This window comes from Pauljensenia sp. UMB9872 (genome assembly GCF_030212665.1).
Taxonomy (GTDB): domain Bacteria; phylum Actinomycetota; class Actinomycetes; order Actinomycetales; family Actinomycetaceae; genus Pauljensenia; species Pauljensenia turicensis_B.
The window spans coordinates 173,015-230,012 of the sequence record NZ_JASOER010000001.1 but is presented as its reverse complement, the minus strand read 5'-3'; the positions used below and the strand labels follow the sequence as shown (position 1 = coordinate 230,012).

At 53.9% G+C, this 56,998-nt stretch carries 56 protein-coding genes and 1 tRNA gene (1 of these 57 only partly in view); 23 read left to right on the top strand and 34 right to left on the bottom strand.

From position 1 onward, the window contains the following. Nucleotides 1–126 precede the first annotated feature (126 nt). Nucleotides 127–363 (top strand): type II toxin-antitoxin system RelB family antitoxin, encoded by a 237-nt coding sequence (gene relB / locus QP109_RS01075; RefSeq protein ID WP_285022772.1) that lies wholly within the window; start codon nt 127–129, stop codon nt 361–363. A gap of 185 nt (nt 364–548) precedes the next feature. Here relB (QP109_RS01075) and QP109_RS01070 read toward each other — a convergent pair whose 3' ends face one another. The 5 genes from QP109_RS01070 to relB (QP109_RS01050) form a co-directional block, all read right to left on the bottom strand. Continuing rightward, a complete protein-coding gene (locus tag QP109_RS01070) occupies nt 549–830 on the bottom strand; it encodes a pilus assembly protein HicB (RefSeq protein ID WP_270772523.1) in 282 nt (93 codons plus the stop codon). Between the two features lie 19 nt (nt 831–849). Continuing rightward, nucleotides 850–1,131 (bottom strand): ribbon-helix-helix domain-containing protein, encoded by a 282-nt coding sequence (locus QP109_RS01065; RefSeq protein WP_285022770.1) that lies wholly within the window; start codon nt 1,129–1,131, stop codon nt 850–852. A 455-nt stretch (nt 1,132–1,586) separates the two neighbouring features. Then, complete coding sequence (locus QP109_RS01060; RefSeq protein WP_207760304.1) at nt 1,587–1,817, bottom strand: hypothetical protein; 231 nt, start codon at nt 1,815–1,817, stop codon at nt 1,587–1,589. Between the two features lie 39 nt (nt 1,818–1,856). Further along, nucleotides 1,857–2,123 (bottom strand): type II toxin-antitoxin system RelE family toxin, encoded by a 267-nt coding sequence (locus QP109_RS01055; RefSeq protein ID WP_101627916.1) that lies wholly within the window; start codon nt 2,121–2,123, stop codon nt 1,857–1,859. Next, nucleotides 2,120–2,341, bottom strand: coding sequence for a type II toxin-antitoxin system RelB family antitoxin (gene relB / locus QP109_RS01050; protein WP_101627917.1), 222 nt, complete (start codon nt 2,339–2,341; stop codon nt 2,120–2,122). The genes QP109_RS01055 and relB (QP109_RS01050) overlap by 4 nt, the downstream gene beginning before the upstream one ends. A gap of 133 nt (nt 2,342–2,474) precedes the next feature. Here relB (QP109_RS01050) and QP109_RS01045 point away from each other — a divergent pair, with 133 nt between their 5' ends. Continuing rightward, the gene (locus QP109_RS01045; RefSeq protein ID WP_165778203.1) at nt 2,475–2,804 is read left to right on the top strand and encodes a hypothetical protein; all 330 of its coding nucleotides are present in this window, start codon (nt 2,475–2,477) and stop codon (nt 2,802–2,804) included. Further along, nucleotides 2,752–2,871 (top strand): helix-turn-helix domain-containing protein, encoded by a 120-nt coding sequence (locus tag QP109_RS09260; protein WP_101627918.1) that lies wholly within the window; start codon nt 2,752–2,754, stop codon nt 2,869–2,871. Before QP109_RS01045 ends, QP109_RS09260 begins: the two co-directional genes overlap by 53 nt. 128 nt (nt 2,872–2,999) lie before the next feature. On the opposite strand, the gene QP109_RS01040 is transcribed toward QP109_RS09260, so the two are convergent. Continuing rightward, nucleotides 3,000–4,229, bottom strand: coding sequence for a hypothetical protein (locus tag QP109_RS01040; protein WP_285022764.1), 1,230 nt, complete (start codon nt 4,227–4,229; stop codon nt 3,000–3,002). A gap of 220 nt (nt 4,230–4,449) precedes the next feature. Continuing rightward, nucleotides 4,450–5,526 carry a hypothetical protein gene (locus QP109_RS01035; protein WP_285022762.1) on the bottom strand — a complete coding sequence of 359 codons (1,077 nt, stop codon included), beginning with the start codon at nt 5,524–5,526 and terminating at the stop codon, nt 4,450–4,452. Between the two features lie 461 nt (nt 5,527–5,987). On the opposite strand from QP109_RS01035, the gene QP109_RS01030 reads away from it, so the two are divergent. The 7 genes from QP109_RS01030 (at nt 5,988) to QP109_RS01000 (ending at nt 10,171) form a co-directional block, all read left to right on the top strand. Beyond that, a complete protein-coding gene (locus QP109_RS01030) occupies nt 5,988–6,275 on the top strand; it encodes a helix-turn-helix domain-containing protein (RefSeq protein ID WP_285022760.1) in 288 nt (95 codons plus the stop codon). 158 nt (nt 6,276–6,433) lie between these two features. After that, nucleotides 6,434–7,282: a tyrosine-type recombinase/integrase gene (locus QP109_RS01025; protein ID WP_285022758.1), complete on the top strand. Its 849-nt coding sequence runs from the start codon at nt 6,434–6,436 to the stop codon at nt 7,280–7,282. Between the two features lie 13 nt (nt 7,283–7,295). Continuing rightward, nucleotides 7,296–7,667: a single-stranded DNA-binding protein gene (locus QP109_RS01020; RefSeq protein ID WP_285022756.1), complete on the top strand. Its 372-nt coding sequence runs from the start codon at nt 7,296–7,298 to the stop codon at nt 7,665–7,667. Nucleotides 7,668–7,915: 248 nt separating this feature from the next. Continuing rightward, entirely contained in the window at nt 7,916–8,542 is a 627-nt protein-coding gene (locus QP109_RS01015; RefSeq protein ID WP_285022754.1) for a hypothetical protein, read from the top strand. Between the two features lie 71 nt (nt 8,543–8,613). Next, nucleotides 8,614–8,964 carry a hypothetical protein gene (locus tag QP109_RS01010; RefSeq protein WP_285022752.1) on the top strand — a complete coding sequence of 117 codons (351 nt, stop codon included), beginning with the start codon at nt 8,614–8,616 and terminating at the stop codon, nt 8,962–8,964. After that, nucleotides 8,961–9,737: a ParA family protein gene (locus tag QP109_RS01005; protein ID WP_285022751.1), complete on the top strand. Its 777-nt coding sequence runs from the start codon at nt 8,961–8,963 to the stop codon at nt 9,735–9,737. The genes QP109_RS01010 and QP109_RS01005 overlap by 4 nt, the downstream gene beginning before the upstream one ends. A 2-nt stretch (nt 9,738–9,739) precedes the next feature. Further along, on the top strand, nt 9,740–10,171 hold the full coding sequence (locus QP109_RS01000; protein WP_285022748.1) for a hypothetical protein: 432 nt from the start codon (nt 9,740–9,742) through the stop codon (nt 10,169–10,171). 169 nt (nt 10,172–10,340) lie between these two features. Here QP109_RS01000 and QP109_RS00995 read toward each other — a convergent pair whose 3' ends face one another. From QP109_RS00995 to QP109_RS00985, 3 genes are all read right to left on the bottom strand, one after another. After that, complete coding sequence (locus QP109_RS00995; protein WP_285022746.1) at nt 10,341–11,015, bottom strand: DUF3800 domain-containing protein; 675 nt, start codon at nt 11,013–11,015, stop codon at nt 10,341–10,343. 118 nt (nt 11,016–11,133) lie between these two features. Then, nucleotides 11,134–12,189 carry a lytic transglycosylase domain-containing protein gene (locus QP109_RS00990; protein WP_285022744.1) on the bottom strand — a complete coding sequence of 352 codons (1,056 nt, stop codon included), beginning with the start codon at nt 12,187–12,189 and terminating at the stop codon, nt 11,134–11,136. A 28-nt stretch (nt 12,190–12,217) separates the two neighbouring features. Further along, nucleotides 12,218–14,386: a hypothetical protein gene (locus QP109_RS00985; RefSeq protein WP_285022741.1), complete on the bottom strand. Its 2,169-nt coding sequence runs from the start codon at nt 14,384–14,386 to the stop codon at nt 12,218–12,220. Nucleotides 14,387–14,682: 296 nt separating this feature from the next. Here QP109_RS00985 and QP109_RS00980 point away from each other — a divergent pair, with 296 nt between their 5' ends. Both QP109_RS00980 and QP109_RS00975 read left to right on the top strand, forming a co-directional pair. Next, complete coding sequence (locus QP109_RS00980) at nt 14,683–15,348, top strand: hypothetical protein (protein WP_285022739.1); 666 nt, start codon at nt 14,683–14,685, stop codon at nt 15,346–15,348. Next, nucleotides 15,270–21,698, top strand: coding sequence for a helicase-like domain-containing protein (locus QP109_RS00975; protein ID WP_285022737.1), 6,429 nt, complete (start codon nt 15,270–15,272; stop codon nt 21,696–21,698). The genes QP109_RS00980 and QP109_RS00975 overlap by 79 nt, the downstream gene beginning before the upstream one ends. A 118-nt stretch (nt 21,699–21,816) precedes the next feature. On the opposite strand, the gene QP109_RS00970 is transcribed toward QP109_RS00975, so the two are convergent. The 3 genes from QP109_RS00970 to QP109_RS00960 all read right to left on the bottom strand — a co-directional run bounded on the left by QP109_RS00970 (nt 21,817) and on the right by QP109_RS00960 (nt 24,372). Beyond that, nucleotides 21,817–22,971 (bottom strand): type II restriction endonuclease, encoded by a 1,155-nt coding sequence (locus QP109_RS00970; RefSeq protein WP_285022735.1) that lies wholly within the window; start codon nt 22,969–22,971, stop codon nt 21,817–21,819. 3 nt (nt 22,972–22,974) lie between these two features. Further along, nucleotides 22,975–23,934: a DNA (cytosine-5-)-methyltransferase gene (gene dcm / locus QP109_RS00965; protein WP_285022734.1), complete on the bottom strand. Its 960-nt coding sequence runs from the start codon at nt 23,932–23,934 to the stop codon at nt 22,975–22,977. Between the two features lie 171 nt (nt 23,935–24,105). Next, nucleotides 24,106–24,372, bottom strand: coding sequence for a hypothetical protein (locus tag QP109_RS00960; protein WP_285022732.1), 267 nt, complete (start codon nt 24,370–24,372; stop codon nt 24,106–24,108). Nucleotides 24,373–24,637: 265 nt separating this feature from the next. Here QP109_RS00960 and QP109_RS00955 point away from each other — a divergent pair, with 265 nt between their 5' ends. Both QP109_RS00955 and QP109_RS00950 read left to right on the top strand, forming a co-directional pair. Further along, the gene (locus QP109_RS00955; RefSeq protein ID WP_285022730.1) at nt 24,638–25,507 is read left to right on the top strand and encodes a DNA adenine methylase; all 870 of its coding nucleotides are present in this window, start codon (nt 24,638–24,640) and stop codon (nt 25,505–25,507) included. A 488-nt stretch (nt 25,508–25,995) separates the two neighbouring features. Beyond that, nucleotides 25,996–27,333 (top strand): glutaredoxin family protein, encoded by a 1,338-nt coding sequence (locus tag QP109_RS00950; protein ID WP_285022728.1) that lies wholly within the window; start codon nt 25,996–25,998, stop codon nt 27,331–27,333. Nucleotides 27,334–27,405: 72 nt separating this feature from the next. Here the strand turns inward: QP109_RS00950 and QP109_RS00945 are convergent, their stop codons facing one another. Beyond that, nucleotides 27,406–27,687 carry a hypothetical protein gene (locus tag QP109_RS00945; RefSeq protein WP_285022727.1) on the bottom strand — a complete coding sequence of 94 codons (282 nt, stop codon included), beginning with the start codon at nt 27,685–27,687 and terminating at the stop codon, nt 27,406–27,408. A 176-nt stretch (nt 27,688–27,863) separates the two neighbouring features. On the opposite strand from QP109_RS00945, the gene QP109_RS00940 reads away from it, so the two are divergent. From QP109_RS00940 to QP109_RS00925, 4 genes are all read left to right on the top strand, one after another. Further along, a complete protein-coding gene (locus QP109_RS00940) occupies nt 27,864–28,349 on the top strand; it encodes a MobC family plasmid mobilization relaxosome protein (RefSeq protein WP_285022725.1) in 486 nt (161 codons plus the stop codon). Further along, complete coding sequence (locus QP109_RS00935; protein ID WP_285022723.1) at nt 28,346–30,106, top strand: relaxase/mobilization nuclease domain-containing protein; 1,761 nt, start codon at nt 28,346–28,348, stop codon at nt 30,104–30,106. The genes QP109_RS00940 and QP109_RS00935 overlap by 4 nt, the downstream gene beginning before the upstream one ends. A 74-nt stretch (nt 30,107–30,180) precedes the next feature. Next, a complete protein-coding gene (locus tag QP109_RS00930; protein WP_285022722.1) occupies nt 30,181–31,233 on the top strand; it encodes a DNA cytosine methyltransferase in 1,053 nt (350 codons plus the stop codon). 9 nt (nt 31,234–31,242) lie between these two features. Continuing rightward, a complete protein-coding gene (locus QP109_RS00925; RefSeq protein ID WP_285022721.1) occupies nt 31,243–32,937 on the top strand; it encodes an ATP-binding protein in 1,695 nt (564 codons plus the stop codon). Nucleotides 32,938–32,987: 50 nt separating this feature from the next. On the opposite strand, the gene QP109_RS00920 is transcribed toward QP109_RS00925, so the two are convergent. From QP109_RS00920 to QP109_RS00880, 9 genes are read right to left on the bottom strand one after another with little or no spacing between them, the layout of a single operon-like run. Next, a complete protein-coding gene (locus QP109_RS00920) occupies nt 32,988–33,404 on the bottom strand; it encodes a DUF4913 domain-containing protein (RefSeq protein WP_285022719.1) in 417 nt (138 codons plus the stop codon). Between the two features lie 18 nt (nt 33,405–33,422). Then, entirely contained in the window at nt 33,423–34,598 is a 1,176-nt protein-coding gene (locus tag QP109_RS00915; protein WP_285022717.1) for a coiled-coil domain-containing protein, read from the bottom strand. Nucleotides 34,599–34,607: 9 nt separating this feature from the next. Continuing rightward, on the bottom strand, nt 34,608–36,341 hold the full coding sequence (locus QP109_RS00910) for a type IV secretory system conjugative DNA transfer family protein (protein WP_285022816.1): 1,734 nt from the start codon (nt 36,339–36,341) through the stop codon (nt 34,608–34,610). Then, nucleotides 36,338–37,801 (bottom strand): putative type IV secretion/conjugal transfer ATPase, encoded by a 1,464-nt coding sequence (locus QP109_RS00905; RefSeq protein ID WP_285022715.1) that lies wholly within the window; start codon nt 37,799–37,801, stop codon nt 36,338–36,340. Before QP109_RS00905 ends, QP109_RS00910 begins: the two co-directional genes overlap by 4 nt. Further along, nucleotides 37,801–39,294 carry an SCO6880 family protein gene (locus tag QP109_RS00900; protein WP_285022712.1) on the bottom strand — a complete coding sequence of 498 codons (1,494 nt, stop codon included), beginning with the start codon at nt 39,292–39,294 and terminating at the stop codon, nt 37,801–37,803. The genes QP109_RS00905 and QP109_RS00900 overlap by 1 nt, the downstream gene beginning before the upstream one ends. Further along, a complete protein-coding gene (locus QP109_RS00895; RefSeq protein WP_285022710.1) occupies nt 39,291–40,556 on the bottom strand; it encodes a TrbL/VirB6 family protein in 1,266 nt (421 codons plus the stop codon). The genes QP109_RS00900 and QP109_RS00895 overlap by 4 nt, the downstream gene beginning before the upstream one ends. A 15-nt stretch (nt 40,557–40,571) precedes the next feature. Beyond that, the gene (locus tag QP109_RS00890) at nt 40,572–41,345 is read right to left on the bottom strand and encodes a DUF8175 domain-containg protein (RefSeq protein WP_285022708.1); all 774 of its coding nucleotides are present in this window, start codon (nt 41,343–41,345) and stop codon (nt 40,572–40,574) included. Nucleotides 41,346–41,347: 2 nt separating this feature from the next. After that, complete coding sequence (locus tag QP109_RS00885; protein ID WP_285022706.1) at nt 41,348–41,629, bottom strand: hypothetical protein; 282 nt, start codon at nt 41,627–41,629, stop codon at nt 41,348–41,350. A 2-nt stretch (nt 41,630–41,631) separates the two neighbouring features. After that, nucleotides 41,632–42,225, bottom strand: a complete 594-nt coding sequence (locus tag QP109_RS00880; protein ID WP_285022704.1) for a DUF6668 family protein — start codon at nt 42,223–42,225, stop codon at nt 41,632–41,634. A 115-nt stretch (nt 42,226–42,340) separates the two neighbouring features. Here QP109_RS00880 and QP109_RS00875 point away from each other — a divergent pair, with 115 nt between their 5' ends. Continuing rightward, nucleotides 42,341–42,628 (top strand): hypothetical protein, encoded by a 288-nt coding sequence (locus QP109_RS00875; protein WP_285022702.1) that lies wholly within the window; start codon nt 42,341–42,343, stop codon nt 42,626–42,628. Further along, the gene (locus QP109_RS00870) at nt 42,618–42,842 is read left to right on the top strand and encodes a hypothetical protein (RefSeq protein ID WP_285022700.1); all 225 of its coding nucleotides are present in this window, start codon (nt 42,618–42,620) and stop codon (nt 42,840–42,842) included. Before QP109_RS00875 ends, QP109_RS00870 begins: the two co-directional genes overlap by 11 nt. Here QP109_RS00870 and QP109_RS00865 read toward each other — a convergent pair. The 8 genes from QP109_RS00865 to QP109_RS00830 form a co-directional block, all read right to left on the bottom strand. Then, nucleotides 42,832–44,040, bottom strand: a complete 1,209-nt coding sequence (locus QP109_RS00865; protein ID WP_285022698.1) for a hypothetical protein — start codon at nt 44,038–44,040, stop codon at nt 42,832–42,834. The genes QP109_RS00870 and QP109_RS00865 overlap by 11 nt on opposite strands. Next, nucleotides 44,037–45,350, bottom strand: a complete 1,314-nt coding sequence (locus tag QP109_RS09370; RefSeq protein ID WP_502929258.1) for a helix-turn-helix domain-containing protein — start codon at nt 45,348–45,350, stop codon at nt 44,037–44,039. The genes QP109_RS00865 and QP109_RS09370 overlap by 4 nt, the downstream gene beginning before the upstream one ends. After that, nucleotides 45,347–45,631, bottom strand: a complete 285-nt coding sequence (locus QP109_RS00855; protein ID WP_285022694.1) for a helix-turn-helix domain-containing protein — start codon at nt 45,629–45,631, stop codon at nt 45,347–45,349. The genes QP109_RS09370 and QP109_RS00855 overlap by 4 nt, the downstream gene beginning before the upstream one ends. Continuing rightward, the gene (locus QP109_RS00850) at nt 45,628–45,861 is read right to left on the bottom strand and encodes a helix-turn-helix domain-containing protein (RefSeq protein ID WP_285022692.1); all 234 of its coding nucleotides are present in this window, start codon (nt 45,859–45,861) and stop codon (nt 45,628–45,630) included. The genes QP109_RS00855 and QP109_RS00850 overlap by 4 nt, the downstream gene beginning before the upstream one ends. A gap of 72 nt (nt 45,862–45,933) precedes the next feature. Next, a complete protein-coding gene (locus tag QP109_RS00845) occupies nt 45,934–46,215 on the bottom strand; it encodes a hypothetical protein (RefSeq protein WP_285022691.1) in 282 nt (93 codons plus the stop codon). 266 nt (nt 46,216–46,481) lie between these two features. Beyond that, nucleotides 46,482–48,665 (bottom strand): VaFE repeat-containing surface-anchored protein, encoded by a 2,184-nt coding sequence (locus QP109_RS00840; RefSeq protein ID WP_285022690.1) that lies wholly within the window; start codon nt 48,663–48,665, stop codon nt 46,482–46,484. Between the two features lie 220 nt (nt 48,666–48,885). Then, entirely contained in the window at nt 48,886–50,013 is a 1,128-nt protein-coding gene (locus QP109_RS00835) for a hypothetical protein (RefSeq protein WP_285022689.1), read from the bottom strand. Between the two features lie 104 nt (nt 50,014–50,117). Beyond that, nucleotides 50,118–50,411: a helix-turn-helix domain-containing protein gene (locus QP109_RS00830; protein WP_285022688.1), complete on the bottom strand. Its 294-nt coding sequence runs from the start codon at nt 50,409–50,411 to the stop codon at nt 50,118–50,120. 142 nt (nt 50,412–50,553) lie between these two features. Here QP109_RS00830 and QP109_RS09245 point away from each other — a divergent pair, with 142 nt between their 5' ends. Beyond that, nucleotides 50,554–50,880, top strand: a complete 327-nt coding sequence (locus QP109_RS09245) for a helix-turn-helix domain-containing protein (RefSeq protein ID WP_350224199.1) — start codon at nt 50,554–50,556, stop codon at nt 50,878–50,880. Here QP109_RS09245 and QP109_RS00825 read toward each other — a convergent pair. Continuing rightward, nucleotides 50,837–50,913: transfer RNA gene (locus QP109_RS00825), tRNA-Met, on the bottom strand. The genes QP109_RS09245 and QP109_RS00825 overlap by 44 nt on opposite strands. Nucleotides 50,914–51,034: 121 nt before the next feature. Then, nucleotides 51,035–54,115 (bottom strand): UPF0182 family membrane protein, encoded by a 3,081-nt coding sequence (locus QP109_RS00820; protein WP_502929257.1) that lies wholly within the window; start codon nt 54,113–54,115, stop codon nt 51,035–51,037. 161 nt (nt 54,116–54,276) lie between these two features. Here QP109_RS00820 and QP109_RS00815 point away from each other — a divergent pair, with 161 nt between their 5' ends. Then, nucleotides 54,277–54,843 carry a PPA1309 family protein gene (locus tag QP109_RS00815; RefSeq protein ID WP_285022686.1) on the top strand — a complete coding sequence of 189 codons (567 nt, stop codon included), beginning with the start codon at nt 54,277–54,279 and terminating at the stop codon, nt 54,841–54,843. 16 nt (nt 54,844–54,859) lie between these two features. On the opposite strand, the gene QP109_RS00810 is transcribed toward QP109_RS00815, so the two are convergent. Then, the gene (locus QP109_RS00810; RefSeq protein ID WP_285022684.1) at nt 54,860–56,089 is read right to left on the bottom strand and encodes a YlbL family protein; all 1,230 of its coding nucleotides are present in this window, start codon (nt 56,087–56,089) and stop codon (nt 54,860–54,862) included. A 114-nt stretch (nt 56,090–56,203) separates the two neighbouring features. Here QP109_RS00810 and QP109_RS00805 point away from each other — a divergent pair, with 114 nt between their 5' ends. Continuing rightward, a protein-coding gene (locus tag QP109_RS00805; protein WP_285022682.1) for a zinc-dependent metalloprotease crosses the window boundary here: on the top strand, nt 56,204–56,998 show its 5' portion. The gene runs 747 nt beyond the window's last position; only the first 795 of its 1,542 coding nucleotides appear in the window; it begins with the start codon at nt 56,204–56,206; its stop codon lies off the right edge, out of view.

The window sequence follows — 56,998 nt, the reverse complement described above, 5'->3', positions numbered from 1 at the left end:
CGTCATCAGCCCCTGACTCATAAAGAGAATCTCTAGCGAATACTTTCCAACAAATCGTCGTCTAAGACCTCATCAAGAAACGGGAACCAACTAAGATGTTTACACGTAAACACTTGGGGAGGGACTATGGCAACATCAGTCGTAGCGCTACGCATTCCACAAGACCTTGCAGGTCGATATGACCGCCTTGCGTCGATGACAGGCAGAACGAAAACCTACTACCTCACCCAAGCTCTCGCAGAGTCGATTGATCGCCTTGAATACGAGTATAGCCTCATGCAAAAGATTGAAGATTGGCGTGCTGGCAGACTTCAAACTGTAAGCCTCGATGAGCTGGAGGCTGACCTTGGCATGGAAGGTTGAGATCGATAAAGACGCCCAACGCTATTTGGCGAAGCTGGATAAGCCAATAGCTCGAAGCATCGTCGCTAAACTTCGACAGATTTCCAAGCTCAATGACCCTCGGATGCAGGGGAAGGGGCTGACTGGAAACCTAGCAGGACTTTGGCGTATTTCAACTCGGCAGTTAACCAAGTCAGATGTTTCGGCTATAGGGAAGCCGCGACAGCTTTGCGTATGAAGTCAGACCGGTTCTTATTCTGGTCGTCTATGACTTTGACCATGGATGCATGGAATTTAACCGGCACGGTCACCAGTGGATCGTCAGAAATAGCTGCCGGGCCGTGGTGGATACGCTCTAAGTAGCCTGTCCATGACTCAGATTCAAACTCGGTGCATAGCTGATCAATATCTGCGTCAGTGATCATGGTGCCGTTATCTAGCGTGTAGGGGTTATCCCCGCATCGCGCAGGGGGTGTAGCGAAAACCATGGGTTTACCTGCTGAGTGGCTATGCATCTATGAGTGATTTGGTGAGCATGGCGCGCACTAGCTCGCTAGTGGTCATGTTCTCCTTGTCTGCCATGGCTGTTAGCGCTCGTTTCATAGCGGCAGGAATCTTCACTGAAAGGGTCTCGCTACCCTCGCTGCTTAAGGCGCGGGGCGCACCATGAATTATCGCGCTGAGGTTCTTTTCCCCCGTAGGGAACTTTCCTTGCGCGTAGGAACTTTCCCAAGCATCTAACTGCGCATCGGTTACAGTCTGACCGTTTAGTGCTACAAACTCGCTCATGATTACTCCCTTCCCATACCTAGTTCTTTCAAAAACGCTTTCGTGACAGATGTCATCGCATGGAACACGTGCCACCTACCCTGACTATCTTCAACCCCAACCATTTGTGCTAGCCGACCATCTGGAAGCCAGCCCGCAACAATCCACCTAGGAGGATCAGAACCATCTCCACGCATACGTGAGGCCACAGGAGCGCTCCAAGCGTACTTAATCTCAGACTCACTCAACCCATGCTTGAAAGCATGAGGCTCAACAACCACACCCATCACACAATAAATAATACGCTACGTCACACGCCCAGTAAACCAAGCCACTCGCCACCCAAACATGCCACCCCGCGTCCACACACTCACGCAACACCCGCGGCCACAGCCGGTAACCAAACCAAACCCGTGCGTGTCCCAAGGTAGGCCACGAACCAAGTCAACTATTTCGGTGACAGGGAAATCTCTTAGTTAGGCAAAGGCAAGGTGCTTTTCTTGATCTCGGCACTCGCTTAAATACATGTTGATGATTGTTTGATATGGAATACCGGTGCGTGCTGATTCTGCTTTGAAATAGTCCACCGTTTCACCGTCAATATTGATTGTGACACGACGGCGAACCTTACCAACGTAAGGGTTTGGCTGGCTGTGCGAAAAGTCTACTTCAGCAGGCATATCTAGAACATCTTTCACATCACTCATGACGATGCCTCCAATACTGCCGTGCTTCGCCGTTTTTGCTTAGCGGTATATCTCGCGTCTGTGGCCGATGGAGATAGCCAAGATAGAAAGCTTATCGTCTTTGATTTCGGCGATGAGTCGATAGTCGCCGATGCGATAGCGCCATAAGCCAGCGAGATTGCCTGTTAAGGCTTTGCCGTGAATACGCGGATTATCGGCTTCCATGAGGTTTTTAGTAATCCAGCCTTTGATGATTCGTTGGGTGTAGTGGTCGAGCTTTTTAAACTCTTTATCGAATGCTTTGGATGTTTCTAAACGCCAGCTCATAGCCCGCACTCGTCCCATAATTCTTCAATAGGGCGAGTTTTATATCCGTCTCGCGCCCACTCGTTCAGAGCTTCTTGAGCTATCTGTACGTCATATTCGTCCTCGATACGTTCGAACAGCGCTTGCTTGAATGCTTCACCTAAAGAAATCCCGTGCAAGTGCGAATAGCTCGTGGCTAGCTTGCGTTCTTTTTCGCTAAGTCTGATTGAAAAAGCCATGTTTACTGTCCCCTAACACCTTTTAGTACATAGTACTTCAATCTGTGTTGTTTGTTAATGGTTAGCCGGACAAAGCCAGTCCTATTTCCTTGAAGTGATGGGGGTTAAAACCTGAGGCTGACGGAGGTAAAAATTGGGTGGCGTTCAAGATGTCTTGTTCTCCACGAAGAACGTAACCGAGGAGTGTCTAGCAACTCGTTTTCCTGAGGTGGCTACGCCTGAGTTCTACCGTGAGCTATTTCCGTCCGGATCACTCGCAAAACGAGGGGAGTATGTCGAGGGTAAGTACCGTGCGATAGCTGTTCGGGTAGGAGAAGATCGGGCGTATCGCTACTCGATTACTGATGATCTAGAAACGGTTAACGATCTGATTCAGACTGATGATTTTTACATCATGTCGCCGGTGATCTATGCGGGTAAGATACAAAAGCAATCCATGGCGCGGGCTGCACAAAGCTGGTGAAAGTATCTCCGCAATCGCTCGCGTGCTCAACGTCTCGCGCTCAACAATCCACCGGACACTAAACTAAAGCCAGATACGTAAAACAGAGAAAAGGACGCACGGGATTGAAATGAAGCAGGCTTTCGATCCTATGGTCTACGACGCCCTCTTGGAACTGACTACCCGTATCGGTGGCCAATATGTCGAGTGGGAGCGTCAAACTACGGCTTTGGAAGAACAAGAACATTGGAAACAAGCCGGAATTGCGTTGCGCGCCCAGGTTCGCACTATCGACCCCGATAACGTTGCCGCAATTGAGGCCAAGCGCTTAGAACTCCGTGAACTCTTCCAATCCCTGCCTGAAACGCCTCCCGCAGTCGCGACCGCCCGTGCGTCTGCGGGAACCTCATCACGAGGATCTACCGGCTCTTCGCCCAGAGCATAGGCAGTGCCCTCATACACAACCGGAACCGGCTTGCCGTCAATTTCAAGCCACTTGCCATCACCATAATTCGGGTCAGCACTGGCAGTGATCGTGTCCACCAGGGTCGTAGAGTCAATCACCTTAGAGGTGCCCACATTGGACGTAGCAATCGGCTGGAAATCAAAAATCACCTCAAACGACGGCCCCGCAACCGTCTCAGAACGCAGACTTGAACTGTCGAACCAGATCACATCCTGGCGACCACCACCAGGCGACGCGTAACCAAGCGCAGAAGCACCCAAGTCTGCGTAATCAACATGATAGGAAACCGTGCCGTTCGCGGTTGAACGCCATTTAATACCATCAATACGCGTAGACGCTGTTGTTCCCGTATATGTGTTCGTCCCGGTCGTTTCAAACACCGCCGGGCCGTTCAGAGTGATAGTGAACGGCTTACCCGCAACATACGCGCCAGCGCCGTTCTTCACGCCGATACCGTCAATAGTGCCAAAGCGCATACGCTCCCCCGTCACGCTTCCGGCTCTCCACCCAACGACACCGGCTGCTTTTGCTTCAGCAACCATTTGGCGAGCACGGTTTTGAATGTGCGCGGGGGTGAGCTGGAGTAGCTCATTGACGTTCGCCTGAGCATTACGTGAGTTTTCAAAGTTCACGTGAGCAAGGAAAGCTGTTGCAGCAGCGTCGACGTCAGTATTCGAAAACTCAAGCGACGTTGGCGTATACCACTTCATGATGTACGCCATCTGCGCAATATCAACACTCAAATCAGCCGGACGAGCAAGCGATGGTTGAGCCCTCAACTGACTCGGTGTCACGACCACCTCTGCTGCAGGATTGACCGCGTCAGCCTGAATACACAAACCAGGAACCGGCTGACCACTATAAGGAATCCACGTGCCAAGCCAGCCAGACAGGCCGTTAATCGGCACACCACGAACCCATGACCCCGCAGCAACAGAAGCAGGAGCCAGAACAGTCAACGAGGCACACACAACCACCATCGTTGCAAGAGAGGCTAAGATAGGGCTCAGCCGTGAGTAGTGTGCCACCCTAGGCACAGAAGAATCCACCATCATCAAAATTCCTTTCGTGAGATGGGAATACATATGGAACCCACCAACTAGGCGATCAGCTTTCCTAGGGCCTCTTCGCCCAGTTGGCAGGAGTCTTACTGAGCTACAGCACACTACTCACGGTGCTGCGCTTGAAATTTAGAGCAATTCACGGGATCGGATCTAGGACATCGGTCCAGCTACCGTTCGCATCAGGTTGGATCTGATGATGTGCCCAACCGTCAGGGTCATAGGTATATTCCGGGTAGTTTGGGTTGTAACAGTACGGTCCGCCACCGCACACGTCAGCGCCCCCACTGGAATAACCACCGCTGTAGCCACCGCCGGAGTAGTCGTAAGAAGAACCGCTATAGGACCCTCCCCCACCAGCCGAGGTAGAGCTTGCCTGAGCTTGCGCGTCCTGAGCCTGCTGCCAAGCAGTCTGGTCGTCACTGACTGCCTTACTCTTCGCGTTGAGATCTTCGATCCCGCTAGCAATCTCGGCAGTCTTTGCTTTTACCTCTTCACGCCCGCCCTCAACCGAGGACGATTGGCTTTCATCACTAGTTTCATCAGTGGACGGAAGTAGATTCGTCAGTGAATCAATCGCGGTCGCAAGCTGGTCGCGCAGACTGTTGTCATTGACTTTCCCGTCCGACCCGTCAAGCACCCCTTGTGCCGAACTCAAAGCGGATTGTGCGTCAGCGACCGCTTGGTCGAAAGCTGTCATAGCACAAGTGTTGAGCTGTGTTTCAACCGCGTCAGTTGCAGTTTTCAACGAGTCAAGAATCGACACGGTATTAGCTGTCTCAGCCTCAAGCTCTTCAGCCATTGCAATAAGAGTTGCCCGATCAGCAGGTGTGGCAGGCTTAGTCAAATCAAGAGCACTAGCGCGTGAAAGAGCATCATCGACAGACTCAATCAAAGCAGGTTCAATGACTGGAGTATCCCCTGATGCCTCGTTCAGGGCGTTCGCTTCGTCACGAACTGCCTGAGCGTGAGCTACTGCTTCACTCAGGACTGTTGCTTGCCCTGAGTTTGCCTCTACAGCCGAAGCGAAAGCAAGTGAGGCTTGATGGGTCTGATACGTATTCACACCCGCGTACACTTGCCCACCAGCCAACGCAAATAGCACCACTGCCACAGGGACAGCAATCCTCGGGCGCTTCCACCACGCGTGCGCCACCGAAGCAGGCGCAGTCCCTTCAGAATCCCCCATCGCATTCAGCTCTGTTTCATCACTCATTGTCAGACGAACCTTCCCGAACAAGCACACAAACAAAGTACTCTTCTCAATCATCGCCTACCTGCCAGCCAGGTTCCACAACCACAAGGAACCTCACCCAGCCTGCTGAAGCGAATCACCAACCGGCGAGGAATCCCTATGTCCCAGCATTTCAAGGGGTTCCAAAACCTTTGTAACCTCAGACTCGGGAATTCAGAACTGACCTGACGGCAGTTGAATTACCGTGATCTGCCCTCGGCTAATCCAACCCGTCACGCTGTTTCTTGACACTTGCAGAGCGCGAGCCACCTCTGCAGTACTCAACAAACGTTCAGAAACCTCAATAGTTTTCGAGTTTCTATGCATTTAACGCAGGTTCTTCATGTCTCAAGTATGCGCACCCAAACCTTAACCGCCAAACGGTTTTAGTAAATTAATTCGCAATACCTGCATATGATGCACACTTTTGCTATCCTTACCACATGAACAACGATGACTTTCTCGCTTCAATGACCACCAACGAGATCGTTGGCGAACAGGTCAGCATCTGGCTACGTCGCCGTAACCGGACAGCAACAGCTCTCGGTGAATTCCTCGGCGTCACTCAAACAACCGCTTCGCGCAAACTTAAAGGCGATACAACGTGGACAATCACGGACTTAGCGCGAACAGCAGCCTTCCTTGATGTGTCATTAGGTGATCTTCTTCCCAGCATCATTGTTGAGCAAGAAAAAAGCAAAGCACCCGATCTTTTCAGATCAGGCGCTTGACGTGGTAGCGGGGGCCAGATTTGAACTGACGACCTCCGGGTTATTGATTTGCTGTTGGATTATCGCCTTTGTCAGAGTCGCTATTCATCTTTCGTCTATTGGGGTATTAAGCACTGTTGATGTTCCGATTCATGGTGACGACAGGCACGATGAATCGCATGAATACGAATCACCCTTTAGTACTCAAAGTTCCACCCCTTTGGCAATCTGCTCTTGATTCGTGGGAGCAGGAAATGACCGTTTCAGGATTGCGTGAGCGGACAATCGGCACACGCTTGCGTCATGTACGGCAAGCTGCGCGAGCGCTTAAGCCAGATCCGCGAGAAGTGACATCCGTCGAGCTTTTAGGCTGGGTGTCTGAGCGCTCTTGGCAGCTTGAAACACGCCACGCGTATTATTCATCGCTTCGATCGTTTTTTGGCTTTATAAAAGGCGTTAATAGTCCTGCGTTGGCGTTGCCTCATATTCACCGCCCGAATGCTCTTCCTCGTCCAGTTCCTGATACTCAGCTGATAGAGGCGCTGAATAGCGCATCGCCTCGCACTCGCCAGATTCTTCTGCTTGGAGCGTGTGTTGGTCTGCGTGCAAGCGAAATCGCGCGCGTACATATCGACGACTTCTTTCATGATCTGCATGGATATTCCTTGCACGTTGTCGGCAAAGGCGGGGTCTCTCGGTTCGTTCCGATTGATAGGGGTTTTGCTGAAGAGCTCATGGAATGCGCCCGAGCCAATAATGGGTGGCTTTTCCCTGGTAAAGATCATGGGCATCTTTCAGGGCGTTACGTGTCGAAGCTCGGCTCTTGTGCTCTGGCTTCACCGTGGACTTTACATACTCTTCGGCATCGCTTTGCCACTACTGCCTACAGGAATAGCCATGACCTTATTGCTGTTCAACGGCTTCTTGGTCATTCCTCGGTTGCAACGACGCAACGTTATACAGCCCCTGCCGATGACGCTCTGCGTTTGGTAGCCGAATCGACTCATCTCAATGTGTCACACCCCTAGAAAGGAAATCACCATGTCCGTTACGTGTCGCGTGACTGGAAACATCTCTCAACCGGTATTGCGTCAGCTTAATTCGGGGTCGGTTGTTCTCAATTTCGGTATCGGAGCGACCCATCGAAAGAAAGATCAGAACTCTGGAGAATGGAACGACGTTGGCGAAGAGCTATGGATCAACGTCTCTTTTTGGGACGAGAAAGCAGAGCGCCTTGCTGGTGTTTTGCGTAAGGGCTCAAAAGTGTGTGTTGAGGGCATTCTGGTGCGAAAAGAGTATGAGGGACGCACGAACCTAGAACTGTCCTCCCCTTCTTTCATTGAATCGGTTTCACTTTCGGCTCACACTGATTCGAATTCTGACCCGTGGAGCACGCAAGAAAACGACGAGTAATTCGTTTGTTTTCTAGGGCTACTCAATGCAGTAGCCCTATTCCACTCGCCTATTACCGGTAAATACGGCAAAGACGGTAACGGCGGTAATAACGGTAAATACGGCAATGACGGCAAAGGAAGGCTCTGATTGTAATGTCGAGTACACGCAGAAGTGACCCGGTTACTTCGCATGAGGCGGAAGCGCGTTTAAAAGATCGAACGAGGGAAAAGCGTCGCATTCTTTCAGCGTTTCTTGAAGTGGGCGATATGACTGACTCCGAGTTGGAGAGCCTTGCTACGGCTGAAAACTGGCCACACGCAGGTAGTACCTATTACCGCAGGCGGAGGTCAGATCTTAAAGCCGAGGGAAAGATTTACGCGACGAGTGAGCGTCGTAAGAATCAAGCTGGCAATTCTGAGACTGTCTGGGGGCTTGCTCCTGCCCCGCTCGGTCAGGTCGAGGAATCGATTTTGGCAGACGCGCGTGATGCAGTCTTTGCGCGTTTAGACGATGGAACGTTCGTTTTGAAAGGTGTGGGGCTTGTTGAAGGAAGTGTTTTAACTGTCCATGCCAAGAGTGGACACGCACGAAGGGTGATCGTACGGAGAGTGACTGAGCACTCTGATGGCACTTCAACAGCGTCATTCGATTGGGCTCCTACAAAGGCAGGTTTCAAAGAGCGCGTTGTCTTTGTTAAACATGGCCAGATTTTCTACGTGCGAGGAAAGAACCTCGTTGAGGGAGCGCGCGTAGAGGTGAGCGTGAAAGGCAAGAAGCACACACGCCCGGTGGTAGTGGAACGAATTGTTCATCGCGATAACGCCGGCTATCAGACTGCAACATTCCACTGGCTTAATACGGGGGACGTGGGAAGAGACAAGGAATGCCGGTAAAGACGGCAATGACGGTAAAGACGGTAAACACGGCAATGCCGGTAAAGCCGGTAAAGGCTTTTGAGAGGAACATGCATATGAGAATCGATGAGTTTGTTGAGGGCTGGCAGGCGATACCTCCAGATGAGCGCGAGGCAGCTCTCATGGGCATTCAGGTGTTTGCGCGCTATGCGCTTGAGGACTTATCCGCTAGGGCTGATGACACCGAGCATGATGCTCTAACGTTCTTAGCGCTCATGGATGAGCGTCGTGAACAGAAGGAATCGTCAATGATCGATTGGGAAGAGACGTGGGCGTGGGCAAAGTTGGAGTATGAGGCGTGCAACGCAAAGACATTCGCCTATGTGAAGTCAAAGGCTTTGATTTGTGATGCGCTCGATTTAGCAGAAACGCACTTGCAACATAATGAGGACACGAAATGATTATTGCGATCTGTAATCAAAAAGGTGGCGTTGGTAAGACGACGCTCGCAACGAACATCGCCTATCAGCTTGGGCTGAGGTCTGAAAATCCGGTTTTACTTGTTGATGCTGATCCCCAAGGTAATGCCACAACGATGATGAGTATTGATGTTGATTCATCAACGCTGACGCTCAATGATGTGATGAGTGCGATTGCAACAGGTGGGTCTCCTGAAGTGACCGCTCACGCTGTCTATCCTGCTAGCGAAGTGTGGGGCAACATTGAGGTTCTGCCCGCTGATCGTCTTTTAGCCAGTAGAGAAAACGACGTTTCATTAGGCCGTGAGCAACGCTTGGCGTCAGCATTGAGTGTCATCAAGCATGAGTACACGCATATTGTGATTGATTGCCCTCCGTCGCTTGGAATGCTCACAACAAACGCTTTAGTGGCAGCTGACCGAGCCTTGGTTGTTTCAACGGCTCGTGAGTCTTCGGCAGACGGTGTAGCTGAAATGATCACGACCCTAGCAACTGTACGTAGTTGCTATAACCCGAAGCTGAGCTTGTCGGGGATTGCTATCAACGCCTACAGGAACGACCGAGTTGACCGGCGAACATGGAAAAATGCGCTCAGTGACACGTATGAAGACCTCGTATTGTTGGACGCGATTATTCCTGAACGTGAGGCAATCGCACGCGCAGGGAGCGACCATGAGCCAATCCGAGACATTGACAGCATGAAAGCCTTTGAACTCATTGCCAACAAACTCATCTCTTCGACTCATAAGGAATGACTGTGAAAACCCCTGATGCTAGCGCCCTTACCGCCTTGCGTAAGGCAGAAATTCTCGACCCCATCATTGCGGGCGACTCAACAATTACCGGCAAAGCCGGCAATGCCGGTAAAGACGGTAAAGCCGGTAATGTCGGCAAAGACGGTAATGGCGGCAAAGACGGTAATGGCGGTAACGCCGGTAAAGAGTCAGTACGTAGTGGTGGTGTCCCTCGAAAGTCGAAGCTCACTTTGACGCTTGATGCGGATCTTGTTGGTCGGATCAGAGCAGCCTACCGTGCAGAGCTTGCCACTAAACCTGAGCTCTCATCTCTTTCTCAGTGGGCTTCAGACTATCTCTTGCAAGCGGTCACCCAAGTTGAGGCAACGCACAATCACGGGCAGCCTTTTATCCCTGTTCAAACAGGCGTCTTACGTCCTGGGCGATCAGTATAAGTTCACCCTCACCCCCCTGTTGCCGTGTTTACCGCCATTACCGGTAAAGACGGCAATAGTGGGAGTTTTACACGATAGGGGAACGAATGCGCCAAGGGTTGTGTGACTAGCGCGACACAGCTTTCGTCAAGGAGGCGAAGCGTGGTGGTTCGTGGGCTGACAAGAGTGGTTATGCTAAGCGTTTTCTTCGTACCTGTTTGAACCAGTTCTTCTTGAAAGAGCCTCGTGTGCCAAAGAATTTGTTGTAGGTTCCCCCATCATCTTTGATTTCATATCGTTGTGCGGCGAGTTCGATTGTGCAGATGTAGTCTGCGACCTGTGCAAGGCGATAGTCGGTCATTGATGTTTTACGGCGTTCTACAGCTGGGGTATACAACATTGTTCTCGTTGCAGTGTCGATGACATGTTTGACGATATTTTGCCCGTCGTCATAGTAAACTTTGGTGGCGGAAAATGATTGAAAGAAATCAAGATTTTCATTGATGAATTGAATGACATCGCGCGTCATTTTTTCTTGGAGATCTTGAGTATTTCTGATCTCACCTCGCAGATAGGTGAATGTGTGGTATTTGATCGGGAGCCTACGAACGAATCTTGCAAAAGAAACAAGGAGTCCTTTGCGTTGTTCAATGCTGAGATGTTTGTAGCTCCTGTTCCCGTTCAGCAATGGTTCAGAATGGAACGGGATATTCGGCAAATCAGCAACATTGAGGCTTTGTTCATACTGGGAAACATATTCGTTAATTGGTTTCGACTGCTGATGAAAGACCAAGGTTAAAATATAAAATTTATCGTCACTGTTAGCAGTGCCACTTTCATCAATAAAAATACTGATTTCAGACATAGAAACTACTTCTACAAAGTTAAAGCCGGGGGACAACCCCCGGCACTTGGAGGTAGCGTCACCGCCACCGCTTTCATTAAAGCACGCCGTATGGGAAAGATCAAGAGTTGATGTCTTTTCATCCGAGGGCGGGGTTGTGTTTGATGACGATGCTGCCGTTTTGGATTGCTGCGTCTCCGACGGTGGCGAGCATGGTTGTGACGAAGTATTCGTTGGTGCCGTAGTTTTCGATGGTGATGTTTCCGCTCGCGTCCACGGCTGCGATGTAGGCGACGTGGCCATAGGAGGGATGGTATCCGAACGCGCCTGGACGGTAGGAGATGATGTCGCCTGGTCGGACTTGTCGCATTGAGGGGACTTTGATCCAGCCTGGCATATTGCCGTCGAGTCCCCATTGTCCGCCGTGACCGCCTAGCGGGGTGAGTGTTGCCCACGTGTATTTCCACTGGGTGTTTGCGCCAGCGAACTTGACGCCCATGTCGCGATTGACTCGCCAGAAGGCGAAGTCTGTGCAGTTGCCATAGGCGTAGCGAGTGTTCCAGTTGATCTCACCGTAGGGGCCGTTGGCGTATGGGTAGTCGTTGCCCATCGGTCCGCCTGGTGTTCCAACGCCTAGAGGCATTCCTACTTGCGCGTATTTTGAGGATGCGAGAGCTGGAATTTTCTTCACGTAGTTTTGTGTTTCCGCAAATGGTGGGACTCCACCGTATTTGAGGACGTTCCCGATACCTGCGTTGTAGGCTGCGAGGGCGAGCTGGACGAGGTCGCCTGAGACTCGGCCTTGTTGAATGTAGTTCTTCAATGCGCTGACTTGATTGCACATGTAGGTGCCTTGGCTCATGATCGCGTCGGCTGGATTGTAGATATCGGCTTTACCGTCGCCGTCTCCATCGACTCCGGCTGTCGCCCAGGTGCCTGGCATGAATTGAGTGAGCCCGGCTGCGCCTGCTGGGGAGACGGCGCGCGGGTTCCAGCCTGATTCTGTTTCGATCTGTGCTGCGAGCAGTGGCGCGGTGATTTCTTCACAGATCTGGCCTGCTTTGAGTATCCATTGGACGTATTCTGCGGGCACGTTTGATTCGTTGAGTCCGGCTGCGTGGGTTTCATCATCGCCCCCTCCGCCGAGGATTGCCAGGGTCAGCGGAAATGTTGCAATCGTCAGTAGAAACGACATGAGTACAGCCAGTAGTTTCATAGTCTTGTCAGTTCACCGTGATAGAGCCAGAGTTGATGAGTCCATCAGCGCTTGTGCTCCACGAGTAGGTTCCCGAAGGAACTGAGATTGAACCGCTAAACGTGCGCGCGCCTGAGACTGTTCCTTGCCCGAGGGTCACAACATTTCCTCCGACATTTGCAGTGACAGTGACGGGTGCGGAGCCAACCGACGAGACAGTGACGCTGAAGCTGACTGTTCCTGACGAGGAAGAGACAGACGTGTTCATGTCTGCGATGTAGCCTCCAACGTCTGTGCCTTGTGCGGGCGAAGCAGGTGCGGGAGTAGGTTGGCTAGTAGACGGCTCTGAGGGCACGGCCGTAGGTTCTGTCTGGGACGGCTCGGTGGGGGGAGCGGTTTGCTGATAGCTCGCATTTGAGTCAAGAACCGCTTGCTTAGCAGTAGTGAGCGCCTCTGTTGCATTCTTGAGCTTGGCTAATGCCTGAGCGTATGAAGCCGACGTTTCAGGCGCGGGCTGGGAGGCGAGTTGGGAGAGAGCGTCGATTGCCAAACGGAGCGTCTGACGTGTTGTTTCGTCCGATACTTTTCCTTCAGTGTCAGCGAGCAGTGTTTCGCTTTCGCTGATAAGCGAATGAGCGTGGGTAATCTCCGTTTGCCACTCTTGGGTTTCTTCTGAGCTCAATCCTGCCGATTGAGCAGATTGCACGCTTTGAGGGTGCACTGATTGCCCACTGTTTGGCTTATCTTTTCCGCTTGGAGTGGTTGCCATATGTATGGCGGCAAAGGTTGTGCCAGCAAGAAAGAGCAGAGCAAACACGACGATGAGTATGCGCCTAGCTAGTTGTCCAGGGTGTCTATCGCCCTCCTGGTCATCATCTGATGCTGGTGTGGTTTTGGGGGTAAAAGCTTCAGGCGTGGGGTGGGCTGGCAGGGTCTGGGTCTGAGCGTCTTGGGCTTTGAGTTGAGATTTGAGAGCGTCACGTTGGCGCATGAGTGCATCGCATTCTCGCCTCTGGTTTTCGAGGTTCTTAGACAGGGTTTCAACGCGCTCGGTGAGCGTGTCACGCTGGGTGCGTAGGTTCGCGATCTCGGCCTCGCGTTCGCTAATGTTGGCCTGGAGTTCTTCGAGGTCGGCTCGGTGTGGGCGCGCGTTGAGCTGGTGTGTCAGATCATCGATCTTTTGGGCGAGCTGGTCGCGCTCATCAGTTGAGTCTTTAAGCTGGGCTTCAAGGGCGAAGCGTGCGCGCTCGGCTTCGACATTGGTCTGTTCAGCTGCGCTAAGAGCTTGGCGTAAGTCATGTTTTACTTGTGATAGTTCGCCTGCGAGCTGGTCGTTTTCGCTTCTCAGTGTTGCGATTTGTTGCTCAGACTGCTCGTTTTGTTGGAGTATTTCGCCCGCGTGGCCATCTAGGGTCGCAATCTCGGCAGCCTTTGCGACGATGTCGGCATTCAGGCGAGTGATTGTGTTTTCGAGGTCGAAAATACGCCCCTGTTCTTCTTTGAGCGACAGTGCAAGAGCGTGCTTTTCCTGTTCCACGCTCACAAGGAGTGCTCGGGTTTTCTCGGTTTCGCTCTGAGCGATGTCGAGGTCGCAGGCGAGCTGGGCGCGCTCGGTTTTCTCAGCAGTGAGCGCCTCTTTGAGTTGGGCAAGCTCAGCTTTAAGCTGGGTCGTTGTGGCATCATCTGTTTCTTTTTGCTCATACGCCGCGTGTACTCGCCTCAGCTCTGATTCGGTGGAAGCGCGCTCAGAAGTGAGGGTTTCGACCTGGGCGGTAAGGTCAGCGATCAGAGCTTGAAATCTTGTTTCCTGCTCACGCCATTGGTCACGCTCATGCGCGAGCGTGGTATGCGCTTCGTCGCACCGGCGGGTAAGAGCTTGAATCTGAGCGTCAGTATCGCTGCGGCGAATATTGAGCGCTGATGCGAGAGCTGCTTCCAACTCGCCGTTGCGTTGTTCGAGCTGGCGAATACGTGCGCCCATATCCTCGAGTGAGTCTGACTCTTCTGGTTGTGGTGAGCCATCTGGTTTAACACCGGCTGGACTTAGATGCTCAAGCCTTACGTCTTGCCCGTCAATCGTGACAGTGCCGTCAGGATTGATACATGCTGCCTGGCCGTCGCTTAAGGAGAACATGATCGGCTGGCGCGGATGAGCGGAGATGATCTGGCGGATCTTAGCTTCATCTGACGGGTTCACAAGAGCTCCACAAGTACTTAATACAAGGCTGAATACTGATATGTGGAACGAGCGCTCACGTTGCTCACAGCGAAAAAACTTGACTATGCGTAGCTTCGTGTGCGTGTTATTGTGAAAGGTTGGATAATTTCAGGCTGAAGCGACTGGTTGGTGAGAGTGCGCGCGTGCGCGCACTGGTCACATTCCTTATAAATCCGACGTTTATAAGGAGTGACCAGTGGCTTCACAACGAAAAAGCTCATTCGAGCCTCAGCCAGCCTTGTTTGATCTAGATTTTCTCTTTGAAGGAGCAAAACATGAACATCGAAAACCTGGACGTGTATCAAGCGATCAACGGTGGCGAACTGGCGAGACTCGAGTTACTGAAGTGCCCTCTACCCGAGCCGTTGAAAACGATCTGCGAGAATCAACAGACGTGGGAGGCGACAGCGCTCGGGGAGGATCTGAGCATCGACCCGATGAAGGGGTGCAACGATCAGGAAATCATCGACCTGATCGGCGAGGACGCGTGGGAGGAAGAGGGCGAAGCCTACTGGCAGGCACGACTGACGATCGACGAGAAGGACACCCTGCAGGATCTACTCGAAACAATCGAACAGATTCAGCCGTTCTACGAGAGGCTCGTGTTGAATCTGGCGAGCGAACTGCTGATCGAAACGATCGACAAAAAGATTCCGTTGATGGATATCAACGAGGAGACGTGGTGGGAGCGACGGCCGATGAAGTATTGGCAGATGACTCTCAGGGACGTGAAACAAGAGTTGTTGGAGCTGCGCAGTCCCGAATGGGAGCCAGTTCTTCCTTGGGCTCATCTTCTTCATTTCCTGAAAGGTTGGGCTCAGGACGATCGGAAGAACATTCCGAGCTCAATGCACGAGCCGGTGTGGGTGGGCGAAGTCTTGGACAAGAACCTGACGCTGATCGAAACCGAAGCGGACAAGGCACTGTTCCCGCTGACGTAAAAGCACGCACGACCCCTCCCCGCTGGCGGGCAACTCATCTTGTTGTCCCCCAAGGCGCGAAAGCGCGTGCGCGCGCGAACATTGAGGCAATTCGTTTGCTCGATGAGCTCGGTGATCGGGACGCGGATGAGCGTGAGCAGGAAACGCTCGCGAAGTATTCAGGGTGGGGAGGACTGGGCTCCATCTTCGATCCAAAACGTCAGGATTGGCAGGCTGAACGTGAGGGCTTGCGTCTTCTTTTGGGTCAAGAGGAGTACCGGTTGGCGCGCGAGGGTGTTCTGAGTGCGCACTACACGAACCCTGCTTTTGTTGCACCGATGTGGAATGCGGTACGCGGACTTGGGGTCGATGGCGGGCGAGTGTTGGAGCCTGGGTGCGGGTCTGGCAATTTCATTGGCGGAGCCCCTGAAGGCTTTGACATGGTGGGTGTTGAGATTGACTCTACGACAGCAAGGATTGCGAGCAAGCTCTACCCTGATGCGAAGATTCTCAATGAGTCTTTCGGGGATACTCGCCCTGACGGGGCGTGGTTCGACGTGTCGATCGGTAATGTGCCGTTCGGTAATTTTCAGGTGCGCGACGATACATACAATCCGTCGCATTTTCCGATTCATAATCACTTTATTGCTAAGTCTGTTGCTCTAACCCACCCTGGTGGTCTTGTAGCCCTCATCTCTTCACATTGGACGCTCGACGCTAAAAACCCTGCTTTCAGACGATACCTGTATCAGAGTGCAGATCTGGTTGGAGCGGTGCGCCTGCCCACTGGTGCTCATGATGAGGCAGCTGATACGCAGGCTTTGACTGACGTATTGATTTTCCGTCGGCGCGCCGACGGGGAAGAACCCCAGCCTTTTGACTGGGAGAGCTCGACGCCGCGCTTTTTTGGTGAGCATTCCGTGACGATGAATACGTATTTTGATCGTTACCCTGAGCGTGTTCTCGGCGCACTGTCAGCCCAATTGGGTATGAATTCTACGGTGAATCTGACTGTCACCTCGCCTTCGCTTTCTGAAGTAGGTAACGAGCTTTCTCGCGCGTTAGAGACTGTTGTTGCAAGCGCTGTAGAGCGTGGTTTGACCTTTACTCGCCCCACAACCACCGCCCCGAAGGCCAGCAACGTCATTGACGGCCGTCAGCTCGGACATATTAGCCAGAATGAAGATGGGTCTTTCTCAATCCAGACCACGCACGGGCTCCAGGCGCACAAGGTAGCGAAAAAAGATCGTGCTGAGATGGCTTCACTGTTAGCTCTACGCGATCAGACCGTTGAATTAGTGAATGCTGATGCCACCAGTACGGTCGATACGCCTGAGCTTGAGGCTCAACGAAAGGCTCTCAGGGAGTCCTACCTTGCACACGTTGATCGCTTCGGCCCTATTAACGAACGAAAGTACGTCTCGCGTCGCACGAGGGAGAAAGATGAGGACGGCAACCCCATCATCACGACAACTGAGCAAGTGCGAAAGGTCATTGCTGCGTTCCGTAAAGACCCTTACGCTGCGGTGACGCTCGCGATCGAGGACTATGACATTGAAGAAAAGAAGGCTTCGCCTGCTGACATTCTGACCAGGCGCACTATCGGTGTTACTCCGCAGATTCTTGGCGCGGATACTCTCTCTGATGCTCTCGCACTGTCGCTCAATCAGACCGGTAAAGTCGATGTCGATCGGATTGCGTATCTTTTAGATTCTGATCGTGATGCTGTTCTTGCTGATTTGCTGGAACAACGACTTGTTTTTAGAACGCCAGGGTGCCCCGATGAGCTTGTTGCTCGCGAAGAATATCTGGCAGGCAACGTTCGTGCCAAACTCGCGCGTGCTAATGAGGCAAGTGCTCTAGATAGTGTGTTTGAAGCCAATGTCGAAGCGTTAAAACAGGCTCTGCCTGCTGATATTCCATTGGAGGATATTCAGATCACTCCTGGGGCACCCTGGCTTGGGCGAAGTGTTCACGTCGAGTTCTATTACAGTGTTATCTGCGATCTGCCATATCGCAATGACGATGCCGTGACTTTCAACCCGAGTAATGCTCATTGGAGTATTAGTAAACGGCGCGCATGGACGGGCGCGTTTGAACGCTGGTCAGTGTCGAACCGGGGAAACGCAGACCGCATTTTTGAAGCTTTGCTTAACCATACAGACGTTACTATCACGGCAAAGGATTCTGACGGCACCACGTATGTTGATGTCACTGCGACGGCTGAAGCACACTCAAAACTGGAGGAAATGCGCGAGGCTTTCATCGAATTTTGTTGGTCTACACCTGAGCGCGTCGAAGACCTCACTCGACGCTACAACGATACGTTCAATAGTTTCGTTCAACGCAGCTATGAGCGTGCTGGGCAAGCCCTTCAACTCCCAGGCTTGAATACTGACATCACACCATATTCACATCAGCGCAGCGCCGTTGCACGAATCGTGTCTGAACCGACCGTCGGCTTGTTCCACGAAGTCGGTGCAGGCAAAACCCTCGAAATGATTATGGGAGCAATGGAGCTCAAACGTTTGGGGTTGGCATCAAAGCCCATGATCGTGGTGCCAAACCATATGCTCTTGCAGGTCGCGAATGAATGGCAACAGGCGTATCCGAACGCGCGCGTGATGATTACTGACAAGGAAGATTTGAAGACTGCGCAGGCACGGCGAGAGTTCCTCGCGAGAGTCTCTACGCATGACCTAGACGGTGTGGTGATTACTCAATCTCACTTTAAGCTCATCGGCATGAAGCCTAGTAGCGTCAGAGCGTATCTGTCCGCTGAAATCGAAGAGATTGAAGAAGCTTTAGAAAACGCTACTGAGCGCAATTACTCGGTGAGCCAGCTGACGAAACGTCTTAAGAGTCTCCAGTCTGATCTTGAAAAAGAAGTGAACAAGGTCAAGGACACAGGCTTGTTCTTTGAAGAACTTGGTATTGACTATCTGATGGTTGATGAAGCTCACCACTTCAAGAATCTTGGTGTGGTGACAAGCCTTTCGGGCATGAGTTCTAAAGACTCAGGGCGGGCACGCGATCTGCATATGAAGATTGACTATCTGCGCACGATCAATCCCGATCATTACCTGACCCTAGCCACAGGTACTCCGATCGCGAATTCGATTGCTGAGTCACACACGATGTTGCGTTATCTCTCGCCTGATCTTCTCCGGGACGCGGGAATCGCTAAGTTTGATGCGTTTGCTGGAGCTTTTACTCAGGAGACGCACGACATGGAGATCACGGCGACCGGTAAGTTAAAAGCTCGCACTCGTATTGCCCGTTTTCAGAATCTCCCGGAGTTTATGAGCATCTGGGGGCAGGTAGCTGACGTAAAAATGAGTGAAGACCTCGACATCGCTCGCCCTATTGTGCACGTTAATTCTGAGGGGAAACACGCCCCAGAAATCGCTTCAATCCCCGCAGGCGCTGAGATGGAAGCGTTCTCCCAGACTCTGTCCGATCGGGCAGACAAGATTCATTCTGGTAGCGTCGAACCGAGTGAAGATAACTGGCTCAAGCTGTCTAATGATGGTCGGCAAGCAGCAATTGACTTGCGCCTGGTTGATTACGATCCTGGGAGCATCACGAAAGCCTCAACGATTGCAGCAAACGTTGTGCGCATTTATAACGAAACCAGTGATCGTGTCTACGTTGATAAATCTGGCGAGCAGATGAGTCTGCCTGGTGGCCTTCAACTGATCTTCTCTGACCGGTCCACCCCTAAAGGCAACGGCGAGTGGAACGTGTATCAGGAGATTAAAGACAACCTTGTTGAAATGGGGATACCGAGTGATGAGATTGCGTTCATTCACGAAGCGAATACGGATGAGCAAAAAGAAGATCTGTTTATGCGCTGTCGTGAGGGGCAAGTCAGGGTCATCATCGGCTCGACAGACAAGATGGGCACGGGGACGAACATTCAGCTTCGCGCGGTTGCACTTCATCATGTTGACGCCCCGTGGAGGCCTGCTGATATTACCCAGCGTGAGGGACGCATTATCCGTGCTGGTAACCAGAACAGCCAGGTGTCAATTTTCCGCTACGTTGCCGAAAAATCGTATGACGCGGTGATGTGGCAGGCCCTAGAGCGTAAGCAAAAAATGATCTCTCAGGTTATGCGCGGAAAAGCTGGCGAGCGAGTGTTTGATGACGAGTTCACCGATGAAATGGGGTTCGCGCAAACTAAGGCAGTGGCAACCGGTAATCCGCACATTATTGAGCGCACCAAGGTTGAAGCAGATGTTGCTCGCTTCAAACGCGACAAAGCCTCGCATCGTCGCATGGTGATGAACCAGCGAGCTGGCCTAGCTCGCGATCAGACGCTGTTGAATAACATCGAGCGCGCCCTGCCCCTAGCGAAAGAACTGGTAGGAAAACTGCGGCCAACAAGCGGTGACGCATTCGCGATGATAGGGCGCGCAGGCGAACTCATCCGCGATCGTAAGAGCGCGGTTGCGTATCTGAATGCTCAGCTCACTACAGGCTTAAACACTTGGGCAATTGAAGCTCTACGCGACGGCCACCAAATGCACGCATTTTTGCGCACCCCGATGAGTCTTACCCTCGGTGGGATCACGCTTGAATGCAAACGCGCGCTTGGCAAGAGCCCAACCCAACCACCCTGTCTTGAATTTACGATTCAAGGCGTACGCGAGAAGATTTTTAGCGTCACCCTCGACTTAAACGCAGTGCTAGAAGGCAACAATATCGGGTTGATTACTCGCCTTGAACACCATGTTGGGTCATTGCCTCAAAAGCTGTCTTCGCTAGAGGAAAAACACGACCAACTCACCCGAGAAATCGACAAGCGCCAGGCTTTTATTGCGACTCCGTTCTCTAAAGCAAAGCAACTCGAAGATGCTGAGACAGAGCTCGCACGCCTGACCAGGCTCGTTGATGAGTATGAGGCCAACTACCAGTCTCAACGGGTAAATACTGCTCAGGCTGATCTTGAACACGATCTGAACAATCAACTCCGTTTTAGCGACGAACACGAGGGGTTCTACACGGGCATGAGCACGTGGCCGGTCTGGGGGGTGGAAGACGCGCAGGCGATTATCACTCACGCTCCCCTAGCTGAAAGTCTCAGCGTTCCCCCTGCGAGCGCTTCATACGCAGGCGGCGACACATGGAGGGTCGATGTTCACGCGATCATTGGCCCACTACCATCGACTCGAGTACTTGCACTTCAAACCCATCAAGGACATAGCATTCCAACAATTCTTGACCTCAAAGATCTTGAAGAGCGCACCAGCGACCTCGAAACGGTCGACAATGGGTTGTTCAACGGAGCATTCTTCACACGCATGAACACCCCCGCAAGTGACGCGCGAGCCTCCGATGATGCTTCACAGGTCATTGAAACGACTACCACGCTAACAAGCAGTGTTGCCAGTCCTGATGATCGAGCTCCCCAAACATGGAGGGACAGTCCCATCGAATCCTCGACCCTCGTGCCATACGGGGCAAACGGAGACTCTATTGTCCTAGCTACTTATGAGGACGGGTCTAAATGGACGGTGCTTTCCACAGACCAACACCAGCAAGTGGCCTTCAGCTCATATTCTCGTGCTGCTGAGGGAGCAGGTGCTACAGGCACCAGGCACTTCATGTACCGCGAACCAGGACAAGACGAGTGGAATATCAGCGCGAACGCTCGAATTGCTCGGTTTGTCCTTGACAGGCAAACCTTTAGTAGCGACGCGGACTACGTTTCTCGAAGAGAAAAGGCACTCGACACCTATTCTGATGACCACGTTCAATTCGGGGCTCTTGAACTGACTACGCCCCGCCTAGCACCAGACGCCGTCGGCGCTACACCGGTCGAAGAAGCTAACGCTTCAAACGTCCGAATTGGTGGCGAAGATCTATCGAAAGCAACGCCTTTGAAATGGACTAATCGCGGAGAAAGCATTTACGGAGCGAAGAACGGGATTGAATCAGTAACGTTCGTGGGCGGTCTATCGTTCGTTTTACTCACCCAAGAACAGCATGACAGTCTGCCTGATGAGCTGAAAACCAGTGAACCGGCATACATGGTTGCGAGCAGTTGGCGCACACCATCACACGTGAGCGCTGTTGCGCGCTACTGGTACAAAGAGTATCCGCTCAATGCGATTAATTCTGATACTCCCACTGGCGGAAACGGGACAGCTGTACTTGGCTATCTCAACCCACAAATTTTCCGCAAAGAGCATTCATATTTGCGCACTCTTCAACGAAACCAACCCAGAACCTCACCCTCAGCGCGAATCTTGGATATTACTTGCCAGGCAGCTGGCAAACACACCAGAAGCAGCGGACATGCGGCCACGCCCCCTACGAGTCTGCGCCCCAAAGCCAGCGACGTTAGCCGTGGAACATTCCGCTAATACTCGCTAGGTGGCGTGCCCCCAAAAGGGCGTGTTCCCCATGCGCGATTGAACTGTCCCCCGGAAGTTGGACTGATGTATTCAGTTTTTCTTCCGGGGGATTTGTATGCATTCGAGTTCACTTGTTTTTGACAAGATGAACAAACTGGTGGAGGGACATCAATCGATCTCTGCGATCACGCGGGAAAGCAGTGAAATACGGCTTGGGAACAACAAGCGTGACGTGTTCGGCAGTCATTTCATCCATTTGAGCCTGTGAGACTCCCTGCTGGAGAGTGCAAAGATACAGAGGTCGCCCTTTGAGGCGATCAGCTTCATTGAGAATCTGCCTCCACCTGTCCTTACAGGTGGTCTTTGCCGCTAGGGTAATCAGGCGTTCTGTCGGAAAGGCGGAATCGTGATAGGCAGCTGACGAAGGAAAAAGGAAGTCAGGGCGTTTATTTCCCTCGGTTGTCGCCTGGGCTTCAAAGTCTAACGAGTTGCCAGTAAAAAGTGCTTCGAGATGATTTTCAAGGCTCTTACCCGCCCTCGATTTGCGACGGTTCAAGACTTGGTTAGCCTTTTCGACAAAGAGATCAACTGATGAAAACCCGCCTTTGAGGAATGGTTCATAACGCGCGTATTCGAGAGCTTTGAAGAGTCGATATTCTATGTTCGTCCAGTCAAGCAACTTTTGGTCTGGGTTGGTTTCTATCAATTCACGGTGATTGTACAGATCATCTTGTATCGACCGCGCAGCTGCTGACATGACGGCAGATGTAGGGAAATCACTCGTCAGCCCTTGAATAAACGCATCAAACGCGCGTGTCTCTCGTTCTTGGGAAGTTTCAGCGGTATCGATGAGCCGACCGGTCTGTTCAGGGGTAAGCGCAAAGGCCGATAAGAACTCTTCGATTTCATCATCAGTGTTCAGAATGAACGCTTTATACGATTCGCGATCAAACTCGACGAGAACAAACAATGCCCCCGTGTATGAAGCATCAAGGAAAGGAAAACCCCTCCCGAAGTGGGTCAGCCGGTATTCGTTGCGTGTCTTTTGACCGTAATAAATGAACCGACTATGCGTGCGCAAACCGCCAGGCCAGTCAATATCAACCCAACGCTCATCGTTTGCACCACGTTCGCATGGAGCATCAAACATGATCGCCACAGCCGTCTTGGGCATATAAAAGCCCGACTGATGCGCACCAGATGCGCGAGTGTCATTGGCAGCCAAGAATTTACAAAAGGCGCGCTCGCCTTCCAACACTGCCGTTATCGCCTCGCCCATCATGTCTCATTCGATCTCACGAACCATCTTGACTACTAGCCTAGCAACATCAGTCATGAGCGGAACAACAACGGAGTTACCGAACTGACGATATGCCTGAGTATCAGAAACAGGAATAACGAAAGACTCAGGAAAACCCTGTAGGCGAGCACACTCGCGTGGTGTCAGGCGACGCGGGTTCGCTCCTTCTTGCGCAATCAGGATCTCACTACCGTCTTTGTAGTAACGCGCAGACAATGTGCGCGTCACACCATCAAGCTTGGCCATACCGAAGCCGAAGCCGTTACCAGCAGCCTTATGTTTGGCAGCATAACCTTGCAGATACGACCAGAGTCGATCCGTCAGAGTGTACTTGTCATCGACTTCTTCTTCGAGAATGTCGCCAAGAACTGGCTTACGTTTGGGCGGACGGAGCGCGAACTCAAAGTCAATGTCAGCCCCGAAACGTTTGCGATCAAAACCAACGAGAATGATTCGCTCGCGATGTTGAGGGACGTAGGCTTGTCCGTCAAGCACTGCATGGAACACTTCATAGTCGAGCTCGTCAAGAGCTTCCATAATGACTTTGAATGTGCGTCCCTTGTCATGCGACTTTAGGTTCTTGACGTTCTCTAACATAAACGCTTTAGGGCGCTTTGCTTCAATCACACGGCATACATCAAAGAACAAAGTTCCTTGCGTTTTGTCCTTAAACCCCGTTTCACGCCCAAGGCTCTGCTTCTTTGACACGCCTGCGATCGAAAAAGGCTGGCACGGGAAACCAGCTACAAGAATGTCATGGTCAGGAATCTGGCGAGCATTCACTTGCGTGATGTCACCGTCTGGCACTTCCCCATAGTTTGCTTCATAGGTTTGCGCCGAAAACTTGTTCCATTCGTTTGAATAAACACACCGGCCACCGGCCTTTTCATACGCCAGACGCATTCCACCGATACCTGCAAACAGGTCAATAAAAGTTGGTTTCATACTTCCTCAACGTTCAGCGTCTACGCAAATAGAACGCGTTCTAGTCTACCCAAGAAGTTAAACGTGTCAGGGAACGTTTGGAGTCGCGAGCGCTCTGAGCGAGCAAATAGTCGGGAAGAATCTACGATTCAAAAAATTTCCTCAGCTCATCTGCTGGTAGTTCTACGCTCATTACACGACGACTGCGGGAGGCGTTTCAGGCAGAGAGTGGAAGAGTTCACGGAGTTCTAAGCGCTTAGCTTCAATTGCCGCAACATCATCGGGGTCGATAGCACGAACCTGGGCACGCAACGCAATTCCGGCTTGTTTCCAATGTTCTTGTTCTTCCAAAGCCGTAGCTTGACGCTCCCACTCGACATATTGACCACCGATACGGGTAGTCAGTTCCAAGAGAGCGTCGTAGACCATAGGATCGAAAGCCTGCTTCATTTCAATCATGTACGCCCCTTTCCCCGTTTCACGTGTCTGGCTTGAGTCTAGCGTCCAGCGAATTGTTGAGCGCAAGACATTGAGCACGAGAGCGATTGCGGAGATACTCTCACGCTAGGTGCGCACCCGCATGACTTCCTTAAGATCAGAACAGGCAACGAAGTCGACCATTTCAACCAGCTCTTCACTCCAATGCTCGTGGCCATGGAAAAGTCTCTGTCGCAACCGGCGCGTCCAGTGGCCACGGAAGGGTAAATCTAACAGCATTAGCCTCATGAGGAATCTATCTCCCCTGCGATACCCCGGTGGAAAAGTACGCCTCGCACCCTTTTTCGCCCAGCTCCTCGCTATCCAGGACCCCGTTCCCACCCGATACGCAGAACCCTTCGCCGGAGGCGCTGGCGCAGCCTTACGCCTCCTCGACGAAGAATACGTCTCCCACATCCACATCAATGATATCCACCCCGGCATCGCGGCCTTCTGGCGCTCCGTAACTACTCACTCCGATGAATTCATCCAGCGCATCGAAACAACAAAGGTCACTATCAGTCAATGGCACGAACAGCGCGCAATCTTTGAAGCGGGCCCCAATGGAGACGATCTCGCCCTCGGCTTCGCCACTTTCTTCCTCAATCGCACCAACCGATCTGGCATCCTCACCGCACGCCCCATCGGTGGACTCAACCAGACCGGCAGATGGCTCATCGATTCCCGCTACAACAAACAAGGACTCATCTCGCGCATCAAACGCATCCAAGAATTAGCCGACCACATCACCGTGACCGAGCTTGACGCGCTCGATTTCCTTGACAGTATCGAGCACTACGAGGACAACATCTTTGTTTACGCTGACCCCCCATACGTCGTCCAAGGGAACAAGCTCTATCTCCACGCCTTCAATGCTGACGACCACAAAACCCTCGCCGATAAAATTCTGAGCGCTCCATACCCTTGGATTCTCACCTACGATGATGAAAAAATCATCTGGCAAGATCTATATGGAGCCGAACGTTGTGCTCGCTTCAACCTCGCTCATACCGCACAAAACAGTCATATCGGGACAGAAACCATCATCTACGGGCCAACGATTAACGTTCCTCGCACTCAGGAAATCACCCCCGGCGTACAAGCCAATTGGATCTAACCTCATTAGCCAAAAGGCCCAATCGGCGTACTCATGGCATCGCGAACGCTCTGGGTCAAATGAGCGCCGTGCCGGGTAGGCGAGGCTTGCATGGAGTGCACCATTTACGTGTGTGCCTGATTACTTTAGGGCTGACAGGCCTGTCCTGCGTTGGAAGCCAGATTCTCGACCCAACATACGCGGAGGGTAGCCCAAGGCTACCCTCCGGAGTTGGCGCGTGGTCCGCAAAGGAACTGCTACCCGAAACACATGTTATTGACGGACACTCGAATGCGTCAAACCGCCTTAACCTCCTCTCCGCATCCAGACTTTGCCCCCACATGCCTATGCCCGCACGCACGCACCGCGATAACACCGGACGCTGGGAGGCAGGACGCACGTCCTGGTGGTCGGGTGTCTTTTGTTGCGCGTGAGTGAACTGTTTGCGCGCACATTCCACATGTAGGTGACAGTGTTTGACACCTATATGAAAGTGGGGTTGGAGTCCGATGGACGTCACCATTTATTCAAAGCCGAATTGTCCGCAGTGTGATGCGACGAAGCGGAAGTTTACGAAGGAGGGCGTTGCTTTTAGGGAGGTTGATGTCACTGAAGATAGACGCGCGTTCACGAGGGTGCGTGATGAGTGGGGATACCAGCGTGTGCCGGTGATTGAGGTTCGCGGTGAGGGTTTTGATGTGCGGTGGGATGGTTTTAGGCCTGAGCGTATGAAAGCAGTGATTGACGAGTTCAACAGATTGGTGGCGCTCAGCGTTGAAGCTGGGCACGATGTGGGCGAGGAGGAGGCGCGGATAGCGGCGTTAGTTGATGGGGTTGTAGAGGCGCTGGTGAACGCGCGCGAGCCACACCAATACGGTTTTGTTGATGACAGTGCACAGCTGTCGGATGAGCGGGTCAACATTCTTTTATCGGGTTTGAACCCACATGATGAGCCATCCTTTAACTGGGTATGGAACAACGAGGTGCGGGCGCGCGAGGCGGAAGCGATTTCCCTCGCCGAGCAGGCGGGAGTTGATGTTGACGCGATGACCCAGGAGCAGTTTGAGGTGATCGATACTGCGTTAATGGACAATGGTGAGTACGTGTACTTTGATGACCTTATTCGTCACACTGATGCAACGTTTTTGCGTATTCCAGTTCAAGGTTTTCCTGGAAGAAGTCTTGAAGACATTTATGACGACATTAAGGAGGCTAGGGACGTTAATGCCACCGCTTCGAACGGCCTAGTTGAATGGAGAGAAGGTCTCGTCGAGGTCGGTGAGGCCCTCAGTGAGTATTTGGCTTCAGCTGGTATCGATGTTGAGTTGAACAAATATGAGGTGGCGCACCTGATCGAGGACAGCGCGTTGAGTGAAATTCATGAAGGTGTCTATCTTGATGTTGTTTGGCATGGCAAGTTTCAAGAGTTCATTCCAGATGATTTCCACGACAAGACGGTGACGTTTACAGATCCACATGTTGCGCTCGGTAATTCACTGACTGGGGATGTTGGCTACGTTCGGTTGAAAGGCACGATGAGTGTGAAGATCGAAAGCCGGCGGACGTTGGAGCGGTGCGGATATCCCGGTGACTGGCATGTGCGCACCGATAAGTGGTTTCATGAACGAGCGCGTGTTGAACGGTTCATTAGTGTGGATGATGAGTTGGAGATGCGTCGTGTGAAACCGGTTGTTGCACGTGGTGTAGAGCGTGATGCGCAGCGTTTTGTCACGATGTTGGAGCAGGGTGCGGGTAGTTCGCGCCCTGGTTCGTTTCACCCGGCGGCCGCTCACGTGAGTGGCTTTAAGGTCGCTCAGAGTGCGCGAGGGCTAGCTCGGGGACGCTAACACTCCCGCTACGCAAAGAGGGTCGGACACTATGGTGTTCGACCCTCTTTGTGTTGTGTGTGCGCCTAGGTGTTACTGTTCGGGAACCTCGTTAGTGTTCGATTGTGATATGCGGGTTTGGCGTTTTGAGGTGCGTCGTGTTTTAGGTTTCACGGGGGCTGTGAGTCCGGCTTTATTGAGTTCGTTTTCCTGCCAACCAACCGCTGTCGCTTGCGCCCAGGCGCGTGCATATTCTTCCCTAGCGTGTTCCAAAGCGGCTGCCGCGTAGGCGAGTGTGTCTAGGCTACGGTGCCTGGCCTCAAGGCCGGCAGTAAGAGTGTCTTTAATGCGTTGTGCGCGTTCATTCATATCCATGAGCGCCAGTATAGGTGCACGCTCATAGTGCGGGCTAAAAACTCGCGCGAAATAAGGAGGTGCACACTGGGTGCGCACCACTGTATTTTCCTGTAAATGCTCACGTGCACATTCACAGGGTGTATCCTTAATCGTAGCTGATTGAGGAGCAAGCTATACAATCTTATGCTAAGATTATGCTTGAAAACGGCGGGCTTGTTCTGCTGGCCGTTTTGGTGTCCCTTTCGGGTCGCTGCGCTGGCTTATTGGTTGGAGGGCGAATGAGTGATTCGCGTGAGCGTCGTTTGCCTCCGGTGCGTAAGGTTTCGAAGGCGGCGAACGCGAAGGGGGTAAAGACGTTTCGGTTGAATATGCCGGTTGATGATTATCTTTTGTTGCGTGTGAGTGCGCGTAAAGCTGGGCGTACGATGACGCGTTATTTGTTGGAGTGTTTGCGTCCGCCTGTAACGCAAGTTGATGGTGAGCTTTTACGTGAGTTGATGGGCGAGTTGTTGAAACTCAATCGTCAGTTGCAGGGTGAGGCGACGAATCTTAATCAGATTGCTCATTGGGCTAATGCTGAGCATGCTTTTCCGGGTGAAGCTCATTCGCTTGCTCGTCAGGTGCGTAAGCAAGTGACTAAGGTTGAGCAGCTGTGTTTGCGGATTAGTGATCTTCTATGATGCCTAACATTACTCGTGGCGGTAACACGGTGGGTTTGTTGGCTTATCTTTTAGGTGAGGGGCGGGCGAACGAGCACAAGGATCAGCACATTATTGCTGGTTCAAGTTCGTTGATGTTTCAGTTTGGGAATAGGACTTTAACCCATGAGGAAGCATTGCATGCTGGGGCTCTTTTAGATCTTGATAGGCGTGTTCATGGTACGTCGATGATGGGTAAGCGTACGTCATGGGATTATGAGAACGAGCAGTATCGTGACGATGGGCAAGGTCCTAATCACGTGTGGCACGTGTCCTTGTCGTTGCGTCCTGATGAGCGTCCTTTGAGTGATGAAACGTGGGCGCGTATTGCGACTGATTTTGTTCGTGAGATGGGTTTTGCTGACCCTGATGATCCAAATGATAATCCGTGTAGGTGGGTCGCTGTACGCCACGGTGTGACGAAGAATGGTGGCGATCATATTCATATTGCGCTCAACTTGGTGCGCGAAGATGGTCGTCCTTCACGCACGTGGAATGACTACTCTCGCGCTCAGCACACTGCTAATGTGCTTGAGCATAAGTATGGGTTGGAGATTCTTGATTCGCGCGAGCATGGGCGTGGAAGTAAAGGTATTCAGCCGGCTGAGCAAGCGGCTGCGTTGCGTGAGGGTAAAGACTTAACGGATCGTGAAGCTTTAGAAGTTCGAGTGCGTGCAGCACTTGTTGTTGCAACGACTGAAGCAGAGTTTTTGCGTGAGTTGCGTGGTCAAGATGTTATCTTCCGTCCCCGTTTTGCTCGTGGTGATACCAGTGTTGTGGTCGGCTATTCTGTTGCGTTGCGTCCCAGGAGTGGTGGTGAACCAAAGTGGTATGGCGGGTCGAGTCTTGCTTACGATTTGACGTTGCCTCGCATGAGGCAGAACTGGCATGACTACTCTCATACTCGCCGTGAGGCGCTGGAATTATGGCACCATACCGAACGCACTACGCCGCCTGATCGCCCGAAGCATGGTGGCAATTATGATCGAGCGATTGCTGATTTGACGGTTGAGACGATTGAACGATTGCGTGCGCTCACTCCTGGTGACAGAGTTGGTTTAGCGAATGTCGCAAGCGATCTAGCAGGCGCGTATGCTGCGCTTGCCTTTGATATGGGCAACACTCACCCTCATATCGCTGCGACTGCGCGCGCGTTTGGGCGTCTTGCTCAACTCAAAGATGACCCTCGTCAACATCGGGTTTCATCGCTAGCAGTTCGTAATGGCGTGCGCGCTCTGCGCGCAAGCCGAGCGTTCGGTAAACACAATCGTGGTGTAGCTATTGCTGCGTCCATGATTGAGATTTCCATGGCGCTCAGCGAAGCGGTGCGCTACCAAAAACAACGTGATACTGCGTTGCGTATCATTGGCGAGATTTCGAACGTACAGAGCGCGTGGGATATGCACGACCTGAGTGCTGCCGATGAGTTTCGTGCCTACATTGCCGAGCGTCGCTCGCAAGCAGCTCAGGGTCGAAAGCAGGCGAATGTTGCAGTCTTGGAGCGCCCTGTTGTTGTGGAAACTGATGCGCCCATTAACACTGTCACACCCCAGCCAGAGGCTGATGGGGTGAGGACTGATGGGGATACCAGACGCATGACAAGACAAGAGTTCTTAGCAACCAACCGCTTCTTGAGCGTGCTGGGAAGTAAAGGTAAGAGGCAAGGTACGCCCACTCCCCCGCCGATGGGCACACCTCCTCGTCCCCGCCCCCAACCCCCTCAAGGGCGCGGGCGATAAAGAGACGAGAAAGTGCGCGGGTTCGTGGGCGATGACGGGTACGAAGTGAGTTGTGAAGGAGGGCTGAGGTTTACATGACTGAGCCACTAATTTGGGGGATCGATCTTTTTTGTGGAGCTGGTGGGCTCTCCCTTGGGCTTCAACAAGCTGGTATCAACATCGTTTTAGGGATAGATAATAATCCAGCGTGCAAGTGGGCGTATGAACATAACATTCACGCTCCTTTCCTTGAAGCGTCCGTTCGAGATGTTGAGGCGAAGGATCTCAATAAGGTGTGGGCGAATGCGCGTTACCGGCTGCTCGCAGGTTGTGCGCCGTGTCAGCCGTTTTCTCAGCAACGACGTGGCAGGGACACCAGTGAGGAAGAGGCGTGGGATCTGCTTGATGAGTTTGGTCGTTTGGTTCGTCAGACTCGACCAGAATTTGTCACGATGGAAAATGTTGCGCCGTTGCGTTTTCAGCCTATTTTTGAGCGTTTCCTGCTCACGCTACACGAGTGCGGGTATTGGGTGGATTACACGGTGCTAAAAGGTGAAAAGCATGGTCTTGCTCAAACACGTCGTCGTCTTGTGCTCGTAGCTTCTACTCTCGGTTCGATTGAGATTCCCGAGGACAGTGGCGTTGAGGCTCCTAGTGTGAATGATGTTCTGCGCGGACTACCTACTCTTGTTGCTGGACAGGCAGATCCGCATGATCGTTTGCATTACGCTCGGGCTTTGACTCCGATCAATCTCGCACGTATTCGTGCATCTATTCCCGGGGGAACATGGCGAGACTGGCCTGAAGACTTACGTGCACCATGCCATCGAAAGGCCAGCGGAGCATCGTTTCAATCGTTTTACGGAGTAATAGATGGGACGAAGCCAGGACCAACGATCACCACTGAGTTTTATAACTACGGCTCAGGACGTTTTGGGCATCCGTCACAGCCACGCACGCTCACTCCACGCGAGGCCGCGCTCTTGCAAGGGTTTCCTCGTGACTTTGAGTTCATTGCACCATGGGAGAAACCGAGGCTGGCACGTTTAGGAAAACTCATTGGCAATGCAGTTCCCCCACCATTCGGTAAGCACGTTGGAACGCTTATGATGAGTTGTGTCATCAACGATGAGGCAGCCGAACACTAAAGGATTCATATGAGTACTCCACACACCAGTTTCTCGTTTGAAATTTCGTTGACGGTACTCAATCACCTCGGACGTCAGCTGTATCGCAATTTCATCACTATTCTTGGTGAAGCTATCTCCAACGCTTGGGATGCTGACGCTGAACATGTTGAGATCACATACGACCGTAAGTCACAATCAATGTTGATTGTTGATGACGGTGAAGGCATGGATGCTACCGACCTGCAGCATCATTTCTTACGAATCGGTTATTCCAAACGTAAAGACCGCAAGACGACTCGTTCTGCGCGGCTTAACAGAGCTTTTATTGGAGCGAAAGGCATCGGCAAGCTGGCATTGTTGTCGTGCGCCGATAGGGTAAGCGTTGCGTCTGTCAAAAACGGGTCGACAGTGGTTGGCTGTCTGATCGATAACTCCGTTCTGGACGTTCAAATCACGAATGACGGTAATCCTCATGATGTGCAGCTTGGCGCACCCGCTCAGCAAGCACTTGATGCATTGAGCGCGAAACAACATGGGACTGCGCTCTATCTTGAAAACGTTCGAGTACAAAACAACACGTGTGAAACGCTTCGAAGACTCATCGCCCTTTTCTTCACTCACACGATCCGTGATGAGAGTTTTGAGATTCGGTTCAATGACGTTCCAATCACCGTCGATGATCTTGCAGACCTTGCAGAACATACCCAGTTCATATGGGCACAAGAAACACCCGATGACCCTTATCTTGCGTTGTGTCCGTCAACAACACGAATGCAGGAAATCGTGTTTGCTCCAGGAGTTCACGGTTTTATCGCGTCTGTTCACAAGCCATCACATCGACAAATTCGAGGCACAGGAGAACACCTAACAGTAGATCTGTACGTGAACGGGCGTTTACGTGAAAAAGATATTCTGCGTCGTTGCCCCGATGCTCGTCTTTTCACGCAGTACCTCTATGGGCAGATCCATTTTGATGAACTTGACGCCACAATTGATGCAGATCCTTTTACGTCGTCACGAGAAGGCATCGTTGATGGGAACGAGCAGTTTGACACAATGCTTGACGGGCTCACAAAAGCTCTTGGCACGATCGCCTCACAATGGGATTCGTGGAGACGTGAATCGAAGCAGACAGGTGATGCTGAAAATGAGAGTATCCGTCCTGTCGAACGCGCATCTGAAGATCTCGCCCATGCAGTTGAAGATGAGATCGCTAGGTGGATTGATGACATTTCGCGCACCGTAAACGATCCTCAGATCGCCACAATCGGTAAGAAATGGCTTAACGATGCTGGTCAAGGAAGCACGCAAGCGAGTATCCAGTATCAGTTTCTGTTCGCGCTTGAAAACCTCGCTCGCACAGCAATCCGAGAACGCCAGCTCCCTTTAACAAGGGGAGCGCGCAAGGAGGTGGAGCATGGGAAACGCGCAGAGCAGCAATTGTTTGCCAATGACAAGGTAAAGCCGAATTTTCGCAGACAGACTGATGATCCCGCCTACATAGGTATTCGATATCTCCTATCTTCATTGAACACCTACTTTGATGATCCTGATCTGACGGTAATCCCCGATTCCTACAAGATTGACGAAAAGGAGCTTCGAGTCATCACGTATTTGCGTAACATCGTCATGCACACCTCTGAGCTGAATGACGCAGGTGTTCGCGAGTTCTATCGTCTCCTGCCTCTTCTTCTCACCAAGGCGTTGTCAACGCTTCAATGACGATGAAGCAGCCTAGGACTCCCCTCTTGACTCATATCCGATCATGATATTCACGTGTTCATATGAAAGTCTTGGCGCAGTTCTTCATAGTAGGGCTGGAATGGCAGGTGTTCTTTGTCGGGGGTGCGTACTTCGTGGCGGTCAATGCAGCGTTTGAATGTGCCCTCGGGGCTGAAGAGTTCGCGCATCATCGGGTCAGCGACGTTGACAAACCATACGGCCAGGCCGGTCATTGCGTCACCTTGGCGGACTGCTTCCCATGATCGCCATAGAATCTGAATGCGGGTCAGGGCTTCGGGGTGGTCAAACCAGCGTTCGCACCAGAGCGTGGTTGATCGGCCTAGGTCACGCCTGTATAGGTAGGACAGGTAGTCCTCGAACCAGGTGGGCGCATCAGGGTAGAGCAGTTCGGGGGTAGCCGCACCTGCTTCTTTGTGTTCATTTTCTTTCTCAAGGTCATCGTTCATGAGAGGCTCCCAAGGGTTTTATCGGCTACGTCCGGTGGATTGGGTGCGCGGGCGAGGCTGTGGCGTAGCAGATACCCTAGTCTTTTTACCCAAGCGAGCGCGCAGGCCTTTGAGGGCTGAGGTGGGGAATGATTCTTTCGTGATGCGCACGGATGTTTGCGTTTGGGCTGTCCCAACGTAGTGTGCTTGCGCTTGGGCTTCACGGGTGGTGGCGTGGCTTGCTTGTGCTCGCGCGTCGTCAACATCGCCGGTCGCGTCCTGAGCAGCAGTGGTGGCCATATCGGCGCGGGCGCGCATTGCGTCCTTTTCGTCCTGGCTGGCAAGTCCTAGTGAGGCTTCCAGGTCGGTGTGTTCGCTCTGGTGGCGAGCGAGGGTTTCTTCATCGCGAGCTGCTGATTCGAGGTGAAGCATCTGGTCAAGCTTGGCGGTGGCGTCGTTGGTTTCACGTTGGGCTTGGGCGAGTTGGGCGCGCGTTTCTTCGAGCGTCTGGGCAGATTCAATGACCTGGCTCAAGGTTTCTTTGATTTCGCTGGGTAGCGTCGAGCTGTTCAGGCGTTCTTGGAGCATTGTCTTCTCAGATTCGTCCGTCACGATGCTGAGGTTGCCTGTCAGCTGGCGGGTGAGAGTGTTTTTGATTGGCGCGCTCAGAGCGTCATTAGCCCACGTCTGCTCGATTGTGGCCAGTGTTTGTGTTGCGTGGGCGATGGGTTGAGCGAGCCTGGAGTCAAGGTCGTGGAGTTCTTGACGAATCTCTACGGCGGTTTTGGGTGGCTCAATAACGGTGCGCTTGTCAGCATTGACGAGCACATCATCGGAGACAGTGGTGTGGGCACCATGAGCGTGTGGGGCGTCGAGGTTGACCTGATATCGCTGGTGAACCTCGCGGTGGACTCGCTCGTAGGCTTCATCAATCATGGGGTCGTGGCCACGGTACTTTTCTACGTAGGAGATCATTCGCGCGACATCATCGTCGCTAGCAGCAGTCCACCAACTCGATTTTGAAGCGTTCGTAATGTAGCTCTTGGCAGTATCAATTTCCATGCGGTAGTGCTGCCAACGAATGTTTGATTCTTGCGATGCGCTCATTGCTTCTTGCTGGAGGCGAAAGCGCCTGGCTTGGGCAATGTCTTGTGCCAGGCGCATCATTGTTTGCGCTTTCTGGCTGATTTCTTCGAGAACGGTATCGTCTTGCATGATCTACTCCTAACGGTGTGGGTGGGGTGGATTAACGGTGTTATGCGACCGCGCGCGTTTAAGGGACTGTTCGACCGCTTCTTGGTCAGATGTTTTAAACCACGGGACAAGCTCGATCATGAGTGGGCGCGCGTGAGTGGCGAACAGCCATGCGCGCCACTCAGGTAGGGCTGCCAACTCATCGACTCTCGCGATCGGGCGTTCCTGGGACTCGACGGCATTCGAATATGAGGTCACGCCTTGGGTTGTCGAAGTGGAGTGTTGATCGACGTAGTGAACGCCAATCATTTTCGAGAAGTTTTCAAGCGCACTTGTCTCTTTCACGCCTCCTGCGTACAGCGCAATGTTTGAGGCTGACCAGAGTTTAGCCATTCCGCTCTCACCCCACACGTCAGACCCTTGCGACCAAGACTGCAAGATTGTGACCAGACAAATGCCTTTTGAGCCAAAGTGTGAGTAGAGCTTGGGAAGATCCCGCCACGGACACACGTTTGCTGCCTCATCGAGGACGACCATCATAGGAAGCGCGAGCCTGCCTCCAAGCGCCTCTGCTTGGAATTCTGCTGCAAGGCAGGTGACGGCCGTCAGTGCTGCGACTAACGGAGTGGCTTGGCTTTCGTCTCGTGAGAGTGAGTAGAGGGTTTGGCAGGTGGTGACGAACTCGTGAGGCTTGAACTCGGTTCGCCTGCCATCTGGTTGCCACCATTGATTAAATGATGGGTCTTCAACCCATTCGAGCCCTTGCCTGGCGCACGCCCACATTCCTCCGCGCGTTTCATGGGGAAGATTGATCGCTGATTCCAACGATTTAGCCATGATTGCAAGGCCGGCATCGTGGAGAATCTCAACGGGGCGCGTGTCTACTTCTGCTGACGCCCAAGCGTACACGTCACTCATCGTGTATCCGCCTAGAGCTGCTGCCGCGATGAGCTGGCCACGGATACGGTCGCCACCACCGTCCCAAAAGGCACTGTAGGTACCTTTGCCGTCCGTAGACCGTGCTGCGTCTCCCATGATTGCGCTGAGCCGGCTGGCACGGGAAACGATTGACCCGTCATAGTGGTCTTGATCGCGGACGAACTCTAGTGGGTTCCAAAAACAGGTGGCCGGTTGCTTGCGGATTGATGAGGGGTCGAACACCCATACTGGTTCACGCGTGCGCTCTAAGCGCACGAACATCGTGGCGTCCACGATGTCTCGCTTGTTTGATGTTGCAAGCACGGGGCCACGAGTAGACAAGATGATGGGGACTGCGATTGCAGTGGTCTTACCGGTACGCGGTCCGGCAATGACTGTTGCGACCGCTTCGAAGTCTGCGAAGATTGCTCCGCCGTCAGCGACTGCCCGCCCAATCGGATAGCCTGGCCGGTGGGTAGAGTCGAGCCCGAACTTGTCTGCTTTGGCTCGAACTTTCTTTTCCCTAATAGCTTGGGTCGTTGCTTTCGTGCCCGCCAGGCGTGCAGCTTCGTCGCCTCGTTGGCGAGGTGTACGTGCAACGTAGACTCCTAAGCCGATAGCGAAGGCGACCGCGTAGAAGACGAGCGTGACCACGGCAAGGAAATTGAGGCCTCTGCTGCTCAACCCTGTTCCACCTTGGGCGAGTTGGAGGGTGAGAACCACGGGGTTCCATGAGCCTTTTCCTTGTCCTAATACGGCAAAAGTAAGGTGCGAGGCGAGGGTGAGAGGAATCGTTATCAGTGCGAGCGCCCCAAGAGCCCAGAGCACATACCTGTCGCCTCTCATGGGTGCCACCGCAGGTTCGTATCATTGACTTCGCGCTCATAGTGTGTCAGGCGCACTTGGGTTGGAATACCTGGTCTGCCACCGACTTTGATGAGGAATTTTCCTTGCCCTGGAGGGGCTGCCACTTCCCCACGTTTAGAGTCCCATGATGGTGGGGACGACCAGCTGGCAACCATTTCACGTTCTTTACCTGAAAGGCTCATGACTTCTTCGAAGCTCGCGAGGTCTGAGCCTGGTAGTCCTCCCATAATGACTGCTCCGGCGCGTTCGATAAAACCTTTCGCTTTCATGCGATCTTCGGGTAGGGGGAGTGATTCAAGGTCTTTCATGGTGTGGGTAATCATGATGTTGCCAACGCCTTTTGCGCGGTTCAGGCGTGTCAGAGCATCAATACGATCAACCATTCCATCGCCTGCTCTCATGACCTGCCAGGCTTCATCCATCACCAGGAGGTATTGGCGTCTGGGGGCGAGACCGTGCTCGCTCAACGTGTGGGCGAGATCAACCTGGGAGAAGCCGTATGACCAGCACACCAAAAGGGTTGCAGCCTTCAAACCAGTGTCGAGGTCATTCATGGAGGAAATATCAAAGACGACGCTACGGTCCAGACGCATCGCGGTTGTGGTCTTTCGACCAAACACTTCTCCGAATACTCCCGAAGACAGGGTCATCAAAGAGATTTCAATATCTTCAGTTACCTGCCGATAACGACTCATGTCCCCGCGATCCATTGCGACTTCACGAATTTCTGTGGGAGCCTCGCGGATCACATCGAGAACGTCAGAAATCACGATCTGACTCTCCGATCGGTCATTCAACACACTCAGCGCACGCGAGACGATCAAGTGGTCGCGTTCAGATGGGCGGCTGCGGCGAACGAGCTGGACGAGCCCCATAAGCAGGTCAAGCTGACGCGCTTTTGCTTCCGACATGAGGCTAGTCGCCACATTCTTAGGTAGCTGGGCGCACGCGTGACGCACACTCGTCAGGTCAAGTGGGTTCAAGGCTCCGTATCCGTGGCCAACGGAAATCACCTGCCCGCCCAGGGCTGCGATCAGGCTGACATGGTCAGGCTTTAAGTCTCCGAGCACCATCGTGTGTGTTCCGAACGCTTCTAGGCCAGTAATCATTCTGCGCACGATCGTGGACTTGCCAAGACCAGGCAGACCAAGAACGAAAGCACTCGGGTTAGAGATCAGCGAAGCGCGCTGAAACCAGCTGATGGGGTCAAAACACACGGTTGACCCCGATAACAGGTTTGTTCCCAGCGGGACGCCGATCATCGGTGCGCCAGCACCAATGCCAAACGGCCAGAGGCCACACACTTGCATACTGGTTCCACGCCATTCAGGGTGGACGGGCATACGAGGCCACGCTCCCCCGCCGGGCATGGTAAAGCCAAGCCGCGAGGGGGTGGGAGCCGTAGTGTGTACGGGTTTCTTTGAGGTTCGCTTGCCCATCACATCTTCCCTGCCATCATCGACGCGACAGCTGCGTGTTGGACGGGAATGAGCCCCAGTGGCAAAGAGATCGCAAACCCCGCGTCCTGGGCTCCGTAGACAGGGCGGATACGCAAACGCGACGACGCGGCAAGAGCCGTCACGGTTGATCGAATCTGGTCAAGTTCTGCCCTCGATGTTCCCGTTGCGCTGACCACCACACCGAAGTTCACCAAGCCTGCGCCCGAGGCTTCTTCTTGCGCGGTCTTTTGTGCCTGAGCAATCTCAATCTGCGCCCGCGCAGTGGGGCGCGACTGGTTGTTCGCGCGGGCGAGAGCCTGGTTCAAATCTGCTTCGGCAACATCAGCGGTTTTCGACACGTCTATAGGCCGATACATGAGCGCGACCCGCTTGCGAGCAATCCTGGCGTGGGGTGCGAGCAACGCATTTAAGACATGCGATTGGACAATACCTTTGGGCGCGCCCGTCATCGCCCAGGTGACGGACACTCCCGAATCGTGCGTGTAGTAGTCCCACTGAGCTTCAGCTCCGATCGGCCCGACATCGTTCCACTCTAGGTCAATGGATTGTCCACGTATGACCGCCTCATCAAAGAGTTCGCCAGCAGCCGGGTCGTAGGAGGTTCGAACGAATTGTGCAAGGTCAAAAAGGCTACAGGGGTGGACAACGCCTGCGCCCGTGCCCGCGAGGTTGCCAGTCAGATTGGCAAGGCGGGTCTGCATCTGGCGACCGAACTCATCTCGCGTGCGCCCGGCTTTGCGGTAGGTCAGTGTGATGAATACTCTCAGGTTCGCTGCCCCCGTCGGGTAGGCGATCTGCACTTCATTCATCACCTCGCGAGCAAGATCTGGAGCATCATCTTTCATGCGCGTTTGGATTTCTTGACGCAAACGACTACCAGTATCAGGGGCTGAGTCGATGACGACTTGCGCGCCCGCAAGGTCTGCTTCTTGGCCGAGTGTGGCCAGCCAGAAGCCGAAGCGTGACACCCACGTATCAATGGTTTCTTCATCAACCAACGCCTGCCCGTCAGGTGAAGCGTGGAAAACGAGTGCGAACGTTGAGCCTGATTCGACGACGACGAACGTACGCATCAGGGAGTCCTCGTACTCCATTGCACGCAACTGGCTAGCGATGCCCGGCAGTTGGCAGGAGCCCAAAGGGGTTTTGCCCGTTGTTCCCGCGCGGTAGATGTTGGTTTTCTTTCGACGGGCTTTCATGAACATCATGCGTTCTCCAATCCGATCGACGATGGTCAGCCTGTCTCGGTCGCGGATCATCAGGCCGACCATGACCAGGCCAAAGAATGCTAAGACCGCGACCGCATACAGCAGGCCGATCATTGCTTGAGTCAAGACTGTGGCCACGAGGCCAACAAAAAGAGTGACCGTTGCAGCACCGGACAGCTTTCCTAGGCCAGCAGAAGTTGGCTTACGCCAATTGCCGTAGGTGCGTGGCCCCTTGGGTGGGGTGGGGACATTTGGGGTAATCATGATTGGCCTCCATCAGTGGCTGAATCTGCAGCGCCTTGCGCCGCCGCAACAGCGCCTTGAGCTGCAGCACCTGCTGCGAGAACAACGGGGGCTGCGGGCCCTGCAGCTGCCGCAGCGCCACCACTTGCAACCGCACCTCCGGCGCTTCCAGCTGCTCCAGCAGACGCTTCCGCACCCGTTGAAGCACCTGCGCCGACCTCGTCAGCACCAGCGCCAGACGCGCCACCGCTACTACCAGCACCATCACCAGCGCCAGAAGCTCCAGACGGTGAGGCTTCTTGGGAGCCACCAGACGAGCCTGCCCCTCGCGCCCCTCCCCCACCAGAACCAGACGCGACTTTCATCCCTGCTATGCCACCAAGGGCGGCAGCAACGCCTCCCCCGCCTCCAGAGCCAAGCGAAGCAGTTGAGGGAACGATGAATTTCACGAGCGCTGGTAGGGCTACCATCGACATTCCGATGAGCAAAAGACCTTGAATGAAGTTCAACATTCCATCAGCGATATCTGACGTGTCTGGCTTCATCATTTTTAATCCCAACGCGAAAATGATCGCCACGGCGGGCTTGTAGAGGAGGAATGCCGCAATCCACCCCGTGAGTTTGGAGAACCACTGGCGTCCCCAATCAGTATTCGTCGCGGCCGCACTCAAAGGCCAGAGCCCAACCATGAGGATGAGGAAGGGCTGGCGAATCATAAAGAGAACGACCTGAATGGCTCCAGCGATGATGGCGAGCAAACCAAAAAGGATCGCCATGAGAATGCCTGAGTGCCTGCTGAACGGGTTGAGTGCGAATAATGCGATGAGGGTGTCGTTGAAGCTACCAGCTGTTGCAGCATCGAGCATCCACGCTGACCATTCATCTGAGGCTTGGGACAGGAGTGCAACGAGGCTCACGCCTCCCGCCGAAATCAGAATGAGGCGAATCAGCATCGCAAGAATATCTTTGAGTGGCTCTGCTTTACGTTGCCACATCAGCATCATCCCACCGATCATCAGGGAGACGACCGCAAGGATGCCTGTCAGATACTCTGTCTGACCGGCGAGCCACTGCGCGTTCGACTGGTGTTCGCTCGTAAAAGACGGAGGCGAAATCACCATGTCGCCCACCAATACGAGCATCTTTTCAAGACCTTGAGATATTCCGTCGAACAGAGCACGCAAAATACCGGTCTTTGCTTTACAGGCCAGGTCGATAAACCCACAGTCCTCAAGGCCAATGTCTGAGTTATCCACCATTGGTAGTAGCAGCCGCATCGTCATAGTCCAACGAGTCCTTTACTGCCCAAGCCGGAGATCCCAGGCGGTAAACCCGTTCGGAATCTTCACATTCGCGTCACGCATATCAATGTCGCTTCCTTGCGCGACCGGAACGATCTTCCAATCGTTGTCAGTCCACACCAAGCGGTTCCACAGCTCGATAGAAGCCCACCTGTCTGGCAGACCAAGAGCAACGCCGATCTCATATTCATCCTTTGAAATCGGTTGGATTAAAAACCCGTTCACTGACGAGCCGGCATAGCGAGGACTCGGGGACGCTTGTGCGCGCTCGATCATTGCGTCCGCGTCAGCGCCTGGAACCAGCAGAGCCTCCAGCACGTCCGCTATATCCGTGCCACCTGAAGCTAAAAGGAGGCTGTAGTTCACCGCTGCACTCAGAGCCCCTGTTGGGGAATGGGCATATGTGGTGGGGAATGGTTCAAGAGAGCACGGCCCGGCGTTTGTCACCGCCACCGTCACGCGCGACCTGGTGACGAACGGCGTGGCTTCAAGCGTCGAATCAGGGATGAGTTCAGATTCAGTGAGCCACGAGCAGGCGTCATCATACGAGCCAGCTTCTGGAGGCGAATCAGTAGATCCGCTCGGCACACTCACCCCAGCAGACGGCGCGCTCTGACCAGTCTGGGGGGCATCACTCTTATGGTTGATCGCATACAAGGAGGTGCCTGCGATTCCGACAATCAACAAGCCCCACACAACGGCGCGTCCGACGCGCGTGGATGACGGCTTTGTATCGGATTCACCCGTCACGTTAGCGTTAGGTTCCTTCATCGTCAGATACTCAAGAACGTGCCAACGATCGCGCCAGCAGAACCGGAGATAATCATGGCTGCGACGACCCAGCCCAGCGAGTTAGCTGCTTCCATGCCCTCGCCACGACGGTTTTTAATTGCCATCACGGCAGCAACGATCATGATGCCGAGCGCGCACAAGATCGCGTCAATGAAGGCAACGTACTTGACCACCCTGAGCAAAGAATCTGCACCCGGAGGGGGAGTCGGAGTCACGTCTAGGAGCGGAAGAAGCGCGCTCAGGGCGCGCATAGCAGTGTTCATAATCAGTGTTTCCTTTCAACGGTGAGCTCTGATAGCTCAGTGATGGTGTGAACAAAAGTGCGTGGGAACCTCGAAGGTGTTTCGCCCACGCGAAGCGCACTCGAAAACTCCAGCGTCCATACGCGCGGAAAAGCGCCTCGCACAAGACGACAGGCTTCAGCCAAAGGGCGTGGCAAGCGTTTACCTGGGGCATCAGCGATCAAAACGCACCCGAGAACCTGGACACCACTAACAGCGCCAGAGAAAACTTCCGCAGCAGCGCGCCTGGCTGCGTGCAAGCCACTCATGTGGGTTCTGGCAACGCAGATGACCGTATTAGCGTCAGGAAACGACGTCGGCCACACGTGCCCGCAATCAACCAGGCCAGTCAGGTGAGCTAACGTGGTCGTACCCGCCCCGCCATGCACGCCAACAACACCCACGCGCCCCAAAGGCTCACAATAATGAGACTCCAACAACGCGGTTTCGGGCACAGGAACACCCGCTTGCACTCCCCAAGAAGAAACCGCAACCGAATGAAGGCACGCCGGAACACCCTCAGCTTCTTGGTGGCTATCCTCATCTGGGGTCGCCCACGGGTTAAACGGTTCACTCATTTTGACCGGCTTCTCCAATGCCAAACAGCAGTATCTATCTGCTGTGAATGTGCGCCACGTGCGCACTTAGCTCACATTCGAGACGCAACACTTTCAACCACAAAGGCAGGAAACCGTGAGTTGGCCACACATCAGCGTCGAAATCGACCAATCACACACGATTAAGACAATCATCAGCGGACTCACCACCTACCTGGAAGCCCCCACGCTTCCTGAAGCACGCCAGAAAGCCAGCGCCTATATCGGCCAATACGCAGCAAAACTGGGGCGCACACTGACAGTGAAAGTAAGTGACCCTGAAGGAAAATGGACAATCAAAGTCGCACCCGACGGGACAGTCACTGGCCTACCTACCACTCAACGATCATTCTTCACTCGTCAAAGGAGCCGTCATGCTCGGTGAACCTCGCTGGATCGACACCACTGAAGCAACCCTGTATGCACTCACCCCAGGCTCACTGCCCCCTGGATACAGCAACGACGCAACCTACTATGCGACCTGGCAGGCAGTCGAAGAAGCACTCGCCGGCACGTCAGAGAACATGACACTCTGGAGTGCGCGCGTACTCTCAACAACCACGACAACCAACTGGGAGAAAACCGAGCTTACGCGCTAACAGCTTTACTCTCACCGCCTCGGTTGCCTTGTTCAAACGCCCAGTTTTCGATCAACGCAAGCCACTTGTCCTCATGAGGTTCAACCCCCGTTCCCCCACGCATAATGCGCAGAACAAACGACGAGTCCACCCCACCGCGGCGAGTCCCACAAATAAGGGACATCCACGCTGAGATCACATGCGGTGGAAGTGCGAGCGAGGCAAGATACTCATCAGAGCGAGCCACCTTGATCTGGCGTGACCTATCCGTGGTCGCTGCGATCTCAACCATGCGCCTCGTCGCCTGCCACGCCAAGCCTTGCCCCACCCCGCGCGAGGCAAGCTCAGCGATCAGATGATGATGCCCCCGCGAAAACAGTTCAGTCAGATCACCAAAAGACACCTGGTCAACAGGACGCACATCATCGGTGCCCACTGCTCGAAAATCGCCCAGTTCACCGATCGTGTCTACCGCAAGCTCACGCAGGAACATCTCGTCCGCATGCGACACTTGCCTGACCACAATCGAAACCGCTAAACCCCACGGGTTCGATTCAGCCGACAACACCTGCTGCGTATGCTCTCTCAGAACGCTCCACAACCTGGAAATCAGATCTTGGCGCGCCTCCACGCTCGACATATGCGAACGCCTACGCACAATCCACCCCAGCCGAGCATCAACCTCAACCTCACAGGCAACCGCAAGCCCGCGAGACGCGTTATCCGCCCACCCTGACTTCACACACGCCTCAAGGAGCGCAAGCAAGCCCCTGGCAGACAAAGGGTCAATCCCAATACCACCACCAATACCGTCTTTACCGTCATTACCGGCAAATCCGGTAAATACGGCATTGCCGGTATTGTCGGCAGACTCATCAGTGTTCAACGTGGACGTCGATACGCTGTTCACGACAGGAACTCGGGTAAGAGCAAGCCTGGCAACGATATGCTGGGCGATCTGAATCTGGCGCGCCCCCTGCTCACTTGCCCCTCGAACAGGCTCATCACACACGCACACAGACTCACCAATCAGGTTCGCGACACACTCGCGCGCAGCCTGCGGACTCATCATCGCCTGTTCGCCAAGTTCACCGTAGGTGATAATCACACCCCCGCTTTGGTCAGCGTGCCAGACCAAGCGAGCTAAAACCATCGCTTCACCAGGGGTTGCGAGCCTCAGATTCAACGCACCCAACGAGGCATACATCACGGCCGTCATGCGCGCTTTTCCTGTTCCGCATACCAGTCATCGGCCATCTGGCGAACCTGTTCAAACAGGTCAGGGTCATCATCGTAACCGCGCTGGGCAATCGCATTGACGCGCTTGAAAACTTCCCAGTCAAGGGCTAGGCGTTGTGAGGCAACATCTTCGAGGAAAACACGCTTTTCGCGCTGAACTTCGGCGCGGCGCTCACTGGCACTTGGAGGCTTACCAACAGCGAGAACATCACGCACCCTGGCGATCAGAAAACCCGTTGGATTGCGAACATCCGAGGGCGGGGGCAAGGGATTCGAAGCCAACACATCACGCAGGCCACTGGGAGTCCACCCGCTCCCAGCACACGCGTTTTCCGCAAGGCTCTGAAGCTGACGCACGCCAGCGCCAGAGAGCCAGTCAAGCCACGATTCAGGCACGACCGTCGCCAAAAACGCCCAATCCGCGCCACCCGAACCACCAGAACCATCTAAACGGCGTTCTGAGCGACTTTCAGGGACGTTACCTTGCCCAGATACTACCCCACCCCTGTTCGAGCGTTCTAGGTGCCTTACAGGGCGTTTACGAGGGGTCTGGCGATCACCGTTGGAGGAGGAGGTTGGATTTGGAGCCTCATCTTCGCCCGCAACGCCAGCGTGACCCGCCTTGCTCGACGCCCGGTCGCTGGTGGCGAGCGAAGCGTCGCCACTTGCGACCAAAGCGTCGCAGTCACGTTCGAGAGTCTCCAACCCGCCACCACGATTACCGCGTAACTGCTTTTCGGGTAATTCTTCTTGGTGGGTTTGGTTAGGTTTGGTTTGGTGGTTTATTTGGGGGTTATATGTACATATGGGTGCAACCTGTTGCATCTGTGGACTACCCGAATTTGCATCTGTGGAACCCCTATCGTCTCCACATGTGCAAGATTTGCATCTGTGGCCACAACCGCTACATTCCGCCGAAAAGTCCACATGTGCAAGATTTGCATCTGTGGACTCAGCAGACTCAGCGAAATTACCCTCCACCTCCAAATGCAGACGATACGTCGTGCCCGACCGGTGCTTATGCGCGGACTTATCCGCACACGCACCCGACTGATCCCCGCACCACGAATAACGCGGAACACGTGAAATGAGCCCACACTCATCCAGTGTTTTTAAATGCGACGCCACACTCCGCAAAGAACACTCCGCCCGCTTGGCAATCTCCTCACGCGAACGCCACGTCTCATCCTCGTCGTTAGCGAACTCCGCCAACGCCAACAACACCAGCTTCTCGCCCTGCCCAAGACCCCTAATCCGATCAAACGCCCACGCAACAGCCCTGAAACTCACAACACATCACCCCCCACCATCACCTGGCCCAACCTGGGAAAGCGCGCCGCTTCAATATCCGAGCAACCCAGATCGATAAGCCCACGCTGTTGAAGATGGACCAAAGCACCTTTCACATCATCAACACTTGAACACGACCGGCGAGCTGGACGCTCAAGCGAGCGCAACAACACCCAGCCATCCTCACCAGCATCATCAGCCAAAGACAACAAAACCAGCTTTTCAAGCACATCAATACCGTCGGTTAAACCAAACGCCCACTCAATCGCTTCAACACTCACAACACGCCCCCTAACAGCAAGCGGGCTGACCAACAGCCCGAATCCGTCAGACGACTAATAACTCGACGGATATTACGCACGCTCATACGCGACTTTTTTGCAATGACCGCCTGGGATGGCCAGCAGACACCATCGTCTCTAGCAGCATCAGCCAGGGAGAGCATGACGAGTGTTTCAGATTGCGTGAGTTCTTGGAGTTCCCAGACCCACGTCATAGCTTTAATACTCATGGCAGGATAGTTCCGTTCCACATCGTTAAACGAAAAAGAAAGTAAGAGGGGATACAGGCACGCTCAAGCCGTTTAAGAGCCTTGAGGCATTGGATTAAAACGACTCCCAGGCAAAGCGATATTCAGTGCCTGATTGAGCGCAATAAGGAGCAGTCGCCTGTATGTCGCACGCGCTTCAAAAGCCGTCTCGCGACTTAGATGACCACGGGCTTGTTTTGCCTCGCAGACCTCATCAATATGCGCGCACGTATCGCGCCAGATCCGTTCAACCGCCTGAGAGCGCTCTAAGGGCGTTAAATCACCAATCTTGACAGAGCGAAGCATGTCAACGAACGTTGCCGTTTGACGTTTCATTGCATCTTGTGTATTGATATAAGCTGGTGTTTGCGATATCACTGGTATCGCCTTTCTGTCGCTTGTAGCTAAGCGATTTATCGAGTGCTAGGTACTCGAATGGGGGCGAGTAATTCGTTTGCTCGCCCCCATCCTCATGCCCTAGCACCCACGGCCATAGCCTGCCGACGCCTGCTACATACTTGAAATTAAAGGTGAGAGGGCCTCACCCTCACACGCCCGCCCTAGAGATATCAGGCGCATGAGGGCGAGAGCTCAAAAACGGTTCAGGCGACGCGACGACGCTTCAACACCAACGCAACACCGCCCCCAACAAGAGCCAGGCTCGCAAGACCACCAACACCCACAATCTGCGCACCAGTCTTAGCCAAGCCACGAGACGACGAACCACGATCCTCATCCCCACCCTTAACCGTCTGGCCTTCGTCGTTGATGTCAGTGTGGACAGCGATGGTTTGTCCGTCGTGTTCGAGGCGTTCGAACACGACTGTGGTCTTGCCGGCCAGCATGGAGGCGTCGATGGTGAAATCAACGTTTTCGCACCCGTCAGCTTGGTCTGGGGTGAACGTCTTGGAGGCGGTGACGGGTTTGCCTTCAACCATGAGTGGTTCACCTGTTGCCTTGTCCATTAACGTGCCTGTCAGGGTGTATTCCTTGCCCGGCTTCAGGTTCGTGTAGCACACCTTGTCCGTGATCGTGACCATGCCCGAAGAAGCGAGGGTCTTATCACCGTCTGTCTTGTCGGTCGCGGTGGTCTTCAATGTCGGCGGATTAGGCTCAACAACATACTGTTCGCTCTTGTCAGTAACAGAGGTTGTAAAAGGAGCAACACGATCATCGCCAGCAAACGAGGTAACAAACACGTACGTACCCGGCTCGCCGTCTTTCATTTTGAACTTGGTTGACCCAACAGAGGGCTTGAAACCGTTGGAAGCATCAACCTGAACTTCGCTGATCGTTTCAGCAGCCGCAATATTCTCGTCAGTGACCGCCTGACCCTCGGGGAAGAACAGCAGTTTTTGAGTGAACTTCAGCTCGTCAGCCTTAAAACCAGCCCTAGCGGTGAAGTTCGGGTGAGACTCGGGTAGTTCGGTGACGAACATGTCGTCGACAAGGTACGAGCCTGACTTGGTTTCACGAACCGACAAACTAGTATCCACATTCGCTTTGAAACGATATGACGTTGTTTCATCGCCCAACCCGAACTGGTCGTGCCAGTCGGCGTGCACCAATTCCTTAATGTCAATCGCCGGGTCACCAATCGTGCCAGGCTGAGTATCCTTGACGACCTTCCAGACCCACGTGTAGAACCCAGGGGCTAAACCGGCCACATCAACATTGACATTATGCTCACCAGGACCCTCGGCGGTAAATGACGCGGTCGCGACCGCCCGTGCGTCTGCGGGAACCTCATCACTAGGGTCTACCGGCTCTTGACCCAACGCATAGGCAGTGCCCTCATACACGACCGGAACCGGCTGACCGTCAATTTCCAGCCACTTGCCATCACCATAATTCGGGTCAGCACTGGCAGTGATCGTGTCCACCAGGGTCGTAGAGTCAATCACCTTAGAGGTGCCCACATTGGACGTAGCAATCGGCTGGAAATCAAAAATCACCTCAAACGACGGCCCCGCAACCGTCTCAGAACGACCCTTGTCCTGATCAAACCAGATCACATCCTGGCGACCACCACCAGGCGACGCGTAACCAAGCGCAGAAGCACCCAAGTCTGCGTAATCAACATGATAGGAAACCGTGCCGTTCGCGGTTGAACGCCACTGAATACCACCAACCGGCGCAGACGCAGTTGTTCCCGTATATGTGTTCGTCCCACTCGCTTCAAACACCGCCGGGCCATTAAGAGTGATAGTGAACGGCTTACCCGCAACATACGCATTAGCGCCATTCTTCACACCGATACCGTCGATAGTGCCAAAGCGCATACGCTCCCCCGTCACGCTACCAGCCTGCCAGCCAACGACACCCGATGCTTTTGCTTCAGCAACCATCTGGCGAGCACGGTTTTGAACGTTTTGGGGAACGGAAGCAAGAAGCGTATTCACATTCGCCTGAGCATTACGCGAGTTCTCAAAATTCACGTGAGCAAGAAAAGCAGTCGCAGCCGCATCGACATCGGTATTCGAAAACTCAAGCGAAGTTGGCGTATACCACTTCATGATGTACGCCATCTGCGGAATATCGACACTCAAATCAGCCGGACGAGAAAGCGATGGCTGAACCGTCAACTGACTGGGCGATACGACCACCTCTGCTGCAGGATTGACCGCGTCAGCCTGAATACACAACCCAGGAACCGGCTGACCACTATAGGGAATCCACGTTCCCAGCCAGCCAGACAGGCCGTTAATCGGCACGCCACGCACCCACGACCCCGCAGCAAGCGAAGCAGGAGACGCAGCAATCAACGAGGCACACACAACCACCATCACTGCAAGAGAGGCTAAGATAGACCTCAGCCGTGAGTAGTGTGCCACCCTAGGCACAGAAGAATCCACCATCATCAAATTCCTTTCAACTGATGGGAATACATGTGGAACCCACCAACTAGGCGATCAGCTTTCCTAGGGCATGGAGCGCCCAGTTGGCAGGAGTCTTACTGAGCTACAGCACACTACTCACGGTGCTGCGCTTGAAATTCAGAGCGATTCACGGAATGACCGTTTCTGTTGTTTGATAGTGACCATTTGAATCGGGTTGAATCTGGTGATGCCGCCAACCGTCAGGGTCATACACATACTCCGGATAGTTATGGTTGTACCAATATCCCGAACTTCCAAGATCAGTGGAAGATCCGCCCGAATAATCTGACGGCGAGCCACCACCCCTGTAAGCGCCACCGGAGTAGTCGTAAGAAGAACCGCTATAGGACGCTCCCCCACCAGCCGAGGCAGAGCTCGCCTGAGCTTGGGCGTCTTGAGCCTGCTGCCAGGCAGACTGAGCATCAGAGACTGCAACGGTCTTCGCTTTCACATCATCAACCGCAGAACGAAGCTCATCAATCTTCACCTTCAGCGCCACACGATCAACGCTGGGCATGGGCGCGCCTGACCGGCTATCTTCACCGGACTGAGAAGAATCAGAACCAACAGCGCCCGATGCCTCTACCTCGGACACAAGCCCCTTCAGCGTCTCGATCGCAGTTGAGAGCGCGTCGCGGACAGTATTGTCATCAACCTTCGACTCAGAGCCATCCAAAGTTGTCTGCGCAAACTCAATCGCACTGCGCGCTTGAGCAACCAGAGCCTCATACGTGGACTGCACATACGTGTTCAGCTGGGTTTCGACGCTAGCCGTCGCAGAGGTAAGAGAAACAATAGCGTTCTGGGCAAGAACAGTCTCCGCAGATAATTCCTCAGCCCCTGCACGCAGAAGATCACGCCCCACAGGAGTAGGTGGCGCACTCAGATCGATTCCCTCAGCAGAAGCCAGCGCGTCAGCCAGTACTTTCAACTCATCCTCGCCAACAGCAGGCGACTCTCCCGCAGTCTCGTTTGCTTCAAGAGCTTCCGCTTGCACCGTGCGCGCCTGCTCAAGAACACTAGCAAGCCCCGTAGCAAGACCAGTGTTCTCCTCAAGCGCAGACTGGAAAGCAACTGAGGCCACATGATTCCGGTAAGCGTTCACACCAGCCCACGAACCACCACCGGCAGCCACCAACGCTAAAGCAACAACCGGAGCGACCACACGAGGCCGACGCCACCACGCGTGCGCCACCAAAGCAGGCGCAGTCCCTTCAGAATCCCCCATCGCATTCAGCTCTGTTTCATCACTCATTACCAGACGCACCTTCCCGAACAACCGTTAGACACCAACAAGACTAAAACAGCAAACGCCCAACAAGAGGCGAAGCCAGCCAGGTTCCACAACCACAAGAAACCTCACCCAGCCTGCTGAAGCGAATCAGTAAACGCTGACGCACTCTCTGCTTCAGTCCTTTCCTGCACGAACGGCAGTTCAACATCTACCCAAGAGGACTCAGGAGACCCTTGATCTCGACTGCTCGACCCATTGATAGGTTCAAGAATCTTTCGAACTGCTGATGCGGGAATACGGAACTGTCCCGACGGAAGCTTGATCGCCGAAAGCAGACCACGCTTAGCCCAAGCTGTCACACTATTCCGCGAAACTTGAAGCTCATTCGCCACTTCGGAAGTAGTTAAGAGCGCTTCCATACTTACACCTACGCTATCTTCTTGCATCTCACCTAACCTTCTTCGACGACTACAATACCCATACCGCCTTTCGCTGTCAAAACAATAATATCGCAATCCCTGCACCACTTGCACAACATACACACTTTGATACTATTGCGCTATGACTAATGATTCATACCTTAGAACCTTGACACCAAACGAGATTGTCGCGGAACGTATCGCTATCTGGCTTCGACGCAGATCACAGCCAGCTGCCGCTCTTGCCGACGCACTCGGCGTTACACAAGCAACAATGTCTCGCAAGTTAAAAGGGCACGTCACATGGTCAGTCACTGACTTGGCACGCGCAGCTGGCTTCTTGGACGTTTCTGTCGAAGCGCTTATTCCAGTTGAAGCCATTGAAATAGCAAAGCGCCCGATCTTTTCAGATCAGGCGCTTGACGTGGTAGCGGGGGCAGGATTTGAACCTACGACCTCCGGGTTATGAGCCCGGCGAGCTACCGAACTGCTCCACCCCGCGTCGGTAGTTACTACCCTAGCGCGCTCGTGACAGAGCTTCAAACGGAGGGCGGTGAGCTTCGTCTCGTAGAAGCTCACCGCCCGGGTTTCGTCAAGGGTAGGGCTGAGTGCGCGGAGGAGGATCAGCCGTTTGACTGCATTGCCTCAGCGCCCGGAGAGCCGAGGGTTGAACCGGATTGGGGCGTATCGGTGGAGCCGGATGTGACGCCAGTGGACTGTCCAAGTTCTTCTTGTGCGGCAAGAGCTCGCGCCAATGCGTCGTTGAGCTTCTTCTGGGATTCGCCGTAGGCACTCCAATCTCCGCTACTCAACGCTGTTTGTCCGGCTTGCATGGCCGCTGAGGCGTCGGTCAGTGCTTGGTTCAAGCGCTGTTGAGCAGTTTGGGTGACGGTGTTTGACGTATCGTCGCCTTCTGCGGTTTCCCCACCTGCGTTGTTCGCGACTGTTGCGGCCGAGTCACCGCCGAAGGTCTGATCCAAGGATTCTTCCAGAGTCGGCGCGAAACCGACCTGGTTACCGAAGGCAGTCAGGACTGAACGCAGAACCGGGTAGGACGCTGAGCCGGTGCCCTGGACGTAGACGGGCTGGACGTAAAGCAGACCGCCACCAACGGGCAGAGTCAAGAGGTTGCCTCGAATAACCTGCGAATCCGCTTGATTCAACAAGTTGAGCTGGCGCGCGATGGTCTCATTCGAGTCATATGCGTTCTGCACCTGGCCCGGACCGGGCACGGTAGTCGATGACGGCAAAGCTAGCAACCGGAGCTTTCCATACCCATCGCGGATCTTTCCGGCCTCGTTCCCTGTCTCTGAGTCGACGGCGAGGAAGCCTGCCATTGCTTCACGCTTGGATTCACCACCGGGAACGAATACGGAGGTCAGTGAGAACTCTGCGGTTTCCTGGGTCGGCATCTGCATTGTCAGGTAGTAGGCGGGCTGAGCCGTCACTCCGGAAGAAACTCCGCCCGACTGCGATGCGTTCGAGGATGCGGACACTGCGGTTGATGTTTCTTCGGCGAGGCGCCAACGGTCACCACCGGCGTAAAAGTCGGACGCGTTGGTGACGTGGTAGCTTGTAAGAAGTTCACGCTGAACCTTGAACATGTCCTCCGGGTAGCGCATGTGACTCATCAAGTCACCGCTGATTCCGCTCAGGGGTTCGACACGACCCGGGTAGATCTTCATCCACGTCGAGAGGATCGGGTCTTCCTGATCCCACTGGTAGAGGTGAACGGACCCGTCGTATGCGTCAACGACGGCCTTCACTGAGTTGCGCATGTAGTTAATCGTCTCTGCGCGCACATATTCGCCGACTTGCGAGGATCGGGAGTCAACGGTTGAGCTGGACAGGGACTGGTGTTGCGAGTAGGGGTAGGAGTCTGTTGTCGTGTAGGCGTCGACGATCCAAACCAGGCGCTTTTCGGTTGACGGATCCCCATCCATGTCAACGACAGCCGGGTAGGCTTCCTGTTCCAGAGTCAGGAACGGGGCAACCTTTGCGACGCGATCCAATGGATCACGGTTGTAGAGGATCTGCGAAGCAGAGTTGGTCTGAGACGAGAAGAAGATGTCGGTGGAACCAAACTTGATCGAGTAGAGGAGCTTGTTCCAAACGTTGCCGACGCTTGGGCCACCGTCGCCAGTGAAGGTTGTGGCAACCTGACCGCCTTGGACATTGTCATCCGGGTAGTCGAGTTCTTGCGGATCGCTACCTTCCGGAGCACCGACGATCGAGTAATAGGGGGCGTTCGGGGAGAAGTAAACGCGTTCTTCGTAGTCCCCCATTTCGCCGACCGAGGGCACCGACTGCTCCCAGTATGAGGGCAGGCCATCAGAGTTCAGCGAATTACCGTAGGCGGCGACAACACCGTAGCCGTGCGTATATACGGTGTGCGTGTTCACCCAGGTCTGCTGTTCTGCAGACAAACCGGCGAGGTTCATTTCGCGCACTGCAATGACTGTGTCTCGACGCTCGTCACCGACCGTGTAACGGTCCACGGACATTCCTGAATCAAAACCGTAGTAGGGACGCGACTGTTGCAGCTGCTGGACGGTCTTCGTGATCACCTGCGGGTCAAGCAGACGAATCTGCGACGTTGATTCAGAGTCTTCGCGCAACTGTCCGGGCTGAGCGCTGGTTGCGGCGTCGTAGTTCGTGTATTCCAGATCATCGAGGCCGTATGCTGCGAGGGTGGCATCAATGTTGTGCTGAATGTATTCAGATTCCAGAGTTCGTTCGTTCGGGGTGACGCGGAACTGCTGGATGAGCACGGGGTACGCGCCACCGATGATGACAGCAGAAATCACGGTCACGGCAACACCGATCGTGGGTAGACGCCAGGATCCCCTGAACGCTGCGACAAGGAAAAGCAGAGCGATCAAGAACGAGATAACGGCGAGGATCGAATGAGCTGGAAGCGTTGCATGGATGTCGGAGTAGAGGGCGCCATCAATATTGGCGCCGTCTTGGGTAAGCAGGTCATAGCGGCCGAGCCAGTAGTTCGCTCCGATGAAGAAGGAAACCAGTGCAGCGAAGACGCCCGTCTGTAGACGAGCAGGCTTTGACGCGTGAGGACGCGGAAGCAGGCGAACGGTCCCGTACACATAGGAGACAACGAATGCTGCAATCAAGCAGAGAATCGAGATTTTCAGCAGGAACCCGACCACTAGTTTCAGCATCGGCATTGTGAAGACGAAGAAGGCGATATCGAAACCAAACTGAGGATCCGTCTTCCCGAAGGGCGTCTGATTCACGAATTGCAGAACCGTCTGCCAATCATTCGCCAGGTTGACACCGTTCGTGAAACCGAGGAACAGGGCGACCACCCAGAAGGCGATACGACGAACCGGGTCCAGTGCCTTCTGGTATTCGCGAAGGGTTGCGGACGCTTGACCTCGCGTGGAAGCTTCGCGATGCTTATACGCGTAGTTGAGCGACCAGAGAATCAGGCCGGTCACGACAAGGAAACCAATGACGAAGAGGCCGGCGTGAGCGATCCATTGGGTCAGCACGATACGCACTGAATGCATCTGACGGAACCAGAGGATCTCGGTCCATACGACTGAGGCCGCATAGATGATCGCGCCAATTCCAACCAGAATCAACAGCGTCAGAGTCATTGGGCCCAAACGCGGACGGTCAGTATTGTTCCCTCCCCTCTGTGGCTTCATTGACTGAGGTTCGGGCATGGGAAAGGCGCTCACAGCGTCACTCCTCTACGTTGATTATCGTGCTCTCATCCTACCCGCGGCGTGCGTGAGAGTGCGCGACGAGGCTCCTGTTGGAACGCTAGCCTTGACTGGCATTCATCAGAACTCACAATTCGTTGGCACCTTTGCGTGCTCGACGTGAGAACATACATTCCATGACTATCGAAGAACCTCAGATGCCGAGCGCGCGTCAGATTGCACTTGCGAATGTTGTTGTCGACATTGAACGTAGCGCTGCACGAATCGGTTGGGATCATGCCCCGTCGCTCTATGCGCTTGTCCACACGTCCCAGCTTCTTGCCCAGCCGGACTTGCCCGAGGATATTGCTCAGCAAATTCGCAAGGGGTGGGATGGGAGCGAAGAACACCTGTCTGCCGTGATTCAGGAAGATCTTCGAGAAGACGACCTTGAAGAGGTGCTCGGACATCTTGGCTGGCCAGAACAGGTTGCTGGTGCTGCGATTACGGTTGAGCGTCTTGTCGTACCCCCGGAGGTTGAAGATCAGGCTCCCGAAGATCCTGAAGAAGCCATCCAGTTCATTTCGAACCACCCGTCACGCGCGGATGTTCGTCTTGCTGTTGGCGTGCTTCGCACCGGCGAATCCTGGTGTGCTCTGCGCACGAAAGCATTCGACTCCGACGACAAGGTTGGTCAGGGAACAAACCTTGTTCCAAACCTCGTCGAGGCTCTTCTCGCATCACTCGAACCGGACGTCGGCTGACGGCCTTTTGCGAACATCACTCGCAGGTCGGCAGGGTATCCCCTTGGCCGACCGCGATTGTTTCTACGGCAGTTCTGGCTTCTGACAGAGTCGAAACAGAGACGACACTGAGGCCTTCGGGGACGTTTCCGACAACTTCATCGCAGTTCGAAGAGGGGGCAAGGAACCACGAAGCCCCGTCGCGTTTGGCTCCCCACATCTTCTGCACGATGCCACCGATCGCGCCCACTTCACCGTCGTAGGACATCGTCCCTGTTCCGGCAATGCTCTCAGTTCCTGCAAGGGCACCTGGGGTCATGCGGTCGATAATTCCAAGCGCAAACATCATGCCTGCGCTGGGACCGCCCACGTCTTTCAGATTGAACTGAATATCAAACGGAAGCGTGGCTTCAACAGACAGGTAAACGCCTAGGCGAGAGCCTTGGTGTCCTTCGGGAGCGGCCACCGTCGTGATCGGAATATCGACCTGTTCCCCGTCGCGCTCAACGGTCAATGTCAGTGTTGTGCCGGCGGGGATAGTCTTGACCAGCGCAAAAACAGTTGATGCTCGATCAATCGGATGGACGACTCCTTGGGCGTCAGTGAGTGACACAAGCAAGTCACCCGATTGAACGCTATCCTCTGCGTTTGTTCCTTTGACTGCCTGGACGACACGCACCGATGCGGGCACGTCCCAGCCAAGCGATTCCAGAGCCGCGACTTCCGCGGTCGACTGCGAATTCGACATCAGCGCTGATTGGGCTTGGTCAACCTCTTCTTGGCTGATATCCGAGGGATATTCCTCTTCGTAGGGAACAAGGACGGACTTCGAATCAAAGTAGCCCATGACCAGCTCAGCAAGATTCAAACGGGCACTCGGCCCACCTCGTTGAGACACTGTTACCATCCGAAGCTGTCCGACACCGTCCTCAGTTTCCGTCGAGGGTTCAACAGCGACGGACTGTCCCGAATCAGGGTCGGTGCCGGAGATTGCGATCAGGTCGGTACCTCGATATGACCCAACGACGTTGAACGTCGGTCCCGGCGATTCCAACACATACGGCATTGGTATGACGAACAGCGCGACTCCTAGAATCACGCCACCGGCGATCGCAGCGGTGGTGGGACGACTCGGCATCCATTTCTTTACCCGCTGACTGGGGGTGTCGGCAGTGTTTTCTGACCGCACCGTGGCGTCTTCAAGCTCACCGGTTAGGAGGCTGTGATCCTGCTGTTCATCAATACTCACCGGATCATTGTCACCCATGGCTTGCCTCAAGGGCACGCTGAGATGCCTATTTCAGTGTTTTCCAATTCCGCTTTCAGCGCACGCCCATAGTTCATCGCGCGATTCCTCAGGTGGCGCGGGTAGGCTCGCAGTATGAACGAGGACGAAACGTTCCCCCAAGACAATCCATTCGAAGACTTTCTGCGCAATATGCTCGGTGCCAACGCAGCGGAAGAAGCAATGCGTGCGTTGAACGCGCAAGGGTTCGATCCTTCAATGTTGCCCCCAGAGGTTCAGAATCCAACCGCTTTGAACGCCGCACTAAAGCAGATGCAGTTCTTTATGAGTACGTCCACGGGTCCCGTTGATTGGCGAATCGTGAATGATTCTGCACGGCAACAGATCTACTCCGCGGGCGATCCAGCTGTGAGTGCAGCCCAGGCGGGGCGCGTACGTCAAGCGTTGAGCGTTGGCGACTTGTGGCTTGATACGGTCACTGATTTTGCCCCCGGACAGGTCGAGCGTGCGGCGTGGAGTCGCATTGAGTGGACCGAGGTCACCCTCGATCAGTGGAAACGAATCTGCGAACCGATTGCGCTGAATGTTTCTCGTGCGCTCACGTCTGTGATTGAAAACCAGATGGGCGGGAGCGCAGGTGATCCTTCACTTCTTCCTGAGGGCCTTGCGCCTATGGCAAGCCAAATGAAAAACCTGATTCCGAAGCTGGCGGCGATGATGTTTTCTTCTCAGCTTGGAATGGCATTGACCGCTCTTGCGCGCGAAACCTTCGGCACAAATGATGTGGGTATTCCCCTTCTGACGAAGCCGACAACCGGTTTGGTGGTGTCGAACGTTGAGGATTTCGCAGACGGGCTGGATATTCCTTTCGAAGAGGTTCTACAGTTCGTTGCTGTTCGCGAGTGCGCTCATCGTCGGCTTTTTGCTTCA

Bases quoted from the DNA above. Each gene is read 5' to 3' on its own strand.
- relB (WP_285022772.1), top strand. From the start codon at position 127: ATGGCAACATCAGTCGTAGCGCTACGCATTCCACAAGACCTTGCAGGT.
- QP109_RS01070 (WP_270772523.1), bottom strand. From the start codon at position 830: ATGGTTTTCGCTACACCCCCTGCGCGATGCGGGGATAACCCCTACACG.
- QP109_RS01065 (WP_285022770.1), bottom strand. From the start codon at position 1,131: ATGAGCGAGTTTGTAGCACTAAACGGTCAGACTGTAACCGATGCGCAG.
- QP109_RS01060 (WP_207760304.1), bottom strand. From the start codon at position 1,817: ATGAGTGATGTGAAAGATGTTCTAGATATGCCTGCTGAAGTAGACTTT.
- QP109_RS01055 (WP_101627916.1), bottom strand. From the start codon at position 2,123: ATGAGCTGGCGTTTAGAAACATCCAAAGCATTCGATAAAGAGTTTAAA.
- relB (WP_101627917.1), bottom strand. From the start codon at position 2,341: ATGGCTTTTTCAATCAGACTTAGCGAAAAAGAACGCAAGCTAGCCACG.
- QP109_RS09260 (WP_101627918.1), top strand. From the start codon at position 2,752: ATGCGGGTAAGATACAAAAGCAATCCATGGCGCGGGCTGCACAAAGCT.
- QP109_RS01040 (WP_285022764.1), bottom strand. From the start codon at position 4,229: ATGGTGGTTGTGTGTGCCTCGTTGACTGTTCTGGCTCCTGCTTCTGTT.
- QP109_RS01035 (WP_285022762.1), bottom strand. From the start codon at position 5,526: ATGAGTGATGAAACAGAGCTGAATGCGATGGGGGATTCTGAAGGGACT.
- QP109_RS01030 (WP_285022760.1), top strand. From the start codon at position 5,988: ATGAACAACGATGACTTTCTCGCTTCAATGACCACCAACGAGATCGTT.
- QP109_RS01025 (WP_285022758.1), top strand. From the start codon at position 6,434: ATGAATACGAATCACCCTTTAGTACTCAAAGTTCCACCCCTTTGGCAA.
- QP109_RS01020 (WP_285022756.1), top strand. From the start codon at position 7,296: ATGTCCGTTACGTGTCGCGTGACTGGAAACATCTCTCAACCGGTATTG.
- QP109_RS01015 (WP_285022754.1), top strand. From the start codon at position 7,916: ATGACTGACTCCGAGTTGGAGAGCCTTGCTACGGCTGAAAACTGGCCA.
- QP109_RS01010 (WP_285022752.1), top strand. From the start codon at position 8,614: ATGCATATGAGAATCGATGAGTTTGTTGAGGGCTGGCAGGCGATACCT.
- QP109_RS01005 (WP_285022751.1), top strand. From the start codon at position 8,961: ATGATTATTGCGATCTGTAATCAAAAAGGTGGCGTTGGTAAGACGACG.
- QP109_RS00995 (WP_285022746.1), bottom strand. From the start codon at position 11,015: ATGTCTGAAATCAGTATTTTTATTGATGAAAGTGGCACTGCTAACAGT.
- QP109_RS00990 (WP_285022744.1), bottom strand. From the start codon at position 12,189: ATGTCGTTTCTACTGACGATTGCAACATTTCCGCTGACCCTGGCAATC.
- QP109_RS00980 (WP_285022739.1), top strand. From the start codon at position 14,683: ATGAACATCGAAAACCTGGACGTGTATCAAGCGATCAACGGTGGCGAA.
- QP109_RS00970 (WP_285022735.1), bottom strand. From the start codon at position 22,971: ATGATGGGCGAGGCGATAACGGCAGTGTTGGAAGGCGAGCGCGCCTTT.
- dcm (WP_285022734.1), bottom strand. From the start codon at position 23,934: ATGAAACCAACTTTTATTGACCTGTTTGCAGGTATCGGTGGAATGCGT.
- QP109_RS00960 (WP_285022732.1), bottom strand. From the start codon at position 24,372: ATGATTGAAATGAAGCAGGCTTTCGATCCTATGGTCTACGACGCTCTC.
- QP109_RS00955 (WP_285022730.1), top strand. From the start codon at position 24,638: ATGAGGAATCTATCTCCCCTGCGATACCCCGGTGGAAAAGTACGCCTC.
- QP109_RS00950 (WP_285022728.1), top strand. From the start codon at position 25,996: ATGGACGTCACCATTTATTCAAAGCCGAATTGTCCGCAGTGTGATGCG.
- QP109_RS00945 (WP_285022727.1), bottom strand. From the start codon at position 27,687: ATGGATATGAATGAACGCGCACAACGCATTAAAGACACTCTTACTGCC.
- QP109_RS00940 (WP_285022725.1), top strand. From the start codon at position 27,864: ATGCTTGAAAACGGCGGGCTTGTTCTGCTGGCCGTTTTGGTGTCCCTT.
- QP109_RS00935 (WP_285022723.1), top strand. From the start codon at position 28,346: ATGATGCCTAACATTACTCGTGGCGGTAACACGGTGGGTTTGTTGGCT.
- QP109_RS00930 (WP_285022722.1), top strand. From the start codon at position 30,181: ATGACTGAGCCACTAATTTGGGGGATCGATCTTTTTTGTGGAGCTGGT.
- QP109_RS00925 (WP_285022721.1), top strand. From the start codon at position 31,243: ATGAGTACTCCACACACCAGTTTCTCGTTTGAAATTTCGTTGACGGTA.
- QP109_RS00920 (WP_285022719.1), bottom strand. From the start codon at position 33,404: ATGAACGATGACCTTGAGAAAGAAAATGAACACAAAGAAGCAGGTGCG.
- QP109_RS00915 (WP_285022717.1), bottom strand. From the start codon at position 34,598: ATGCAAGACGATACCGTTCTCGAAGAAATCAGCCAGAAAGCGCAAACA.
- QP109_RS00910 (WP_285022816.1), bottom strand. From the start codon at position 36,341: ATGAGAGGCGACAGGTATGTGCTCTGGGCTCTTGGGGCGCTCGCACTG.
- QP109_RS00905 (WP_285022715.1), bottom strand. From the start codon at position 37,801: ATGGGCAAGCGAACCTCAAAGAAACCCGTACACACTACGGCTCCCACC.
- QP109_RS00900 (WP_285022712.1), bottom strand. From the start codon at position 39,294: ATGATTACCCCAAATGTCCCCACCCCACCCAAGGGGCCACGCACCTAC.
- QP109_RS00895 (WP_285022710.1), bottom strand. From the start codon at position 40,556: ATGACGATGCGGCTGCTACTACCAATGGTGGATAACTCAGACATTGGC.
- QP109_RS00890 (WP_285022708.1), bottom strand. From the start codon at position 41,345: ATGAAGGAACCTAACGCTAACGTGACGGGTGAATCCGATACAAAGCCG.
- QP109_RS00885 (WP_285022706.1), bottom strand. From the start codon at position 41,629: ATGAACACTGCTATGCGCGCCCTGAGCGCGCTTCTTCCGCTCCTAGAC.
- QP109_RS00880 (WP_285022704.1), bottom strand. From the start codon at position 42,225: ATGAGTGAACCGTTTAACCCGTGGGCGACCCCAGATGAGGATAGCCAC.
- QP109_RS00870 (WP_285022700.1), top strand. From the start codon at position 42,618: ATGCTCGGTGAACCTCGCTGGATCGACACCACTGAAGCAACCCTGTAT.
- QP109_RS00865 (WP_285022698.1), bottom strand. From the start codon at position 44,040: ATGACGGCCGTGATGTATGCCTCGTTGGGTGCGTTGAATCTGAGGCTC.
- QP109_RS00850 (WP_285022692.1), bottom strand. From the start codon at position 45,861: ATGAGTATTAAAGCTATGACGTGGGTCTGGGAACTCCAAGAACTCACG.
- QP109_RS00845 (WP_285022691.1), bottom strand. From the start codon at position 46,215: ATGAAACGTCAAACGGCAACGTTCGTTGACATGCTTCGCTCTGTCAAG.
- QP109_RS00840 (WP_285022690.1), bottom strand. From the start codon at position 48,665: ATGGTGGTTGTGTGTGCCTCGTTGATTGCTGCGTCTCCTGCTTCGCTT.
- QP109_RS00835 (WP_285022689.1), bottom strand. From the start codon at position 50,013: ATGAGTGATGAAACAGAGCTGAATGCGATGGGGGATTCTGAAGGGACT.
- QP109_RS00830 (WP_285022688.1), bottom strand. From the start codon at position 50,411: ATGGAAGCGCTCTTAACTACTTCCGAAGTGGCGAATGAGCTTCAAGTT.
- QP109_RS09245 (WP_350224199.1), top strand. From the start codon at position 50,554: ATGACTAATGATTCATACCTTAGAACCTTGACACCAAACGAGATTGTC.
- QP109_RS00815 (WP_285022686.1), top strand. From the start codon at position 54,277: ATGACTATCGAAGAACCTCAGATGCCGAGCGCGCGTCAGATTGCACTT.
- QP109_RS00810 (WP_285022684.1), bottom strand. From the start codon at position 56,089: ATGGGTGACAATGATCCGGTGAGTATTGATGAACAGCAGGATCACAGC.